Source organism: Paenibacillus macerans (assembly GCF_050565405.1).
Taxonomy (GTDB): domain Bacteria; phylum Bacillota; class Bacilli; order Paenibacillales; family Paenibacillaceae; genus Fontibacillus; species Fontibacillus macerans_B.
Genome location: NZ_JBNYYG010000006.1, coordinates 57,672 through 115,342, shown reverse-complemented (window position 1 = coordinate 115,342; position 57,671 = coordinate 57,672). Strand labels below are relative to the sequence as shown.

Genomic DNA, 57,671 nt, shown 5'->3' with positions numbered 1-57,671 from the left:
CATTTCGTCCATGTCGGCAAGATCAGCTCCTGGCTGCTGCTCGTCATCATCAGCTTTCTGATCGTCGCCGCGCTGAAGCAAGTCAAGGAGCGGCGGCCTGAGGTTGAGAAGGATAGCCTTTAGAAGACATTTTGAAAGTCAGTAAATTCGATCCGATTGCGTCCATGGGTCTTGGCTTGATAAAGCGCCTTGTCTACTTCGGCAAGAAGCCCCATTAAATACCCCTCCAGATTGTCAGGTACAGGTTTGAGATCAAAGTCCTCAATAGTTAAAACCCCCATGCTAACGGTAATGGAAACGGGTTCGGCTTCACGCCCCACGAACATGCGATTTAACTCTACCAATGATCTCACTCGTTCCGCTAATTGTTCGGCTAACTTGCGGTTCGTATTCGGAAGGTAAATCATGAATTCCTCTCCGCCATACCTTGCCAAAATATCGGAGCTGCGAATGGATTCTTTGACGATTTGAGCCGTACGATAAAGAACTTCATCGCCTATCACATGTCCATGGCGGTCATTAATCGCTTTAAAGAAGTCGATATCAAAGAGAATCAGCGAAAACGGATTTCGATATCGAATATTCGCGGTAACCTCATGAGTTAAATGTTGGGTTAAATAATGGCGATTGTAGCAGTTCGTCAAACTGTCCGTAAGCGCCATTTCTTTCAGTTTTCGATTGGCCTCGGACAATTCGTTGCGGATGCTGTCAAGCGAATGATTCTGTTCCTGCAGGATCTTATTCTGCCGATTCATTTCTTTAACGAGGTAGCGCTCTTGGGAGACATCCTGAAACGTAAGGATACGGCCGATCGGCATGCGGTTGGAATCAACGATCGGAGACGCCTGCAGGATAAAATGACGAACGGTGTCCCGCTCCACGATGATCTCGATTTGTGCAAAGGCAGCCTCTTCATGTTTGTAATGATCCACGAACTTCCGGCTGCCGTCGTCTACGCGAACAGACTTAAGAAACTTCTCGATATCAAAGCGGTCACCCAAGCTTAGATCCATAAAATATCGCAATGCTTTATTGACTTCAATAATCGATTCATTCTCATCCAATACAAGAATTCCATACGGAATCGTATTGATTACGTCCTCATGGGCGATGGAGACAAGATCAAAAACATTGTATCTCTTTATGACGTATACGAAAAATAGAGCGGAAAGAAAAATGCCCACGGAAGTCAATCCTGGTATGATAGGCAGCCATTCCCTCAGGACAACATTAAGAAGCAGGTCGCTGCATGCAAAAGCGGCCAGCACGAATATTCCCCGCAGCGTGATTTGGACTTGTTTCTTAATCGTCAACAACGTTTTGGAAGAATGGAGCGCCCGCAACAAAAAAAAGAGAGAGGCAAAAAAGTAGCTTAATAAAATAACGATCGTGACCCAAAACCATGGGCCGTATGCTCTATGTATGTAGCCGCCTTCCAGGGGTTGCACAAAAATATTAGTCGGGTTCAGGATCACGCCAACGGCTGCAACAACAGCCGGCACAACGAATAAAAACAGTGTTTTTGTCCCTAATTCATCGGAATTGCCGGTAAGGAAGATCGTAAGAAGAAGCCACCCGCTCCCGAGCATGGAGAGTGAGACAAAAGACATCGTCACAAATAACAGCTGCAACTTCGAATCTTGCGCAATAGCCGTGGCAAATTGACACAGGGGCCATAACATCATGAAAAAATGAAACAGGAAATACACTTTACGCAAGTCGGTAATCCTGACGGTAGCAAAAACATAAACAAATAAAGCAAACAACAGGAGGAACAAAAAGAGATCATACCATACTGATAAGTACACGAATCTTCTCCTTTTTATCCGATCGACATGATACTACTACTGAAACAATCAAGTGAGCATTACAATTCATTATATCCCAGAAAAAGGATGTGTCCATATACGAAAGGCGAGATTTTGGCGGAGGACGATGTGGGGAAAAAGACAAACCATGTTGACGTCACGTACAGCATTAAAGGTATAATGCGTGGAAAATGCGTATACTGTACTCTTATAGTTTTCTTGCCTTGATTACAAAAGTTAAAGGAAGCATATTATTCTCTGCAACGACACATTAAAGGCATAAAAGAGCCATCCGCATATAAAATGCCGACGGCTTAAGGCACCCATGATGGGTGCCTTTCGTGCCACTCTCATCGCTGTCTTCCCCTTTATCATCTTTTAGGCTATTTATTACGGCTAAACTGATTCACCGCGCTAAACAGAGCTTTTACGGACGAGGTCATAATATCGACGTCAATGCCGCAACCCCAATATACGCTGCCGTCCGAAGCCGTGATCCCGATATAAGAGACAGCTTGGGATTTAGAGCCGGTTTCTAGAGCGTGCTCTTTATAGATCAAATCGGTATAGTTCAGGCCAAGACCCGTTTGCAGCGCATTGCTGACCGCATCGAGTCTTCCGTTTCCGGCGCCTTCGATTTCCTTGACTTCATTGCCGGTCCGTATCGTAACGACGGTTTGATAATCTTCGCTGTCCGTAGAGCGGTATTTGACAAACTCGACAGGGGTTTTTAGGTTCACATATTCCTTCAAGAAAATAGCGTAGATTTCATCGGGCATCAGTTCCTTTTGCCGCTGATCCGATACGTTTTTGACGAAGTATCCGAAGTTTTCGCGCATTTTCGCCGGGAGATCGAGTCCATACTTCATCTGCAGCACGTATCCGATCCCGCCCTTGCCGGACTGGCTGTTAATGCGGATAATGTCGCCCTCGTACTCCCTGCCGATGTCCTTGGGATCGATCAGCAGATAAGGGACCGACCAATGCCCGGGTTCCTTTTCCTCGCGCCATTTCATGCCCTTGGCGATGGCATCCTGGTGCGAACCGGAGAAAGCGGTGAATACCAGCTCGCCTCCGTAAGGATGTCTTTCGCCTACCCTCATTTTGGTCAGCCGTTCATAAACGGAGAGGATCGCGGGGATGTTCGCAAAATTCAGCTTCGGGTCTACCCCGTGCGAGTACAGGTTTAGAGCCAATGTCACGATGTCGACATTCCCCGTTCTTTCCCCGTTTCCGAACAACGTGCCTTCGACCCGCTGGGCTCCGGCCAGCACACCCAGCTCCGCATCCGCCACGCCCGTTCCCCTGTCGTTATGCGGATGCAGCGACAAAATCACATGCTCCCGGAAATGCAGGTGCTTGCTCATATACTCGATCTGGCTGGCGTAGACGTGAGGCATCGACATCGATACCGTTGCGGGAAGATTGATGATGACCGGGTTCTCCGCCGTCGGCCGCCATACGCCCAGCACGCTGTTGCAGATGTCCAGCGCGAAATCAATTTCCGTACCCGTAAAGCTTTCCGGCGAATACTGGAACTGAAAATTCCCCTCCGTTTCCTCCGCGCACTGCTGGAGCAGCTTGGCGCCGTTCAATGCGATGTCGATAATTTCTTGTTTGGATTTGCGGAATACCTGCTCCCGCTGCGCCACGGACGTCGAGTTGTACAAATGGACCACGGCTCTTTTCGCGCCCTTCAGCGCTTCAAAGGTTTTGCGGATAATGTGCTCTCTCGATTGGGTAAGCACTTGGATCGTTACATCGTCCGGGATCAATTCCTGCTCGATCAAGGTGCGCAAAAAGGCGAACTCGGTTTCCGATGCTGCGGGAAACCCGACCTCGATCTCCTTGAATCCGATATCCACAAGCAATTGGAAGTATTCCAGCTTTTCCTCCAAATTCATCGGAACGATTAAGGCCTGATTTCCGTCGCGAAGGTCCACGCTGCACCAAATCGGCGCCTCTGTCATATACTCCTTCCGGGTCCAATTCAAGCTGGTCTCCGGCGGCATAAAATATCCTCTGGCGTACTTTTTAACATTTTTCATGGATATCCTTCCTTTCACCGATTTTTTCGTGCTGATCCTGCCAAAAACCGAGCGCGCAAAAAAAGCCTTTCATCTCCACTGACAGAGACGAAAGACTTTGACATCTTACGCGGTACCACTCCGAATTCATGCCATCGTCGGCATGCACTCCACGGATACGGGGTTGCAAAAACGGACAAACCCGCATCCTCCTGATGATAACGGTCAGGCTCCGGCTCCACCTACTTTACGGGTTCAGCGAGCAACTCCAAGGCGAGTTCCGATTTTCTCCACGGCTGTTTCGCACCGTCCAACAGCTCTCTGTTCGTTTGGAAAACCGTACTATTCCTTCTCAACGTATTTTAATTATTAGGGATATGCTATACCACCGATATGGTGATGTCAAGTGTAATCTGATTCACATCACTCCGCCCCAAAATTTCCGCGGTTACTGAGGAGAACGATCTTGAAGCGTTCAGGAAAACCATTAAGGCCACGAAAAGTTTGGTTGAATAACCAAACCTTTAAGCCCGATCGTATGAGGTGCCCTGAGCGAATGATTAGGGCCATCCCTTTTGCAGGATGGCCTATGGTTTGAGGTGTTTATCTTTATACTAGCGGGTGCGGTACATAAAGTTCTTCCAGACTTATTATTATTTCTTCAGGTGTCAATTTAACCGACAACGCCCGAAACCGCATCTTCGAGATGACTGATCTTGGTCGCACCGATAATCGGTGCGGTGACCTCTGCTTTTTGCAGCAACCAGAAGTGCAATTTGTGCTCGTGGGAGGCCTCGATTCGCCGCAACTTCCGAGGCCCTTTCCACAACTTTGCGATCTGCCTCTTCCGTTTGGATCGTGGCGTTCAAGTCACCATTACTTCCGCTGGAAAATCGGTCCTGGATGAGGCCCTCCCCATAGTAGCAAAGGCCATACGCAAGTATTTTCTCGATCAATTGACCGATCAAGACGTGGAGTCGATCACCAATCTGGCGGAAAGAACAAAAGCAAAGCCCCAGAACTCAAAGAACGGGAGCTACGGAAAAAGATAGATGGAGAATGTAGCACGATTTGTTAGAATTGGTTTATTCTCACGATTCATCTTCCCATCAATCGAGTCCGCTTATAGCTTAGCTGCGTCTTCCTTCCATAAACTTAAGTATTTTTTCTTTCGTTACTCCGTCATCAAGCGGAATGTGGAGCGAGATCTGGAGATCTGGCGTGTCCGGCGGCTGTAAGGTGATATAGTCAAAAGCCAACTCCCCCATAACCGGGTGATGGATAATTTTATGGGCGTACGCGTAGTTTAGCACATCGTGGAGATTCCAGAAGGTGCGGAATTCTTCGCTTGCTTCCGACAAAGCGGCAACCTGTTCACGCCACCAAGGATCATCGATATGGCGAGCATATTCGGCGCGGAATTGTGCAACGGTCTGCCGCGCATGTTCCTCCCACTGCCCCCTCTTCATTCTACGGAATTCCGGTGAGGTAAACGTAGTCCACAACAGGTTTCGTTCCCTCTCGGACGCCTGGTTTATACCCTCGTCCAGTACACACATTGCTGCATTCCAGGCTACGATAGTCATCCGGGCATCCATGGCACAGCCCGGACTCGTGTCCAGTTCATCCAAAAACCGCTGAAGGACAGAGCTGACTGTACTTTGCGGAATGGGCTTCACGGGAGGAGGTTGACGATGAGCGAGCAGGAACATATGTTTCCTCTCCTCAATATCCATTTGAAGGGCACCTGCCAAGCTTTCAAGGACTTCTGTCGATACATGGATCGGACGGCCCTGCTCCAAAAAGGTATACCATTCCAAACTTATGCCGGCCAGTTCGGCAACCTCTCCGCGTCTGAGTCCAGGCGTTCGTCTGTTCCTTCCTTCTGCAAGCCCGGCTTGCTTGGGCGTGATTCGCTCTCTCCGATTGCGAAGGAAATGGGCTAATTCCATGTTTCGATCCATCCCCTTTTTTTTCATAAGTCACAACTCCTTAAACTCATGCCAAGAGGGGGAGTGGCGATACCAGTATAGCCAGCCACCTTCTTGGCATGCTCTTTCATCTATAGACTAGTTTATGTGAAGAAACACGCTAATTCAATTTCAAAAAGGAGCATGAATATGAAAATGGATTCCAATGCGATTCTAATTACAGGAGGGGCAACCGGAATTGGTTTGGCGCTGGCCGAAAGGTTTATACACGCTGGCAACAAGGTCATTATTTGCGGTAGGAGAGCGGACAAACTTGAAGAAGCGAAAGCGAAAAACCCTCAGCTTCATATCTACCAGAGTGACATATCCAAGGAAGCAGACCGCATTGAGTTATACAATCAAATAACGCAAGATCACCCGGACGTGAATATCCTGTTCAATAATGCTGGTATTATGCGATATCTGGACCTTGCAGCCGTAGAGTCCTGGAAGGATAGCGAGGTTGAAATCGCAACGAATCTGGAAGCACCGATTCATTTGGCATTGCTGTTCACTCAACATTTTGCACGGAAGGAGAATACGGCGATCCTAAACGTTACTTCGGGCCTTGCCCATGTGCCGCTTGCCGCTACTCCTCTATATTGCGCCACTAAAGCGGCCATCCATTCGTTTACGTTAAGCCTGCGCAAACAATTGGCGAAGCACGACATCCAAGTGATTGAGATTTGTCCGCCACTTACCAATACCGATCTTGGCGTACCAGGTACCAACACCGCGGGGATACCGGTTGATGAGTTTGCGGACGAGGTAATCAAAGGTCTCGCGCAAGGAGTGCAAGAAATCGCCTACGGATGGTCTAAGCTCACCTCTCAAGCCTCTCGTTCAGAGCGTGACGAAATCTTTGAAAAGTTGAACGTTGGCTAAAGGAACGTTTTTGCTAAAGAAGCAAAAACGCCTATTGGTACCCGACAGCTTGCCGCTGCTTGAGTTACGGTGCACCGTATTGTATCAACAAGAAAGCGATAAATCGGGCAGCCCTATGATTTTAGTTTCAGCGGTCAGCTCCCATAGGGGGACTCAGCCCTTGTTTTTCCGGTAATATCCTCTCGCAAAAAAAGACGCCGCTAGCCCGACGTATAAGGGCTAGCGGCGTCTGCCTCATAACAAGACAATAATACCACTATTGTGCTTTAAAGAGCACAGGTCCAACACCCGCCAAGCTCTCCTCATAAATCTGTATAGTCCCGCGCGAACATCAGAAATACGCTGGCCGGCCAAGTATGGAACCGATCACGCAGCCCTTCGCCGGTGAGAGCGTTGAAATTCTCGGCCATGCCCCCCCGTTCGCACAGACGGCAGAATCGCTGCGCGATTTCCCGCGCCTCCGCCATACGTCCGGCACGCCGCAGTCCGTCGGCCGCGATCAATGTAACCGGCGCCCAGATCGGACCCCTCCAGTATCCGTCCGTTTGGTAATACGGACTGGACGGCATCTCCGTCGCGAGTCCCCACTCCGTCAGGAATGGACCTTTCGGTCCCAGAGCGGTCGCTGCTTTGCTAATCACTTCTTTCGGCAGCCGTGAGCCAAGCACAATCGGCATCCAGTGCAGCAGGCTGTCCGTATCGATGATTTCACCGCTACCGCTGTGGATGGCAATGAACTTGTTCCCAGTCCAATAGCGGTCCAGCATTGCACGCAGATGATCGTCCGCGCGCTGCTGCCATTCCGTCGCTTCTTCAGGCCTCCCGAGCTGTTCTGCCAACATGGCCAAAACGTCCATCTGCACGATGAGAAAAGCGGACAGGTCCGGGCTCTCCACCGATCCGGGCCTGTTAAATATAAGTGCATTGTCCCAACCGCTGTCGTTGCCGTGGTGGTACTGCGGAAACCCGTTGCCGTCATAGTCGCGGCAATCGAACCACCACTGCGTCCAACGCACCAGCTTAGGATAGAAGTCGGCCAACCGCTCGGTCTGCACATTTCCGCCGGATTGTTCGAGCATCAGACGCAGCGCCCAGCCGTGAACCGGCGGTTTCGTATAGTTCCAGACCATCTCCCTGTCCTTGACGTAATCCGGGAGGGCGCCCATCTCGTCCTGCAGATCAAACGGAGCAAGCAACTGGTCCCAGGCCATTTCCGGCTGCAGCTCGGACAATGCGATAGCGTTAAAGCAATGATCCCAGCTCCAAACCCCATTGAAAACGGGAGAGATCAACATCGTCTCCCGCTGTAAATAACCTGCGGGAGGCACCAGAGAGGCGTACTGCACGTAAGCCGCCAACTCTCGGATCTCCGGAAGACCGGCATCCTGCGGAGGGGTAAGCCGCAGCCACTCGGCATAAGCCTCCTCCGCTTCTGCCAAACAATCATCGAAGGAACCCACTCCCTTCTTTTCCGACCAGTAGCTGTCGAATTCATCCAGCTCAATCTCGGCCACCCCCGCATTTTCCCGGGGCATAAAATCGAGCGAAATGACAGGGCAGGTCACTTCGTCCCACGGAGCTTCAATCGTCTCCTGTCCGGTCAGAATCGTGATCATGTACTGCTTCCGGGCACGGTAGGAGTTTACCTGAATCCGCTTGTCTCCAACACGGAACGGATAATCCGCATTATAGCCACCGTCCTCCGGTTTCAGGCGATACAGCCGAAAGCCGATGCCCACAGACCGGATACGAAGCCTTCCTTCCCGGTCGAGACAGAGTTCGGTCTGCCCCTCGTCCGTCGTCAACGCGACACTGACCGTCGTCGCTCGGTCCCGATACGGTAGCGGCTCGCCATTTGCACCCAGTGGAATGACCTGAAAGACATCCCGCGGACTTGCATCGCTGTGCAGAGTTCGAATAAAGATACCTTCCTTCCTGTTATTTTTACTCCCGTATTCCCGCTTGGCGACTGTAAACCAGGACCCCCGGCGGCTGAATTCCGCTTGGCTAATATCTAACAACATCTGCAACTCCTCCTAGAGTAGAATCTGTAACCCATTTGCTGATTTCTACCTGTGGAAAGGGAGTTCCTTCACCGCCTAAGCAAGTGGTTGTCAATTCATACGGAAAGTTAAAAAACCACACTATGGACACCCTTTCCCTCTTGCTACAATGTAATCAACACTTAGAAAGCGAGGGATTCTTATGCTCCGGCCGCAGTCGCCAACTGTCACCGACTCTTCAACCGGGAACCCACCGAACCCAAGGGCCGGTTCCGCCAGAATCCGCCGGAATTTCCGTCGAAGCTGGCAGTTCCACCTTATGGTTCTGCCCGCCGCCGTTTTGGCCATTCTGTTTAGCTATTTTCCTATGGGCGGGATCATAATGGCTTTTCAGGAGTACAAGCCATGGCTCGGCTTCACCGGCTCGCCTTGGGTCGGCTTTGAACAGTTCCGCAATATGTTCGAACGCCCCGACAGCGTTCAGGTGATCTGGAACACGCTGATCATCGCAGCGCTCAAAATAACCGCCAATCTGGTTGCCCCCTTCATATTTGCTTTACTGCTGAACGAGGTTCACCATATGGTGTTCAAGCGAACGATCCAGACGCTGGTCTATCTTCCCCACTTCCTGTCGTGGGTCATCCTCGGCGGCATTCTGCTCGATATTCTATCGACCAACGGCGGGCTCGTGAATCAGGCGCTTGGGCTGATGGGCCTCAAGCCGATCTTTTTCCTCGGCAGCAACACCTGGTTTCGGTTTACCGTTGTGATCACCGACGTCTGGAAGGAGTTCGGCTTCGGCACGATCGTTTTTCTTGCATCGCTGGCTGGCATTAGTCCGACACTGTATGAGGCGGGCGTCATCGACGGCGCCAACCGCTGGCAGCTAACCCGCTTCATTACGATTCCGGCGCTGGTGCCCATCTCCATCGTGGTCGGAACGCTAGCGCTCGGAAACATTCTAAACGCCGGATTCGACCAGATTTTTAACCTGTACAACCCACTGGTATACCAGACGGGAGACATCATCGACACGTTTGTATACCGGATGGCCATTATCAACGGGAAAATGAGCTTCGGCACGGCAGTCGGTTTGTTCAAATCACTAATTTCCTTCGTGCTTGTCGTGCTTGCTTACCGGGCAGCTTACCGGTTTGCGAACTACCGGATTTTCTGACAGAGAGGAGGTTCTTGACCGCCATGAATCATCGATCCGTATCCTACCGTATCTTCTTGACGGTGAATTACTTGTTCCTGCTAATACTGTCGCTGCTGTGTATCGCACCGCTCGTTCACGTGCTGGCCGTATCCTTCAGCGGCAGCGGGCCTGCAACGGCCAATATCGTCAAATTCTGGCCCGTCGGCTTTACCTTGGAGGCCTATAGCAAAACACTGGACAATCCAAACTTCTCTCAAGCGCTACTCATCAGCACGGAACGGGTTGTGCTGGGTACCGCGCTCAGCATGGCTATTACTTTTCCAGCCGCTTATGCTTTATCCAAGGACAATTCGGCCTTCATGGGCCGGTCAGCCTACGCTTGGTTCTTTGTATTTACAATGCTCTTCAACGGCGGGCTGGTTCCATGGTATATCGTCATTCAGAAGCTTCATCTGATCAACTCGATATGGGCACTGCTGCTGCCTGCCGCGCTTAACGTATGGAATCTGATTCTGATGATGAACTTTTTCCGTGGTGTACCCCGCGAACTTGAAGAAGCCGCTCTGATTGACGGAGCCAATCATTTCCGGACGTTGCTGAGCATCTACCTGCCAGTATCCCTGCCCGCTATCGCGACGATCTCGCTGTTCACACTGGTCTACCACTGGAACTCCTGGTTCGACGGGCTCGTGCTGATCAACGACTATCGCAAATACCCGCTGGCCACCTTCCTGCAGACGATTATCGTCCAACAGGATTTCAGCAAGGCGGGAGTCGATCCTTCGGAGCTCGCCAATATCTCGGAGCGAACGGTCAAAGCCGCCCAGATTTTCATCAGCGCAATCCCGATTCTGCTCGTATACCCGTTCCTGCAGCGTTATTTTGTCAAAGGAATGGTGCTCGGTGCAGTGAAAGAATAACTCATAGACTTAAAACGGCGCCGCAGCCCGATTTTCTAGGGGACGGCGCCGTTTCTGCATTCTAAAGCCGCGGGTCTTGCTGGAACGAAGAAAACGTATCTCGGTACTCCAACGGAGTCTGTCCATAAATTTTTCGAAACACTTTGCTGAAATATTGCGGATTCTCGTAGCCGACCAACTCGGTTATTTCATACACCTTTTTGTCCGTGTTTTTCAATAGATAGGCGGCTCTCTCCATCCTCAGCTTGTGCACGTAGTCACTGACGTTCTCCCCTGTCACCGCTTTGAAGATACGGGATAGATACACCGGGTGCAAGTGAACGTTGTCGGCAATGGCGGGCAATGTCACGTCAGTGTGAAGATGCTCTCTGATATATACCTGCGCCTTAAGCACCAACGCAGAGCGGGTATCCCTCACTTCGGTCTCCATATCACAGCGAATGCTCGTCAGAATATCTTCGGCCCATTCGCGCAGCGCCCGGGAGGACCGAAGGGGCGTCCCGCCGAAAACTTTCTCGTATGATTCTTTCGCCAACTCGGCCAGCCCTTTGCCGTTCTTGTGGGCAATAAAGGAAAAAGCATGCAGCAAATAGGAAAACACCTCGATCAGATGCTCCTGTGAAGCGGACCAGTCGGCATCTAGTTCCTCAAAAATCGCGTTCAGCCGGCTATCGATCCGCTCCCAGCTTCCCACTTCCAGTAAATAGGGCAGCGTCGGATGCTCGTACAGCGACCGGATCGTCCGCATCTCGACCGTATCCGGCACGTCCCCCTCACTGAAAAAAACGTTGCTCTCCGCTCCGACCGCGCGGCGTACCACCGTCAGGGCAGTCTGGTAGAGGGACGGTGCTTCGTCTGGGAAACGTCCGCTTCGCCCAGCCACGACAGATACGCTGCCCTTCAAATATGCCTTCACCTGATATTGAACCTGAACGGCCAACTCGGCGAATTGCTGCTGCGGCCAGTCGTCTTCGCTCTTCAACTCACGCTTCGCCGCCAGAAAGACAAGCAAGTCGTGGGGGTCCCTGCAGCGCCAAAGCCGGAAATCTTCGCCGAAGACCTCCTCGACGATATTGCAGACCGCATACTCGTACAGACTTTGTCCACCCTCCGCTTCGAACCCCTGCTCCAGGCGAACGGTTAGAAGGGCACAGTGACCTCCTGCCCGAATCGGAAGCTCATACGCCTCCAGCTTCTGCTCCAGCTCGCCGGAAGAGAAGCGGGCCCCCTGCAGCAACTCGTTCAACAGACGGTCGCGGATCAGCGGCAAGTTCTCATCGCGCAGGAAGGCTGCACGCTCAAGTGAAGCGACAGCCTGCCATTCCTCCTGCGCTTTCTCCGCCATTCTCCGGACGGCCTCCAGGATTTCACTATCTGCGACAGGCTTGATCAAATAAGCCGATACCTGCTGGTTTAACGCCTGCTGCGCGTATTCGAAATCGGCGTAGCCGGTCAACAGGATCAGCTTCGTTCGTTTCCAGGATTCGCGGATCCGGCAGATTAGCTCCAGCCCGGACATGCCCGGCATGCGGATATCCGTTATTACAATATCTATCGGTTCAGTATTCATCACCTGCAGCGCTTCACTTCCGGAATAAGCCTTACGAACTTCTCCGATCCCGGCCTCCCGCCAATCGATCGTCTCCACTAGACTGTCAACCAGATGAAGCTCGTCGTCTACGATCAACAGATTGATCATGGTGTCTCTCTCCCTTCACTTGGTCCATTTCCATTGTTCTCCGGTTCGTCCCCGTCCGTTCGGACACCCCTCGGCCAGGACAGCCGTACGCGAAGCCCGCCTCCCGTCAGTGCGGTCACGACTAAATTCGTGCCTTCACCGAACTGATGAAGCATTCGCTGGTGCACGTTCCACATCCCGCAGCCCATGTCGTCCTCCATCACAGGTTGCCTGATTTTCCTGTTGAGCAGTGCCAAAGTTTCCGTATTCATTCCAATGCCGTTATCCTCCACCCACAGTTCCAGCCGTTCCTCCGTCATCTCGCCAGAGATTCGAATCTTGCCGATGCCGGGCTTTGGCTCGAGGCCGTGAATGATCGCATTCTCCACGATCGGCTGGAGGGTCAGCATCGGAATGCCATAACGTTTCATCTCCTCCGGCACCTTCAGCTCATATTGGATTCGGGGATTGCGCATACTCTGGATGGCGAGGTAATTCTCGATCACTTCCAGTTCCTTCGTGAGCGGAACGAGCCGGATATCCGCCCGGGTCGCGTAACGATAGTAGCTTCCGAGGTTCAGCGCCATCGCAACGACCGAATCGGTGTCCTTCAGCTTCGCCATGCTGGTAATGAACGCCAGGCAATTATAAAGAAAGTGGGGATTAATCTGCGATTGAAGCTGCTTCAACGTCGCTTCCCGGGAACGGAGCTTCTCGACGTAGACGGTATCAATCAGCGTACGCATCTCGTCGGTCATCTCGTTGAACCGGTCGAACACAAAGCCGAATTCGTTACGCGGCCGTTCCTTGATCCGTGCGGACAGATCACCCCGTTTCAATTGCTGCAGCGCCCGAATGAGCCGCCGAATGGGAAGTTGTACATTCCGGTACAGAAGAATCGCCGCCAGCATTGTTAAAGCGAGGAGCAGTCCCGCTGAGACGTAAAATAGGTTGCGGGTCTTCGTAATTGGCGTTAAAATCTGTTGGACCGGCGTATAATCCATTGCATACCAATCCAGCTCCTCCATTTTTTCGTACACCACCAGATACTTCATCCCGTCCAGCTTTACCGTAATCGCGCCCTGCCGTCCGACAGTCGCGTCGCCCATAAGATCGACCAGTTCCCCGGTCAGCTCACGATCCGAAGTCGTATTCGGAATCAGCTCGAACCCTGCCCGATACAGGAACGGATCGTTTTCTCCCTGCCGCTTGAAGTCATCCAGCATCCGGCGGATATTGTCATCATCGAATTGCACTTCCACGATCGTGCTCGCCTTCTCCAGATCATTACGCATGAAGAACGGCTCAACCACATGCCTGACGAAGACAACGTTCGTCCCGGCATCTGTCTTAGTCACTCGCTCATGCCAATCGAGGTGAAGCTGTCGCTGCAGCTCCGAGGGACGGAATTCCCCGCTGCCGACACTGCCCACATATTCGCCCAGACTTGGAGAATAGACACGAATCGTGTTCGTCCACCCCGCCGAGGAACTCTGAAGCGCCAGCATATCCGCTACCACCTCTTTAAACTTCAGCTTGTCCAGATTCAGAATCTCACTCTGCAGGTAATCAGTCTGGTATTGGCGGATCGTGGCATCATGTCCGATCATGACGGAGAGCGAGGACAGCTGGCTGACCCGGCTGTTCAACTGATTGACGAAGAAGACCAGCCTGCCGATCGTCGAAGCCTCGATCTCCCTTTGTATAACGCCTACGCTCACCTGATTGCTGTATCGAAACAGCAACACGATCGGGATGAGCAGTGCAAGCAACAGCAGCACGATTTTCTGAAATATGGTCAGCTTGGTCATGGGGATTCCGTCTCCTCTGGCTGTGGAAAGTAAGTGCAAGCAAGCGGAGGGGCTACAAACGCCCCTCCGCCGTATGTTCGTACGATATCCCGCGCAGCTTCTTACTTTATCTGCGCTACCGTCTGGTACCACTCGTTAACTTCTTTTGTGATCTCGTCACCGCCGTTCTTTTTCCAGTCCTCTACGAACTGGTCGAAAGAGTCCAGCGGCTTCTTGCCGTAAATAATCTGGGCATAAGCCTCCTTCTCGATTTTCTCCAGATATTCTTGCTTGGACTGCATTGTAGGCGTCGCCGGTCCCTGATAGAGATCCTCCATCCGGTAAGGATTCTGCTCGGCCACGATTGCTCCGGCTTCTAGACTGAGCGGGTCCGCTGTCGCCCAGCGTTCCTCGACCGTGTTCTCCGGCTTGCCTCCATCATGCAGCTTCTTGTAGACGTCGTATTGAAGGAACGGAATATCGAGCTGATGATACGTGCCGGGCAAATATTTAATCGGCTCGACCTTGCCGTTCGGGATGGAGGCATCATCGTACACCGGCTTGCCCGACGCATCCAGCGCGTAATCGTAGCCTTCGGCAAATCCATATTTGAAGTCGCCTTCACCGTATGACCAGCCGTACACCGTGTTCAGATAATCGAAGAAACGGTCAATGTGCTTGAAGTCCTTATTGAACATAATCGCCGAATAGAAAATCGACTCGCCTCTGCGGCCGATCGAGCCATCCGCGCCGGCCGGCACGGGATAAGGCTTTAGTTTCGCTTCCGGATGCAGCTTGAGCATATCCGTGAACGGCCAATCCGTCATCCACGGCGCGCCGAACACGATCCCGGATCTGCCGCTCGTGAAGCTCTCGATCGCCTTGTTCTCGTCCAGAATGGCGAATTCCGGATCGAGGTAGCCTTTGTTGAACCACTCGTACAGCTTGCCAAGCGTCATCTTCATCTCCGGCTGCACGCCTCCGTACTGCAGCCCTCCGTTACCATCGGGGCCCCACTGGCGGTCACCGGCCTTGGCGCCGAAGGAGCCGACAAGGAAGCTGCCGTCCCCCATCCAGTTAACGATAGCGTTTTTCATCGCCAGCGTGATTCCGATTGTATCGCGCTTGTTGTTGCTGTCGGGGTCCCGGTTCACGAACGCGTCCATGACATTTTCCAGCTCTGCGATGGTCGTCGGCGCTTGCAGACCTAGCTTATCGAGCCAGTCCTGACGAATCCACATGTTCAGATCCGAGATATTGCCTCCAGAGAGCACCGGAACTGCGTACATCTTGCCATCCGCCGAGACTGGCCAAACCGCTTGAGGAAACTTCTGGTACAGCTCCTTCAATCGGGGGGAAGCGTATTTCTCCACCGCCTCCGTTACGTCCATGACTTTTCCGGATGCAATCAGATCCGCGATCAACTGCTTGTCGGACACACGGAATACGTCCGGGAACTTCTCATTGGACGCCAGCATTAATTGAAGCTTGTTTTGATACGTACTGTTTAACCCGGAGACGGTCCAGTCGAACTTGAAGTCAATATTGAACTTGTCCTTTGCCCACATGGTCACAACGTTGTTCTCGATCGTTTCGCCGTTCTTGAATTTCGTCTCCGGCGCGACCTCCATAACCGTGCTGATAGTAACCGGTTGCAACTTGTCGTCCGCCGGGGCATTGCCCTTGCCGTCTCCCGGCCCAGCCGAATTGCCGTTAGCTCCGCTTGAGCCGCCACTGCAGCCGGCGATGCTTGCCGCCAATACGGATGCAGCCAATAGTACAGCCCATTTTTTCGTTCTTGTTTTCATGTCTGGCCCCCTATTCAAGAATGATTACGCTTTCAGTATAAAGGCCAGCTTCCGGGGGCTAAACGATGAACTCTCAACTTCTATGACAAAACGACAACTTCTTCGTCCCATTGCTTTCTCCAACCTGAATTACTCCATCATAATCTACCCTAGTTTTAGTATAACACGTGCTCCTGCAAACCATCGAAGCATAGTTGCCACTTGCCTTTTCGTTAGATTTCTCTACCAAAAAACAAGCCCAGCAGCAACTTATTGAGATTTGTGTGGCAGCTCGATCACAAACATGGCCCCGGAATCAGCGTTATTAGCAGAGATCTTTCCATTGTGCTTTTCAATCACGCTTTTGCTAATGGCCAATCCGAGTCCGAAGTTGCCTTGTTCCCCCTATAGAACCGTTCAAATAGATGAGGAATCACATCCGGTTCGAATCCATGACCATCATCCGAAATCATTAATTCTAATTGATTGTAGTCAGAAATCCTTGAATGAATTGTAATTGAAGTCTTTGCATACCGCAGACAGTTGCTGATGATATTCATAATTGCACGGCAAAACTTTTCTTCGTCTGCATATAGGTTAATTTTTTCATTCAGATTATTGAAGGTGATGTTGATGCTTTTTTTGATGGCGATCCTATGGACTCGTTCCAAACAGCTAAGCATGAATTCATTTAAGTCTAAATGCTCAAAACGGTATGCTTCCTCGATCGCTTCCAGCCTTGATAAATACAATAAATCTTCAACCAGCTTAGTCAAGCGCTTGGTTTCATCAATAATGATGTCCGCGGCGTTTCCGGCATCTACTACTTCATATTTGATTCCTTCCGCATAACTTTGAATGGACATGAGCGGCGTTCTGAATTCGTGAGAAGCATTCTGAAGGAAAGTTTTCTGGGCATTATCGTAAGATTCCAGCCTCTCGGACAAACGATTGATGTTGTTGACGAGCTCCTGCAGTTCGTCATCTACAGGCATGTGAATTTTACTGCCGAAGTTCCTTTCCGCAAGGGATCTTATATGCACATTGAGAGAGGAGAATGGGGCGGATATTTTCTTGGCGATTTGCGAGGAAATAAATGCGACAAACAATGCCGAAATGATGAGGATCATGAAGAGGATCAAGTTCAGTCTTGTTTGCAGTTCCTCGACAATATCGGAAGCTTCTACATCGGATATGAATTGACCCATTTGCAGAAGAAAATCACGTTCAATATAACCGCTGACGGTGAAATTGAATTCCACAGCGATAAGCGCGTCAGTAAATATCCAAATCCCCACATAGTATCGATTTTCAGTACAGACCCTACATCAGACAGCTTTCTCCTGATTCTCTTCATCATATCATCCGTCGCGCGCGTTTCGACTTCATGTTCAAAGCCCCACACCTTGTCCAGCAGCTCGCCGCGGCCAATCGCCCTTTCCTTATGTTCGGAAAGATATTGCAGCAGCGAGAACTCCATGCCTGTGAATCCGATAGTGCGACCGTTGCATCTTGCCTCTTTCTTATCCGGATTGAGGGTTATGTCCGCGATATAAACGGTACACCTGGAACCTTCATTCACAGTGCCCCGTTCCATTCTCCTGAAGATACTTTTGATTCTGGCCATCAACTCCATAGGGCTAAACGGCTTGGTCAGATAATCGTCACTTTCCATAGTAAGTCCGGCGATCTTGTCGGGTTCTGTATCCTTGGCCGATACAATGATGATGGGCACGTCACTCTCTCTGCGAATAGGCGCACATAGGGAGAATCCGTCCATTTCCGGCATCATGACATCGATGATGAGCATATCCGCAAGACAGCGCTTCTCCGATCATCTCCACCGTTAACTCTTCGGTGTAGTGCTCATGAATGTAACGAACCGCCCGTTGGACCTTCGTGGAGAGGGGTATCTTGCATAAGTTTGATCGTTTGCTTGCCGTACAGGATGAAGGATAGGGATCTCTTGGCTAATTCGTTGCATAATGTTGAAAGCGCATCCATATTTATGAATACGGAAGAGATAAGAATCGAAACGGACAATCCCCGTTCGACGGCTTCTGCTTGCAGAAAAGACGCGGTTGAATAAGCGGCGGACAGCCGTTGATTTTCACTCGAAGTCGCTGCTACGGATAAAAGCATGAGAAGCTTTCCTTTCTCCAGCGCAACGGCATCGATCCAGTTTAGTCCGGGCAACCCGCCTGTTTCACAAATCTCTCTCCACTCGGCTGTTGCGGTCCAGAATTCGGCGGCTCAGCTCAAGCCCGTTCAATACCTGCATACGGATGTCCATAAAGATCACTTGTGGATTGGCCGATTTGGCCAACTCAAGCGCGCTATTCGCCGTCAACGCTTGCGCCACAACTACAAATCCAAGCTCTTCCCAGCAAACTAGATTTACGATATGCCTTATGGCCTATATTTCGTCCGACGATCATGATTCGAATTGGTTTTACCATCATTTCCTCCGGTCCCCTTCACGTTCATTCTCGCTTGCCTCATTTTAACTCATTTTAACAAGATACTCTGCGAGTAACTTTCTGTAAAGATCCGGAAACCGGGTTCCAAACAAAAAAGCCGCTCGTTTAAGTATGTGCAATCGGGATGTTGTCGGAGTTCGAAACTCCCCTATTGACTTAAACTATAGTTTAAGTCGTATCCTATTCATGTCGACAATGAAAATGTAAGAAATCGGAGGCCTCCAAGTGAAATATTATTCCATCGGCGAAGCTTCAGCCCAATTCAATATTCCGGAATCAACCTTGCGTTATTATGAAAAAAAAGGACTGCTGCCGCTAATCGAGCGCGACGAAGCGGGCAGGCGGTTATTTTCGGAACGTCAAATGGCGCTCCTTCAAGCGGTCATTTGCTTAAAAAATACGCATATGCCAATAAGCGATATTAGACAGTACATGGAATGGATCGTAGAAGGAGATGCCACCCTAGAACGCCGGCTTGACATGATGAAGAGACACAAGCAACGGGTGCGGGATGAGATTGCGTTGTTGACCGAGTACTTGCCGGGAATTGATGATAAGATTGAACGCTATATCAAACAGATCGAGGAGGAACGTTCATGAAGCTTTCAGGAAATACGATACTGATTACAGGTGGAAGCACTGGAATAGGATTGGCTTTTGCAGAACGATTTAGGAAAGCCGGGAATACGGTCATTGTTTGCGGCCGACGCGAAAATGCACTTCAAGATGCGAAAGAGAAAGTTCCCGGCCTGATCACTCATGTATGTGATTTGGATAGGGAATCCGAGCGTTTAGCGTTGTTCGACTGGGTCACCGCGAACTATCCGGAAGTGAACGTGCTCTTGAACAATGCAGGCATTCAGCTGCGCTATAACGTGCTAAAGGCGGATGCGCGAGACCATTGGAATGATTTCCGTAAGGAAATCACCACGAATATGGATGCCCCTTTCCATCTAGCCATGCTGTTCGCTCCTTATTTTGCGGCAAAAGAAACGGCGGCGATCATTAACGTTACATCCGGGCTGGCTTTTACACCGTTTGCAATTGCCCCTATTTATTCAGCAAGTAAAGCGGCGCTTCATTCATTCACCATCAGCTTAAGACACCAACTTTCCGATACGTCTGTCGAGGTCATTGAAATTGCTCCTCCAGCGGTAAATACGGATTTAGGCGGCGCAGGATTACATACGCAAGGAGAACCGCTGGATGCCTTCGCGGATGGGATCTTCAACGATCTGGCCGAGGGGAAAGCGGAGATCGGGTATGGTACTTCCGTGGCCCGCTTACGCATGTCCCGAGACGAAATAGACGCATATGCGGAGAAGATGTACCAGGCAACGAAACAGTTTATTGAATAGTCGCACCTTTGAAAAAGGGTCATCGGCATAAAACAAACTCGCCGCAATAACGGCGAGTTTTGTTTTATTGCAGACGAGTATCATTGAAGCAGCCCTTCAGCGATCACCAAAAACCATATGCCTTAATATACCACTTGGCAAAATGCAGCGCACTGCGATCAGCCATGGGGCCTTCTTTATACTTTCTTTACACTTTCCTGGTCCAAATATTTATACCTGCCGCTTATCCTATACTCATCAACAACGAAAGGATAATGCTTGATGTCGGAAACGATACTTAAGTCGACGAATATCTCAAAAATATACGGCAAACACAAAGCGCTCCATAAAGTATCCATCGAAATAAAGCGAGGCATGATTTACGGCTTAATCGGGGAAAACGGCGCAGGAAAATCAACGTTTATGCGCACCGTCATGGGGTTGATTACGATCGACGAGGGCGACTTCGAATTGTTCGGAGAGACGGGCGCGAAGGGATTGCAGCATGCCCGAAGAAAAATGGGCCAATCGATTGAAACGCCGGCGCTTTATCCGGAATTAACGGCTCGGGAGAATCTGCAAGTCCAAGCGGCAAACGGCGGCGTGAGCGGACGAGAGATCGACGATCTCCTTCGCTTAATGAACCTTGGCAACACGGGCAAGAAAAAAGCGAAGAACTTCTCGTTAGGCATGCGCCAACGTTTAGCGATTGCCTCGGCGCTAATTACAAATCCGGAATTCTTAATCCTGGACGAACCGACCAACGGCCTGGATCCGTCGGGAATTGTGGAAATGCGCGGAATCATTCAACGACTGGTGACGGAACGCGGGATCACCGTCCTGCTTTCAAGCCACTTGCTTGATGAACTTTCGCAAGTCGCTACGCATTACGGTATTTTGCATGACGGAAAACTCATTAGCGAACTTTCGCAGGAAGAGTTGGCAACGAAAACCCGTCAATACATTGAATTGGAAACCCCCGAAGTTCAAACTGCCGTCGTCGTGTTGGACGAGTTAGGGATACGGGAATATGAAGTCGTCAATGGAACGGAAATTCATGTCTACGAGCATTTGGATGACGTAGCCACGATCAACCGTTCCTTGGTTTCGGCAAACGTGAATGTTTCGCGAATCGGGACGACTAGGCAGAAACTCGAAGATTATTTCTTGCAATTAACAGGAGGAACCCCGCATGCTTAATCTCTTGACGGCCGAAAAAATCAAATTGCGCCGAAGCAAAAAACTATGGATCGTTCTGGGTATTTTATTCTTGCTGCCGATCCTCCAAGCCGCGAATAGCAAAATGTCGGTTTATTATGGGGACGAACTCGTCCAAGTCATCGATACCGTCATCAACGGAGCGACGGGTGTTCTGATGATGGAGAAGAACGGATTAACGATTTTGCTTGTCTTAAGCGCTTTTATCAGTTTCTTCATTGGGGAAGAATTTCAACATGGAACGATTCGCAATGCGTTGTCCTTAGGCCGCAGCCGTACGCATTATTATTTGTCGAAATGGTTGGTTGCCGCGCTCCTGAGCTTCGTTGGCGTCTTCATATTGACCGCATTTGGCATCATCAGCTATACCGCTGTGTTCGGCTTCGGCGAAGTTGCCGGGATTAGCCAATACATCAGCTACGCCATAAAAGCCTTCGTCACGTTGTACTTCTTGATGCTGGCCAACGTTTCGATTTATATCATGATCAGCTTTCTGACCAAAAATAGCGGCATCTCCCTGATTTGGAGCTTTCTTTTTACCATTGGGACTGGTTTCGGCGCTCCCGTCTTCCTGCAAACGGAACATTTTAAGCAGCTCACGTACTGGTTTTCGGAAGCCTTCTTGTTTTATTCGGATTTCGCCAAACCGGCGGATATCGCCAGGTTTCCGGAGATGACTTTGGTCAGTTTCATCACCATCGTGGTATCATCAGCTATAGGAATCCTTTGGTTTAAACGAACAGACATAAAGTAGGTCGATCAACGTGGCAACCATTTTAATCATTGAAGACGATATGGCCATTCATTCGCTCATCAAGGAAACCTTGGAGTTGCACGGGTTTCAAACACGGAGCGCATACTCGGGAACGGAAGGGAAATTGGTATTCGAACAACATCCGGTCGATTTGGTTCTCCTGGATTTGATGTTGCCAGGGATGGGCGGAGAACAATTCCTGGAGCAAGTTCGGCACGGCTCATCGCTCCCTGTCATCGTGATCTCGGCCAAAAACGACCAGCCTTCGAAATTGGAACTTTTGACGAACGGGGCCGACGATTACATCACCAAACCTTTTGACGTGAAGGAGCTGCTTGCACGAATTCGCATTCAACTACGTCACGCTGCAACGCCTTCGGCCGACAAGAGGGAAGAAATGCATTACAAGCAGATCGGCGTCAATTTGGACACGCGCGAAGTGAAAATCAAGGATCACCCGGTTCATCTTACGGGGCGAGAATACGCCATCCTCCTGTTGTTTCTGGAGAATCCGCAGAAAGTGTTCAGCCGCGCCAATATTTATGAAAGTATTTGGAACGAGCCTTATTTCGACAGCGACAAAACCATCAACATGCATATCAGCAATTTACGAAACAAGCTGAACACCGAGGATACCAACTATATTAAAACGGTATGGGGCATAGGCTTCAAATTTGATTAAAGAAGGGGCGTGATTAAAGATGTGGGGGTGGGTTTTCGTCCTGCTAGCATCGGCGCTTCTTCTTTATATCTACTTCTTGAAGCGGGAGCTGCGGAAATTGAATCAGAAGGTCAAGGAGATTCCCGTTCGCGCCGGGTTTGGCAGTAAGCTGTTTGTTGATTTTCGCGAGAAGACGCTCTTGGATTTGGTCGATGCTTTGAATCAAATGATCGATGCCTTTGAACGCAAAAACCGCCAGGCCAAACAGATGGAAGAGAACGTGAAGCTATCCATCGCCGGGCTATCCCATGATTTGCGAACGCCGCTTACCTCCATCCACGGCTATGTTCAACTTTTGGATGCGACTACGGACGAAACGAAGAAAGCGCAATACCTTAAGATTATCGAGCCGTCCGTGCGACGCCTGATGGAAATGACCGATCATTTTTACGACCTGGCCCGCATCGAAACGAATCAAAAGGAGCTGGCCTTAACTTCGCTCTCTCTTTCCAACCTGGTTGAAGAAATTTTCTTGTCCTTTTATGAACAATTCGAGGAAAAGAAGATCGAGCTGGAGTTTCCCGAACACCCCAACGACAGGCACATCATTGCCGACCCGTTACTGCTGATCCGCGTGATCCAAAATGTCGTCCAAAATATCCTTCGTTATGCCGAAAGCAAAGCGGTAATAAGTTATGGATATGAAGAAAAGCATCTTCTATTGAGCGTGAAAAACGACATCAAACCGGATAGCAAAGTGGTTATCGAAAAGGTTTTTACCCGTTTCTATACCGAAATCGCCAGTCGAACGAACACCGAATCCAGCGGGTTAGGCCTTTACCTGTCCAAAAAGTTAGTGGAAAAGATGAACGGGCAAATGGATGCGAAGTTAAACGGGAAATGGTTTATTCTTGATATCCGTCTCCCCCTTAACCATGAGTGATTGGATAGCCAAACCCGGTTGGAAGTCGATTCGCATCACGACCCGGACTTTGTTTTCTTTATTTCCTTGCTTCCCTAAAAAAAAGGGCACCCCACCCGAAATATGGAGCCTATCCATCAAATGGCTGGATTGATAGAATGAAAGCGTTCTCCTGTGTAAGTATTTTCCTGTGAGTGCATAGGTTGGGAGAATCACTATGATTTAGGGAGGGTATTCATGAAGCGATCTCACTTTACGGAAAGGCGGCTTGTTCAAAAAGTATTAAGTTTGTTCCTGGCTGTAGTTATGGCGGTCGGCGTCAGCCTGTTGCCGACTCCGAAGGTTCAGGCGGCCGAAGCCACCATTACCTCGATGGATTACTTCTCGGCGGCAGACGGACCGGTCATCACCAAATCGGGAGTCGGACAGGCCAGCTACGGATTTGTCATGCCTCTATTCAACGGCGGCTCCGCTGCCTGGAATGAGGTTGTCCAAGACTTAGGCGTTAAGGTTAAAGTGAACGGAAACTGGGTCGATATCGACAGTGTCGGCAGCTTTGTCTATAACCAGAACTGGGGCCATTGGAGCGACAGCGGTTTTAACGGCTATTGGTTCACCCTTTCCGCAACGACAGAGATTCAGCTTTACTCCAAAGCGAACGGGGTTACGCTTGAATACACGCTTGTATTTCATAACATCAACAAAACAACCATTACGGCGATGACGCCTACGCAAGGGCCGGAAATCACCGCGGGAATTACGGGGGGATCCGGCTTCACCTATCCCGTTTTCAACAATGATCCAGCTATCCCCTTTGCAGCGGTTGCCGATGATTTGAAAGTGTACGTCAAACCCGTAAACAGCAGCGGCTGGATCGATATTGACAACAATGCGGCCAGCGGCTGGATCTATGATCAAAACTTCGGCCATTTCACCGATGGAGGCGGCGGTTACTGGTTTAATGTCACGGAGTCGATCAACGTCAAATTGGAATCGAAAACCTCTTTGGTGAACGTCGTTTATACCATCACCTTTAATGAACCCGTAAGAAATTCATATGTCATTACTCCCTATGATGGAACGAATTTCACCGCAAATGAAAGCGGCGCCATCGGTCTGCCTCTGCCCAAAATCGACGGAAGCGCCCCGATCGCCGCCGAGCTGGGAAATTTCATATACCAGATCAACCTCAACGGGCAATGGGTCAATTTGGGGGATTCCGGTCAAAGCGGATTCGTCTACTCCGCCAATGGTTTCAATAACCTGTCCAGCGCCAATCAATGGGGTTATTGGGCCGACCACATCTATGGGCTGTGGTTCCAACCCATCCAGCAAGATATGCAGATCCGCATCGGTTATCCCTTAAACGGGCAAGCGAGCGGTAACGTCGGCAACAACTTCGTCACTTACACGTTTATCGGCAATCCCAATGCTCCGCGGCCGGATGATGCCGACCACGAGGATATTCCGCTTGGAACGCCTAACGAGCCGGCCATCGAGGGCATGACGCTCATCTGGCAGGATGAATTCACCGGAACCCAGCTGGACATGGGCAAATGGAATTATGAACAAGGTTATTACCTCAATGACGACCCGGGCACCTGGGGTTGGGGCAATGCGGAACTGCAGCACTATACGAACAGTCCGCAAAATTTATTCGTACAAGACGGGAAGTTAAATATCCGGGCCCTGAACGATCCCAAATCCTTCCCGCAGGATCCAAGCCGGTATGCGCAATACTCTTCCGGCAAGATTAACACCAAGGATCATTTCTCGTTCAAATACGGCAGGGTGGATTTCCGCGCGAAGCTGCCTACGGGGAACGGCATCTGGCCGGCTCTCTGGATGCTTCCGCAGGATCAAACCTATGGCACCTGGGCCGCTTCCGGCGAAATCGACGTGATGGAAGCAAGAGGACGTCTGCCCGGCACGTCTTCCGGAGCCATCCATTTTGGCGGACAATGGCCGGCAAATACGCATCTCTCGGGCGAATACCATTTCCCATCCGGGCAAACCATCGCAAATGACTACCATGTCTACTCTGCCGTTTGGGAAGAAGACAACATTAAGTGGTACGTAGACGGCAAGTTCTTCTTCAAAGCGACCCGGGATCAATGGTATTCCACGGCTGCGCCGAACAATCCAAACGCTCCTTTCGATCAAGCCTTCTATCTCATCATGAACCTGGCGATCGGCGGAAACTTCGACGGCGGCCTGGCTCCAAGTCCCGGCGATATCCCGGCAACGATGCAGGTCGATTATGTACGTGTTTATAAAGATAACGGCGGCGGCCAGAATCCCGGTGGGCCTGGCACCCCCTCCACCATCGTGATCGGCGATCAAGTGAAGGGACTGAAGAAAACCGGCGATAACTTGCTGTTTTATGTCAACGGTGCCACTTTTGCCGATCTGCACTATAAGATCAATAACGGCGTTCAACTGAATGTAGCCATGACCCCGGCGGGGAACGGCAACTATACCTATGCGGTAAACAACCTGAGCCAAGGGGATACCGTCGAGTACTTCTTCACCTATAACCCCGGGCAAGGGGCGCTGGATACCCCTTGGCTAACTTATGTTCATGGGCTCACCCAAGGAAGGCCGGAATAACAGGAGAGCAATTTCGTCAAAATCAGGGCTCCTCAGGCGAGGAGCCTTGATTTTTCGGGAGTGGATTTCCCCTGTATAGGTTATCTGCCGTTCAGTGCCTTTTGGGGTTGGACATGCGTTCCATAATCAAGGCCACCCTGCGCCTGCTAAAGAATCGAATCATGTGAGCCATGAAGTAATTGGTACGGCCATCGATGATATAGCTGCGCCTTTGTTCAATTCCGCGAAATCCGGCCTGTACAACCTTTTCCGGAGTCGAGAGGTTTTGGCCCGCAGCCATGTCTTTGCCGCCGACCGCATCAAAAAAACCCGTCTCGGTTGCACCCGGGCACAGTGCGAGCACGCGAACGCCTCGCCCGCGCGTTTCCGACCATAGCGCTTCAGAGAAAGATAATACAAATGCTTTGGTCGCCCCATAAACGGCCGAATAAGCGCAAGGCATAAACGCGGCCATCGAAGCCACGTTAACGATGATTCCGTCCCCGCGCCTCAGCATATCGGGCAGAAAACGATGCGTAAGATCGACTAGCGCAGCCGTGTTCAGCATAATCTCTTCCTGCTCGCGCTCCGGATCGACTTCCTCGAAGCGGCCGTAAGTGCCAAACCCTGCGTTGTTGATGAGAATATCGACCAACAAGCCAAGCTCGGATATTTGTTCGGCTAGTTGACGCGGGGCGTTCGCTTTGGACAAATCACAAGTGAGTGCGTAAGCCTGCACGCCGTACTGGCGGTTGATTTCTTCAGCCAATGCATTCAGTTTGTCTTTGGAGCGCGCTGCCAGCACCACATGGCAGCCTCGTGCCGCCAGTTCTTTGGCATACGCTCTCCCAATTCCGGACGAAGCACCGGTGACTACAGCCAGTTTGTTTCGATATGCATACTTGTTCAAGCAACAAAACCTCCTATCGATAGCACGGTTCCACCGTAAATTATCTTAAGCATACCGTCGGTAGGAAGGGGTTAACCACATCATGTCTATACTATTAACGGGAGTAACAGCATCCATTCTCAATGATGCATCTGTTGTGTGGCAATCGACACTTGACAGCGATTATAATGATGGTGAGGATTGTGAAACTCGCATATGGGTCATTGGAGGTGGCATACGTGAAATCAAATCGTTCCTCATCCGCGTTGGGTGAATTCATTAAATCACGAAGGGAACGGTTGCATCCTTCAAAAGCGGGGATCAAGCCGCTTCCCGGACGAAGACGCACCCCGGGGCTTCGAAGAGAAGAGGTCTCCTATCTCGCGAATTTAAGCGTGACTTACTACACTTGGCTGGAGCAAGGCCGAGAGGTTAATCCTTCGCCGGAAGTGCTATTAAATATCAGCAACGCGTTGATGCTGGACGAAGACGAGCGAAAGCACCTGTTTGATCTAGCCAATGTAGACCCGGCAAGCGCAGGCGTCGTGCTAAATAGCGGAAGACCCGATACCGGATTTTTGCAAAAGATCGTAGATCAATTGCATTATCCTTCTTTCGTCACGGACGAAGGTACGGATATCATCGCCTGGAATCGGGCAGCTGAACTGATTATCGCCGATTTCGGCAGTCTGCCGAAAAGCGAACGGTATATGCTGAACATCACGTTTTTTAATTCGGATTACCGCCAAAGGCTGGTGTATTGGGAGGGGTTTGCCCGATACACCACAGCGATGCTGCGGGCAAACCTAGACCGTTATAAGGATAATCCATTGTATATGGAACGGATCGAACGTTTGAGACTGGAAAGTAAGGAGTTTGTTCATTTCTGGGAGCTTTATGAAATCAAACAAAGACGGGTCGCTACCGCCTTATTTCGTCTTCCGGACTCACAGGAGTTGGAGTTCGTGATCCATTCCGCTTCCGCCGTCGATAACGAACCGGGCCTGCATTGGTGCTTCTACGTCCCGGTGCCCGATTCGGGCACCGAAGAGAGATTATTGCGTCTACTGGAGCAGGACATAAAGCAGTAACACGGCTAAAACGGGTTCGTCGCGATGAAGCTTGCCGATTTTACATACATGCGCGGATTTATCTTCAACTGGTCTACAATGAATTCCGCCAGATCCTCCGGTTGAATGAATTTGGCGTCATTGTTGTCCTTGATCAGGTTCAATTCAAGCGCCAGGTCGGTTGCCACCGTGCTAGGAGTTAATGCCGAAACCCGGATATTGTTGCGGCGAACTTCTTGGGCAAGGGATTCGGTAAACCCGATCACGGCAAATTTCGAGGCACTGTATGCGCTGGATGTAGCTGCCCCATTTAGTCCGTTCGTCGAGGAGATATTGATGATATCGCCGCTATTTTGTTCAATCAATTGCGGCAGTACCGCACGTGTTACATAGTAAGTGCCCATGACATTGGTATCGATCATGCTCTTCCATTCAGCCGGATCCATCTCAAGAACCGTCCCGAACGTGGCAATCCCCGCGTTATTAATCAGAATATCCGCAAGACCCAGCTCATTCTTCAGCGCTTCAACAGCTGCATCGACTTGTTCTTTCGAGGAAATATCGGCCGCCGCATAAGCGACTTTAACCCCCAAACCTTCCATCTCGGCCGCTACTTCTTTCAAAGTCGACTCTGTTCTTGCCAATAAACCTACATTTACGCCTTCCTTGGCTAAGGCAACGGCCGTTGCCTTCCCGATGCCTCTTGCTGCTCCGGTTACAATAGCTACCTTACCTTTTAATGTTTGTGCCATTTCAGCAGCCCCTCTCATATCGTCTTGATATCCTCCTTCATTATACAGTAACCGGACAAGGTTCTTCACTTTCATAGATCAAGTTCCTTGGTGTTCGGTCCCAGCAAATCGAGTCCGCTCCTAATTCACCGTACGTATTGCTTATGCTTGCGCCCCCACCCCGTTTTCCAGGGCGGAAAGCGGCTTCACGAGCGCTTTTTTCTCCCAGGCCCGGCTTCTCCAACGAAGCAGCATGATGAGTCCGCGCAACCATTCATCCACCGTAAAAGCAATCCATACGCCCAGCAGCCCGATCCCGAAATGAACACCCAGCACATAAGCCAGCGGCACCGAAACACCCCACATCGAGCATACGCCCATCAAGACGGGAAAACGCGCATCGCCGGCGGCGCGCAGCGAGTTGATGATGACCGTATTGAAGGTTCGGCCGGGTTCGAGGACGATGGATAGCAAAAAAATACTCGCTCCGGCGGCAATGATCTCGGGGTCGTCCGTGAACATGCCGATGAGCCCATGGCGGAAGATCGATGCCGTGCCGACGATGACCAACGTTAACAGGAAACTGATCCTCACGCTTTTCATCAGCCTCCGGTAGGCCGCTTTCATTTCCCCCGCGCCGACCATTTGTCCAACGATGATCTCCGTCCCCGCCCCGATCGAGGCCGCAAGCGCCATAAAATAGTTCGATATGTTCATAACATAAACATGGGTATTTAAAGCCGTGATGCCGATCATATTCACGAAACTGATAATCATCAGGTACTGCGACTGCCAGGAGAGATGCTCGCCCGCGGCAGGCAACCCGACGCTCATAATCTGCTTTACATAGGAACCGTTCCAGGTCACGTAGTCCTTCCGGCGAATCGGTGCAGGAACCCGACGGTACAATATAAAGAAAAGAACGATGATACCGATAAAGCGGCTAACGACCGTGGAAATGGCCGCTCCCGTAACGCCCCATTCCGGAAAGCCAAGGTTTCCGAAAATGAGCAGATAATTTCCCGTGACGTGGAGGACATTGACGCCCAGCGTTACATACATCACGCTTTTGGTGTGCCCGCTCGAACGGATCACCGACGAAACCGCATAAGAAAGCGCCTCGATCCACATAAAACCGCCGATGATCTCCAAATAATGGCTTGCGATTCCAATCTGTTCGGGATTTAAGTTCAACAGCCGCAAGAGAGACTCTCCAAAACCAAAGAGGACCAGGCTGACGAGGATTCCAAAAATCAGGTTCAGCGAAATCGCCAGCGCCGAGATGCGGCTGGCCTCTTTCTCCCGCCCCGCGCCGATATACTGGGAGACCGCGACGCTGGTTCCGATTCCTACAAAACCGAACATCAAAATGCAGAAATAAATAATTTCGTTGGCTAAGCCTACGGCCCCTGTCGCCGTGTCGGAGATGCGGCTCAACATAAATACGTCCACGGTGCCCAGCATCATTCGCAGCACGGAATCGATGAAAATAGGCCAGGTCACGGCAAAAAGACTAAGTTTCTTCCATGAGGGAATACGTTCTGATATGGTCACGTTATACAAGCTCCTACTAGGTATTTTCTTTGTCGCCTCCCCTAGTGTAGCTCCCGTAAGCCAATACGTCTATGGGGACTTATTTTCCGGCTTGCGGGGCATCAAGTCCAAAATTCGGTATAAAAAAAAGGGGCAATACGAGGTTCTTTCCCCGTATCGCCACCTTCTGTTTTTTGAACGATTGCCGCTTTTAATATTCTCCTTTTATTACAAAAAACGAGCCCCGAATGGTTCCGGCGAGTTTGGATTTCTGCCTGGCAAACTTAAACTTCCCTTCCAACTCCTTGGGTACCTCCATCCCCTCGGAAAGCTTGAAACCAACGGCCCGCTTCTTAGGGTCATCCACCGTATACATGACGTTGACCCCAAGACCATCCTCATAAAAGACGAAGGTCCATTTGATATTTTCCACTTGAAAACGCGACGTTTCTAAAGGTTTGGCCGCAAACTGAATATCACGTTCTTCTTTCAAAATTCGATTCACGTAATCAAGGGTCTCCCGGCTTTCGCTAGCGGGTACGACCGTAAATTCATGCTTGTATTTGTTCATGAAGTAACGGGCTTCATTAGCACGTAAACCGGCAAGCGCTTCCGCTACAGGGGAAGATTCCAGGCCAACGGGAGACACATTTTTAAAATCAACGCTATAAGGCATTTCCAGCCTCCTTTGATCTTTTTAATTTCGCACAACGGGAATCCACATTTCACCAAAAATCAAGCCGTTTCGCTGACCCATCACAACCGCTGTATTCGGCCCGCCAACATAAGCAATATGGCTTGCTTCCGGCAAGGCTTGACCAAAGGCAATGCCGGCAAGCTTATTGCTTAACTCATCGGCTGTCGTCCCTTCCCCTTTAACAACCAGGTATTCCCCCTTAGGAAATTGGATAACCCTGGACCCTTCCGATGCGGGTGCCGCTGACTCTGTCATGACGCCGGCATAGAACATCATTTTGTTATTCACCGCTTCGTTCACGGCAAAAACGTAGTCATTTGCGGCCATGCCTTTTAAAGCGTCAAGCCTCCCATCCTCGTTGACCGCCTGCCAAAAGTCCGATTTTTCCTTGTTGATGCCGGCATAGTCTGTGTAATCGCTCTTAAGCTCAGTTCCAAGACCAAAAACAGTGAAGCTGTCCTTCTCTTCCAACATATAATCTGCCATGTGCAATACCTTCCTTCTTTTTATTAATCCAAAGATTGTGTTCTTTGCTTGATGAGTTTATGATAGCTTCAAACCATGTCAAAAAATGATACCGTTTAGGAGCCCCGATGAAAAAAGTTGAACGGATTAATACCATCATGCGATATATCAACAACCGGTCCCATTTTACCATTTCCGAAATCATGCGGGAGTTTAACATCTCGCGTTCGACAGCCATTAGAGATATCAGAGAAATTGAGGCCTTGGGAATGCCGCTCGTCGCGGAGGTTGGAAGGGATGGGGGTTATTTTGTCATGCACAACTCTCTCCTGCCCGGGGTGCGTTTTACCGATAATGAGCTCAAAGCTCTATTTATTGCCTTTATGGCCACAAGAAATGCACAACTCCCCTATTTAAAGAGCCGTCAGTCATTAGCGGAAAAATTGCTGGGCCTCATCTCGAAAACCCAGCAAGACGACCTTGTTCTTTTAAATCAAATTTTGCTGTTTGAAGGGACCAACCCCAATAATCCCGACCTGCTTGAGCTTTCGGACCTCCCCCATCCCATGTTGGAAAAACTCATCCAAAACCTCCTTATGGATAGCCATTTATCGATTACCGTCGAAGAGGAGAAGGAAAGCAAATCTTATCCTATTTACCTTCTGCACCTATATCACCAAAAAGGCCTTTGGCTGATGGAAGGCTTCGACTTAACGGAAGAAAAGAAAAGGGTTTTTCCGGTGGACCAACTCACCGATGTCCAACCTTATCCGGCGAAAAAAAGATGGAATCAGAAAAAGATTTTAGAAAAACGAAGCAAGCGGGAAGAAGAAATCAACCTTATCCTTGAACTGGGTCCTAAAGCCATTGCGCAGTACAGAAAATACCATCCTTTAAAAGCATCTATTTCCTACACGAATCCTTATCAAACCACAGCCCTTCTAAAAACTTTCATCCATGTGAATAAGCCTGCAGAACTGACCGAAATAATCAATTGGCTCCTTTTCCTGGGTGGGGATATCAAGGTCAGGGAAGCGCCGGAAGAAGTCTTGGAAGGGTTGCAAGCGAGATTGGATTGTCTTAAAGAACAGTTTAGTAAATAACATTCTGGCGTGGATATTTACATTCTACTTCTCCTGCTCCTTAATCACCTGCTCAATCCCGAGCAGAATCAGCTTCAAGCCGAACTCAAACGCCCTGTCGGTGCCCATCAGCTCGAACAACCCGTTCGTGAACATCCTCCGAAACAGTCCCGCATCCTTCTCGCTCATGGAGTCCAGAAGGCGGATCATCAATATGTATGTTATTTTTTGGAAATATAATGTATAATATGTTTATATTATATTGCACATTTAAATTTGTTAGGAAGCATATTTTAGAGTTAGGAGAAATTCAGAAATGGTTATAAATAAGAAAATAATTAGGTTTTGTCTATTCATTTTAATGATCACAATGACATCTTGTAGTAACAAACAATCAGAAAGTAGTATACAATCGGATCGAATACCGATGGTAATGATTGAAGATCATCTTTATCTTGATACCGGTGAGCAGATGTCCATTGAAATAGATGATTCTTCTTTAATGGGCACAATTACATCAGAAGTAGCTAATTCTGAAATTCCAGTAAAAAATGATCAAAGCAATTTTGGGCATGTTGGGGCCCAATATGCTTCTTATGAGGAGGGTATCGTTGTTATGATAGATAATCAATGGCAATTATTTCGTAAAGAAAAATTGACTTTAAATAAAGTGATAGAATTATCTCATAAAAGACAAGAACTTTCATGGAATGATTTTAAAAGTTATAATAGTACGGAAATAGGCAGCGGACTCTATATCTTGCGTTATGAGATAGATGAAAGTTATTACCTTCTTATTGGAGGAAACAATCCAAGGAAAAAGCCTGCATATATCAGATTGGTAAAAGCCGATCATTCAGAAAATTATATAGACATCAGAGAAAATAATGTTGAGGAGTTTATTTCAAAGTAATAAATTATGGTATCTATAATAGTGGCGTACAATTATATGGAAAGTTTGCATAAATTACTAAAAAATATCTGTATAGCAGCCTCAGCAAGAACTAGAGCCTGCTATTTTTATTCGATTCAATTACATATATTCTTTATTTTGTAATTTACTCGCTTCATTCTTTATGTTACCATAAAATTGGTTAAAGATGGGAAATAAGCCCATAAACGGGATGAACGCTCAAGAGTATCCAAGAATACTGCAATATTTGTGGTATTTTGGAATGTGGGAGCGTCGTCTCATGCATTCTGTTAAAAGATGCGGAATTAAATAAAGGAGGGGATCCTGAATACTTCTATTGAATCCTCACAGGTATTAGAACGGAGATTTTTACATCTCGATGATGCGACTTGGAGCGCAACAAGATGAGTCTGTTCAAAAAACTGATCTATGGAGGAATAGTTATGAAAAAATTTTCAAGCTGGATATTAGCTATTGTTTTGATGCTGAGTTTGGGAGTATCTGCATTTGCTGCTGGAAATGATGGTGCAGAAATTGATATTAGAAAAAGCGTAGCGCCGGATAATTATAACTACAGCAGAAGTATAAATTCAGATGTAGCTGTTGAGGCAGAACCTAAAGCTATCACAGAAAGTGAATTTATTCACAAAATTGATGGCAAAGAATTTGATATTAGAAGAAATGTAGCACCGGATAATTATCAAGCCCGTAAAAGCATAGGCTCTGATAAAGCTGCTGATCAAGCTGTTAATCAAACTGCTGTGACAGACTCTAAAACTACTAAGGAAAAATCTCTGCTTGCTTCGATGCCCACAGGCGGGGGTGAATATCCTTATAATCCTTCCTATTGGAATGATCCAGCTAATGTCTTTAGAGCAAACTGTTATGGATATATTTTGAACAGAATTGCAAATGACACAAGTGATCCGTTAGCTGGTTATATGTTTCAACCGGGGTATAGAACTGGAAATTATTACACTTCGCTTACTGCAAGTGCAATAATTACTGCGGTAAAATCTGATATGGCAGATTTAGGGAGAACAATTAGGAGTTCAAGCTATAGCGAAACGCCAGGTTCAAATGAATACAAAGTTGCCCTTGTTATAGCGCCAGGCACTGATTATCATTGGTATAGACAGGATTCAGATGGCGGTTGGTCACATAAACCCGGATTAACTAATATTGACTATCGAGATGCATCTGGTAATTATATCTCAGATCCACAGACGTGCGACCGGAACTATTCTTATGCCAATTATAGCACTTGGGGTGGTTATTATATTGTTTCCAAGTAAGTGGGTAAATTGATCGGGTAGCCAAGCGGTCATACAAAGCTTTCCACGCTGTAATCGTTGTTTAACGTCAACGCCGCTGCCTCTGCTTAATCGAAACTTTACGGTTTTCTGCCGACGATTCGTTCGACCAGGTGAATCTCGCTGAACCCGCCTGGGCGAATGTTATTGCCGGAATAATAAACTATTTGTCTCGTCCTCCAGCGAATTCCCAGCCCCGTAAAGTTCTCAGCAAACCCGCCCATCCGGTTACCGGGTGGGCAGTTTTTACATTCTACTTCTCCTGCTCCTTAATTACCTGCTCAATCCCGAGCAAAATCAGCTTCAAGCCGAACTCAAACGCCCTGTCGGTACCCATCAGCTCGAACAACCCGTTCGTGAACATCCTCCGAAACAGTCCCGCTTCCGTCTCGCTCATGGAGTCCAGCAGGCGGATCATCTCCTCGCCAGGAAGCGCTTCCGCCCCCTGGTCCTTAAGGATAGCGGAGATATTGCGCTCATGTTCATAATCGTCTAGAACGAAGTAGTAGACATAGTTCACAAACGTGGTAACCACTTGCATTTTCTGCTCTTGCTCAAGCGGCGTCGATTCGACGCACAGCAGCATCCGGTTGGTGAACCGGATAATATCCGGTTCGTGGGGCAGCGTCATCATCATGAGCTGCGTGGAGCAGGGATAGCGGCCGAGCACGCTCCGTACCGTTACCGCAAGCCCCGTCAGCTGCTCCTTCCAATCCCCCTCGGAGTGGAACTCCTCCAGAATCACTCTCGATACCTGGTTGGCCAGACGCTGGTAGAGATTCTGCTTGCTCTTGAAGTACCAGTATAAAGAGGGAGCCTGAATCCCTAGCCGGTCGGCCAATCGCCTCAAGCTGAATTTCTCGATCCCTTCCTCCCCCAGAAGCTCCCACGAGGCTTCCAAGATCTTATCCTCCGAAATCTGAGGCTGCTGTTTTTTCATTGGTATCCGCCCTTTTTATCTAACAGTGTAAGTTTGTTCTTTACAGGTCTATAGGTTCATGATATCATCTAACACTGTAAGGTTCAAACTAACACCGTTAGATTAGAGTGAAATAGACAAAGAAAGTGGTGACCCACATGGATGCAGAAAACCTCCATTACTTTGAAAAAGCACCGATCGCTAAAGCCGTAGCTCACTTCGCCGTACCTATGATGCTAGGTACGTCAATGAGTGTCATCTATTCCATCTTGAATGCCTATTTCCTTGGTACGCTGGGCAATACCGCCATGTTAACCGCGCTAGCATTAACCTTGCCGTTATTCGCGATTATCATGGCGCTAGGCAACCTGATTGGCATGGGTAGCGGTACCTTCATCTCCCGTTTGCTGGGAGAGAAAAAAGTTGATGATGTAAAGCATGTATCTTCATTCGCCTTTTACAGCAGTTTAGTTCTCGGACTTATCGTCATTGCCGTAGGCCTCCCGTTGATCGATCCCATCGTTCATGGCCTGGGGGCAACGCCTGACTCCTTCGGCTTCACGAAGGACTATGTCATGATGATGCTTATGGGTTCACCCTTCGTCATATTATTCTTCACGCTGGAGAATATCGTGCGTTCGGAGGGTGCGGCAATCACGTCGATGATGGGTATGATTCTGAGTGTTGTCGTGAATATCATTCTTGATGCGTTAGTCATCTTCGTTTTCCATTGGGGCGTCATCGGGGTTGCGTCTGCTACGGTCATTTCTAACCTGATCGCGAGTGCATTCTACGCCTTCCATATGGGATATAGGAGCCGATTCTTAACCGTGTCCACAAAATGGTTCAAGGCTAACAAGGACATTCTCAGCAATGTATTCAAAATTGGAGTTCCCGTCTTTATTATGAGTACCTTTTTGGGAGCAATGTCGCTCATCTTTAACCATTTTCTTGTCGAATACGGAGATGGGGCCGTGGCGGCTTACGGAATTTCATCGCGTTTATTGCAGTTTCCCGAGTTTATTCTGATGGGCTTATGCGAGGGAGTCGTGCCATTGATTGCCTTCTCTTTTACGGCGAATAAATTACGCATGAAGCATACCATTGGATTTACGATCAAAGCGATTGTAACATTGGCCGTCTTGTTTGGCGTCATCGTCTATCTGATTTCCGACCACTTGATCGGTTTATTTACGAATGATCCGCAATTGATTGAAATGGGCAGCTACATTCTGCATGTGACGTTCTTATCCTTGTTCATTACAGGAATGACCACGTTGTTTACGGGGATCTTCCAAGCAACAGCGCAAGGAACGGCCGCTTTTGTTATGTCGATTATTCAAGGAGTCACTCTGATTCCCGTGTTGTTTATCGCCAATCGAATGAATGGCTTCCATGGAGTGGTCTGGTCGCTTGTCATTGCGGATGCGGTTGCGTTCCTTGTCGGGGCCATCATGCTGTATGTTCTGCGGAATAGATTGCAGCCGGAATTGGAAAGTTTAGTACAGTAGAAAAAAAACATATGACAATTTAATCGATTGTTCCCATACCGGCAAAGCGCAAGGTCTGAGGGTCCCTTATGCGGCTTTGACCGCGTGCGGTTCCGTCCGCTTGCGCCGAAAGAACGGTTTGCCTTTCGACCAATTGATGAACGGCTGTTCTATGTAATAATATGAGATCGTCGCCGCCGCATACGAGATGGCGACGACGGATACACTGATGCCGAGCCATCGCCACACGTCTTCGACCCCGAAATAGCGATAATCCTTAATCCCGTACATATCGATCAACGTAATGAACAAATAGTGCCAAATATAAAGGCCGAACGAGATTTTCGCGGTAAATCGGAAAAAGCGGTTATCAAGCCAACGCCCTAACATCACGCTGAACGGTGCCGCCAACAGCACGACGCCGAATAAAATGGCATAAGTCGGGAAGTAGTACGGCTGCTGCTGGAGGCTGAAGTCAAATTCACCTAGGTGGCGCATGCGCCAGATCAGCAAGCCGGCAAGCACCAAAGCGGCTGCCCCGACTGCGTCGAACAGCCCGAGCTTGCGTAACCGCTCGATGGCGGTGCCGCGCTGCATGATCCCGACCGTTACGCCCGCCGCCAGGATGCCGATGGTGAAGTGGCCGAAGAATCCGATCGGATTGTAATTCGGCATCCAGTATTTTGCCCCGCCGATCTGGCCGAATTGCCAACCACGGCCGTTCTCGCTTGGCGTAAACCACTGATGTACGAGCGAGTTGGCGGCAAGCACCAATCCGAACGCGACGAACCAGAACAAGATCGCCTTACCGAAGGAACGCCGCTTGCCGAGCAGGAACAATAAGGCCATAAACAAAGGCATAAGCACGTAGCTAAACACCTCGAGGCTGATCGACCAGAACGGCCCGTTCAAGTCGGACGGAAAAAACGTCGTATAGTGGAAGCCCGCCGCAAACGTGAAACCCGTTATGATTCGCCGCCACAAGAACTCCGTAGGAATGTCCAGCCTCCATACGAGCAACAGACAAACCAAGAATGAAACGTAGAAGCCGGGCATAATTCTTGCAGCGCGACGCTTGGCATACGTTCGGATACTCGGAAACGCCTCATTTTCCAAGTAAGCGCTCCAAAAGGGGAACGACAACAAAAATCCGCTCAATACGAAAAACAGGCTGACCCCACTGTTCCCAAGCAAGACAACCGACTGCACTTCTTGAAGCCAATGTTTTTGCGCAGGCATCGCTAGACGTTGGGACAAATGATGCAGGATGACGGACAAGCAAGCGATTGCACGAACTCCATCCGCTCCTGTCAATCGGGTACTGCCTAACCGAATCTGTGACATCAGCTCAATTTCCCCTTTTCCGAAATGACTTCCCGTACGGACCGCCGGATCCCCATCCCCATGATGCGGAATGCCGTTCCAGACCTTAGGTACTTCATATCTTTCAATAAATCATAGGCAAATCCTTCAATGATTCTATGATTCAGCAGGAAAATAATTGAGCCCTCGGCACTAAACCGGACAGATTCATCGCAGATAGCCTTCCCTAAATGTTTCCTTAGAATATTTGCAATTTTTAACGTTGAAAGATTTTCTGCACTAGAAGCTATAAAACGCTCTCCATTGGCTTCAGGACGTGTCATTGCCAAAATATGCAACTCCGCAACATCCCGAACATCTACATAATCAGAATAAATTTTAGGGACAGCTTTTAGTTTTCCTTCCAACATTTGGCGAACAATATCATTGGAATGGGAATAGTCATTGCCTAGGATTGGCCCCATCACACCCACAGGATTTACGGTTGCCAATTCCAATCCACTCCCTTCTTGTTGGATAAATTCCCAAGCAGCTTTTTCAGCGAGTGTCTTGGACTTTTGATAGGGATGAATTTTTGCGTCTGTATTTGACCAGTCTTTTTCGGTGTATGGTCCTTTGTGATTCTTATGTCCCACTCCAATTGCTCCGAAAGCGGAAGTTAAAACAACACGTTTGACCCCTGCATCACGCGCTACTCTCAACACGCGCAATACACCTTCACGTGCCGGCCCAATCATTTCATTTTCATCTTTATAAATTTTATTGGGGGTTGGAGAAGCCACATGGATGACATAATCTTGCTCCTTTAACAGCCTGATCCCAGTTTTTATCAGAAGATAAATCCGTTTGAATAAATGACAAATCTTCAAGATTTGTCACCCCACCTGTCTTTAACATGGCTTTTATTTCATCTTGTCTGCTCATCGTACGAAGTGTTGCTCGCACACGATACTGTTTCTCCAGTAATTTCAAAATGATATGAACAGCGATAAAACCTGAACCTCCGGTCACAAGCACTAAGGGTTTGTTATTTTCCGGCATCGTGAAAACTCCTTTTAATAGACGTTACACTTGTAACATGTTTTACACTATAATAAGACTGAACAGGATCCATAGCAAGCAACAAACCGGCATGTGTGACAAATGGAGGAAGTGTTATGGCAGCAACCGACCACGCACAAAACATCAAGAAAGACACAAAAGAATGGATTACTTTGGCCTTGCTAGAACTTTTGCAAACGAAAAAATTATCAAAATTGACTATTTCAGAAGTCGTCAAAAAAGCTGGAGTCAGCCGAATGGCATTTTATAGAAATTTCAAAAGTCTTGAACAAGTTTTGGAGGAGTACTACGAACCAAAATTTGCGGATATTTTTCATAAAATTGCATTTCAAAGCAGCCACGAACAGAAAATAACAGATTTGACGAATTTTTTTCTTGCACTGTCTACTGATTTCCAAATGGCCATTGAAGGTGATTACACCGAGTTACTTTATCAAATTTTCAAATACCATATTACTCAATTTTATGATGAGATGATTCCCTTTCCAGATTGGACTGGCGCAAAACGAAACTATTGGATTCACTTTATGAGTGCTGGCGTGTTTGAAGTTTGGGTGATGTGGATAAAAAATGGCCAAAAAGAAACCTTGGAAGAAATCTCGGCACTCATACGCCTTTTTCATAAATAAAAATAAGGACCTTGGCATCCCATTCTTGGAGTAATGTCACATCCAAACCTTTCACCAATGCTGTATACTTTTTCTTTGTGTCCGCTATAGAGCCTAATATGGGATTGAAGGTCGAAAATGTCTCATAATGGGTATTCTTATCAAGGGAGGAAGCTGCAGCATGGCTGATTTAAATAAACAAAAAATTGTTGAGAGCGTTCCGCAACGGGGATTTTTTGGACATCCCAAAGGGTTGTTTACGCTGTTCTTCACAGAGTTTTGGGAGCGCTTTTCCTACTATGGAATGAAAGCGATCCTGGTTTACTATATGTATTACGAACTGAGTCAAGGCGGACTCGGCATGGATGAGAGCACAGCTCTCGCCATTATGTCTATCTATGGTTCACTTGTCTATATGTCTGGGATTATTGGCGGTTGGTTAGCGGACCGGATATTCGGAGCGTCAAAAGCTGTATTCTATGGCGGCATATTCATCATGCTGGGGCATATCGCCCTGGCCATCCCGGGAAGTATTTCATTATTTTTTGTTTCCATGGTTCTGATCGTGCTAGGTACAGGCTTGCTGAAGCCTAATGTATCCAGTGTTGTAGGAGAACTTTACAGCGAATATGATGGGCGCCGGGATGCAGGATTCAGCATATTCTACATGGGTATCAACCTGGGCGCATTCCTCTCTCCGCTCATCGTAGGAACCGTCGGCATGAATTACAATTTCCACCTGGGCTTCGGCATTGCAGCCGTCGGCATGTTCCTGGGATTAGCCATTTTTATCTATACCAAGAAAAAAAACCTCGGCCTTGCAGGCACTTTCGTACCAAGTCCGTTATCACCGGCGGAACGGAGAAAGGCGTTCCTTAGAATCGGTATCAGCGTATTGCTTCTCGCAGTTATCGTCGCCATTGCCATCCCGTTAGGTTTGTTAACCTTCGATTCGTTTATCGCGATCGTAGGCATTTTGGGAATTCTGATTCCTACGTTATATTTTATTGTCATGTTCCGTAGTCCACGAACCACAAGCGTTGAACGCTCCCGGCTTATCGCTTATATTCCGCTGTTTATTGCAGCAATTATGTTCTGGGCGATTCAAGAACAAGGGTCAACCATCCTTGCCAATTATGCAGATAAGCGGACGCAATTGGATTATGCCGGAATTCATATTTCGCCGGCTTGGTTTCAGTCTTTAAATCCATTATTCATTATCACCTTGGCTCCCGTATTTGCCTGGTTATGGATAAAGATGGGCAAACGGCAGCCTTCGATTCCGAAGAAATTCGCCTTGGGCTTATTGTTTGCCGGATTATCCTTCCTGGTGATCCTCTTACCGGCTTACTTTGGCGGCGAGGACTCCTTGGTCAATCCGTTGTGGCTCGTGCTCAGTTATTTCATCGTTGTGCTGGGGGAGTTATGCTTGTCTCCTGTAGGACTATCGGCTACGACCAAATTGGCCCCCTCCGCTTTCTCGGCCCAGACCATGAGCTTATGGTTCTTGTCCAGTGCGGCTGCCCAAGCGATGAATGCACAAGTTGTTAAATTCTATTCGCCAGCCACAGAAATGGCGTACTTTGGTGTCATTGGAGGAGCGGCCATTCTCCTCGGTATTCTGCTTTTCTTATTCTCCTCAAAAATCCAGGGGTATATGAAAGGGATACTGTAACAAGTACCTCAATTATCTCCTATGGGCCACTCAAGGAATATCAGGTTCAACGAAGACCGGACTTACCCTTCGAACGGTGCCGTGCAGCGGCGCAACCCATACCTTTGAAACCTACCTTTTCATTATGCGGGTGGAGGGAATTCGCCAAGGAATCTACCGATATTTACCGGTGGAACACAAGCTCTTATTTATGTCTGAGCTGGATGAGATTGACCAGAAGATCGATGCCATTACATTACAAAAAAAATCCTGATCGATATCGGACACGTTTCTCAGAACCTTTACCTGGCAAGCGAATCGATCGATGCGGGAGCTTGTGCGATCGGGATTTATGATCAAAATCTAATCGACGAGGTATTAGGTTTAGACGGAGATGAAGAATTTGTTCTTTTCCTCGGCGCTGTTGGGAGAAAACGAAAATAGCAGGATCGTCATCGGATTGTCACAGGGCTGGCCTTCATTTCATAGATTTTTTGGAGCGTATGGACACATGCTTCGTCTTCTCGTCATCGTCCTCTGTGTGGAGATACCACTCCACAAGGGGGGATCACGCGTTCCTTGGCAAGGTTTGTTCGTATGAGGTATGATTCATTATAATGATCTTTAAGCAGGTGATTGGATTGGACATGAAATATTTAGAGACCTTCATAAGAGTTTGCGAACTGGGGAGCTTTACGGCCGCAGCCGATGCGATGAATATCAGCCAGCCGGGCGTCAGCAAGCAAATTGGGCGCCTGCAGGCCAACCTCGGCGTTACTTTGTTGCGGCGTGAAGACAATGGGATCAAGCTGACCGAAGCCGGACGTGAAGTATACACAAACGGGAAAAAAATACTTGCGATGTGGAACAAGCTATCAGATGCCTGCCACAGTGTAAGCAACCAACTGTCGGGCCTCCTGCGCATCGGTGCCAGCACCATCCCTGCCAAATACCTGCTACCCAGGATCCTGATAAACGTTCACTCTACCTACCCGCACCTGGAATTGTCCGTCAACGTTGCGGATTCGCGGCATATTTTGGATTCGCTCTATCGCGGCTGGATGGATGTAGCCTATGTGGGGACTAAACCCGAGCATCCCGGAGCTCATTATATCCCTATGGCGGCAGACAAACTGGTTGTCATCTCCAACCGGCCCGAATGGTCGGACCGGGATTTACAGGACTGTCCGTTCATTCTTCGGGAGACCGGCTCCGGCACGCGAACCGCCTTCGAGCAGGCCTTATCGGCCATGGGGCTAATGCCGGACAAAGTGAAATGCGCCGCAGAGGTCAGCGATACCGGGCTGATCCTACAGCTGGTCGAAGCCGGAATGGGACTTGCCGTCGTCTCCAGTCTTGATGTCGAAGACCTGATTCAACAGGGCCGCATTAAGGTCGTGCAGGAATTACCGGCCGAGCGGCAATTTTACCTTGTATTCATGCGCGACTCATCCAGCCAAGCCCTTATAGATGCGTTCGTGCAATCGGCAACGGCCCCTGTCTAAAATTGCGGAAGCCTCATATCAGCTTTTTAAATCGGACCTCAAGCTCCATGGATCTTTTTAACGTATTGTAAATAGGGGATTTGGCAAGCGCACCAAAGCAAAAATCATCAAAAGCCTTGTCCTCGAGATCCGCATATAAAAAAATAGTGACTGTCATTTTTCCGATAAACGGTTCTTCATTATACCCTTTTACACCAATCATAGATAAAGGGTTCTCCAGAGAAAGGTTCAAAACTCCCTCAATTTCTTCAATGATGGAGCCCCTTTTTTTCGACTGCTCCAAAAACGATAAGAGGATACTGCTTAACACGGATCCTGCAAAGTATTCAAGACTGCTGATTGGCTTGTATTCCGAGTCAAAGCTGATTTGCTTTTCGATCTGAAAGCTGTTTTTATTCGTATAAATCTTCACAGAGGAGAGATTATTCGATGTCCCTCTAAAGTTGATATCGAACATTTTGGACTCGTACAAGGAGTTTATTTCATCATTTGCCCGCTTCATCATATTGGCTCCTTAGGATGGAAGCTGCTTCCGTTAACGAGCGTACTTTACCCGAAATCGTATCAAGTACATTGACAGGACTATTGGAGAAGGTTGCAAAACCGCAGTCCGGATTCAGCCATATTCGATCCTTCGGAAGATAGATCATGGCCTCTTGCACCCTTGAAACAATAGGATCTAATGCCTCAATTTCATCCGTACGCGGATTGATTACGCCTAAACCAAGCGCCGTATGTTCTGCAATCCTTGGATCGGCTAATAATGAGTCCAGTTCCCCTGCCCTTGGCGTTGAGAATTCAAGGGTTAGTAAGTCCGGATTCACCTTGGCAAATAACTCAAGCAGCGGTGTATAAGGTCCGGTCAATAAAGTACTTTCATTCTTGCTCCAGTTGCCTCTGCAGACATGCAGGGAAGCGACCGTCTTGGTCCGGTCGATATGCTCCATAATCTGTCCAATCAAGGAACCTGCAAATTCAAGCTCCTCTTTAGGATCCTTTCTCTCGGAAAGAGCCGCGCACATAAAGGACCGTGGCTTTCCTTCTGTGAACACAACCTCGGTTAATACCGGTTCATCAAATTGAATCACGTCAACCCCTATGCTTACAAGGTTTTCGATCTCTTCCTTCAAGATCCTGATCACATCTTGCCCCAGCTCTTCCTTGCTCCCATATACCTTGCCGGAGAGATTAGGAAGCCACATCGAACGGGTAAGCAGATAAGGACCCGGCAATGTGATCTTAACAGGTTTGTCGGTGAACTTCTTCAGGCTAAACAGCTCATTGGCGACAATATCCCCCTTGTATTGCAGCTTACCTACACAAATCGCATTTTTAATACTCATAGCCGGAACATCAAGTGCAGTCAAAATGCCCTCAAACGCCTTCTTATCATCAACATAATCGAGCATCTCACTCATGCTCATCATTTGAACGCCGCCAATTTTATCGGAGACGAAGGACACATAATTATCCCGTCCCAATTCGCCGCTTGTGATGATATCCATCCCCAAATCCTCTTGCAGCTTGACGACTTTGTGAGTCTCCACTTCAATAAGCTGTTTGAAGTCGTTGGGTTCGATCCTTCCACTTCTTATCATTCTTAGAGCGCTTAGCATCATCTTTGATCTTGGCATGCTTCCGATTAAGGAAGTAGGAAATAACGGTAACTGCTTCTTCATGTGTCTGATCTCCCAAAGTGAATATAAATAGTGAAAAGAGAAGTAGCAGAAATATCCACGCTTCTCTTTTTCATGGAGTTACTTAGTCAAGAACTTCAGATAGTCATTGGCTTCACGCAACTGATGGAATCCCGTGGTTCTGCCTTCAACCCATTCCTTCAAGCCTTCCATATTCATCATTTTCTGATGGGCCTCATTGGAATAATCCATTCGATGAAGCACCTTTTGCCACTCCACAAACTTTTCCGTTGAAAAATCAGGATGCGCTGTGAAAATGCAGTGGTCAAAATCCGCCGTTGTATCTAGGCATACCAATTGATTCTCATCAATGGTGCCATCCTTCTTCCAAGCTTCCCAGTTCAAATCCAGTGTTACAGAGGCGTCAACCGTCCCCGCCATCAAGGCTTTCATGGCATCCAGTTCTCCTCCGACATGGTCCCCATGGAGGCCAACGCCGATATCAAACCTTTTCTCCGTATAGTCCGTCCCATACTCAAGTCCATATTTATGCAAGTGGTTGATCGGAATCAATCTGGCTTGAGGAGAATCTATAGCTCCAAAACCAATCGTCTTGCCCCGCAGCCCATCGAGATTGGTAATGCCGCTGTCTTTCCGAACAACGAGGATCGTCCTTCGGTCTCTATCCGTATCTCTCATGGAACCCATTTGGCATTTCCCATCGGTTCTTAAATAGGTATCCAGCCATGCCAGAGGGGAATTCCAGGCGATGTCAATTTCCCTATTCATCAAGCCGTCAACCTGATCTTCATAATCCTTATAGAAGACACAGTCGATTTCCAGCCCTTCCTCTTTGAAGAAATCAGCGATAATCCCCCAGATCACGGTAACCCGCGGATCATAAATCACCGCGCCGACTTTAATCTTATTATCACTCAATCGAGCTCACTCCTTTGTTTCTTTAGGGAATCATCTGACCCGTTAATGCTTTTCCAAGCCATACAGACAAAACGTCGGCACTTGGAGCCATAATTTGACCCGCATATGCATCTCGGAGCAACCTTTCGAGCGGAAGAGCCTTATTGTAAGCTTTCCCTCCGCCAACTCTCATGGCTAGCCTTCCACATTCGATGGCAGCTTCCGAGGCCAAGATTCTGGCCGCCAAAATCTTGGCAAGCGCGTCAGCTTCTCCGTTAGCGCCTGCTCTGGCCGCTTCCATCGTGATGGATTTTGCGGCAGATGCCTGCTTGTACATATTCGCTAAATGAACTTGGATAGTTTCAATATTGGACAAAGTGCTCCCATCCGGATATTTCCTGTTCATAGCATGACCGCTGGCTATTTCGAACATATGCAAGGCCGTACCGCTGTATATGGCTCCTAGCCCTGTGATGAAGAATGGAGCAACCACATTGAATACCTGCTCCTCGCCCGAACCTTCCGCTCCTATGCGGTGGGATGAATCCAACGTTACATGGTCGATGTTCATGGGACATGACGAATTGCCCCTCATTCCCAGTCCCTTCCACTCCGATATGTCAAAAGACAGGCCTTTTGATTCCAAAGGGAATACCCAATTGTTGGTCTTCCCCTCTTCAACAGATGGCGCAAGAACGAGATAGTAGGACGCATAGGATGCGGACGTTACCATGCTCTTCTTTCCGTTAAACGTTGTGTGATCCCCATTAACTTCAGCACTCATTCCCGGAATATAAAAGTGGGTACCTGACCCGTATTCGCTGTAGGCCAAAGCCATGAACTTTCCGTCTTCTATAATGTCTTTGAAAATCTTCTTTTTCAGTTCGTCGCTTCCATGAGTGACCAAACACATGACTGCAACATTATGCATCATATAGCAAAGAGCCGTAGTGGAGCAGGTCTCCGCGAATGCCAGACAAGCCTGGGCATGCTCCTCAAGTCCTTTGCCCGATCCGCCGTATTCCTCTGGAATAAGGAGTTTCAAGAAGCCTTGTTCGCCTAGCTCCTTAAAGGATTCCTCAGGAAATCTCGACTCTTTGTCTGTCCGTTCTGTGTAGGGTGCTATGTAGGACTTTGCAAAATCCTTGCACTCTTGATAAACATGATTCATAGAGATTCCTTCCTTTTCCCGGTGATATTATTTGCCGCACACGAATCATCTAAAATAATATATCATAACATTATTATTAAATGATAGTTTCTCATGTCGATCATAACAAAATGGAATAACCTGAACGGACGTATCCCGATTGGGGCTAACAGCGAAATTATACGGACTCAATTCCGTGCACCAGTGCCAATGCCGCTTCATGATCCGGTTCATGTTTTAATAATTCTCTCGTGTAATTCAAAGCATCTTCTTCTAATTCTAATTCGAAGCAACAAATGGCTAGACAATAATATACGGTAGATACAATCTCCTCCTGGTCCTCATGAACCGATATTTCCAAAAACCGTTTGGAGTCCTCGTACATCTCCATCTCGAATAGTAACAATCCGGCCTCAAGCGCGATATCGTAACGCTGCTCCATGATGTAATACGAGGACCACATAAGCTGTATCCCCCGAAAGATATCCTGCTTTTCTTCATCATTTGCATCCAGCAGCAGACTAGAGATCTGCTTCGTGCTCTGGATGAAAAATTCCGCGTCATATCCGCCTAATCGCCAAAAGCTTAATATTTGCTGCAAATCCATGCTACCTATATTGGGATCAACCCATTCCTTCAAGCTGAAAAATTCATCCGGACCAAAGCGCTCAATAAATCGTCGATAGGCTAATCTGGTTTGGAAGTAGTCCGTCGGCGTATCTATGTTGATCATACAACCTATATTGATATTTTTATAATGATGCGGGGGAAATAACGTGAGAGCTCCCCTCTGTTCCAAAACCTGCTGAATCGCATGATAATTTGCCGTTAAAGAGAAACTTCCATGTAGTATTAGCTCCGGCGGTTCCGCAAATTTCCAGTCTTCAAGCAAGTGGTCGCCTTTGTCTGCCGTTAGCAACAGAAATCCCGCTTGGGACAAATGATTCAACCGGTCTAAACAAGCTAATCCTGCGGCTGGAAATAAAATATGCGAATCTTCTAATTGTTTCTGGTAGACAGTGATGACATCATGATAAGGATAACTTTCTTGCTCGTACTCCGGCGCCCGCCGATGCTCATAATGCAAAGATATGTGATCAAGCAATTCGGATGGTTTTAGTGAACCCCTACATTCAGGATATTCAATGAAAACATCCGCTTCATAAATTTGACCTTCCCCCACATAAAGCAGCTCTTGCGGAATACTATCAAAAAAGTAGTTCGCCACAATGACTAAAGGTTGTTTTAAATCCCCTTCACGAATAGTGGCGTCTGACACAATCAAGTTTAGAACCGTATCTTGAACGGCATCGAATCGCGCAAAGTCGAGTATTCCCTTGGTTATAAAAGATTGTAGAGCCGGATGCTCCTTCCAGGCCAAAACGTTATCCATCGCCAAATCCGTCATGATATATCGATACGAAGGCAACGCTATCCCCGCATAGTCTATCAACCGAGATAATTCGTGTATCACCTGGAAAGCAAAACGCCCAGCGCCTGCCCCAAGCTCCACAATAAGAACCGGCTCTGAGCGATCTTCCTTATCTGCCCGATCTTGAAGAAACCCGAATATCATTTCTGCATAGGCCGCAGCGATCAATGGATTGCACGTTATAAATTGAGGAACTTGGTCGTTGTTCCACGCCTTCAATCCTTCTTCTTCATAATATTTCCGCTGAATATCCCATATTGGTGCTTCACTAAAGCGGTAACGATGTTTATTCATACCTGTTCTCCATTTTGTTTTTTCGTTATCGTGATACAAACCTCGATTTTGGCTTATTATAACCTATATTCATACTGTCCTGCTTGGCCTGATCAGATTGCTCCCGGTTCCGATTAGAGCAGGTGCATCTTGTCTTCCGCTTCACCGCGTTGTCTGTAACGACAAGTTTTAGGGCTTAGTGTTTATTTTCCTACAACATCATCGACTAGGGTAGGACCTACCGGTTTCCAGCCAAGCCTCTCCCGTATCAAAGAATTGGACGTCGGATTATCCATTATTACGAATGGTGTAAGCCATCCAAAATGCTCTTCTGCTGCTTCTGGAGAAATGCTGATCACCGGCAGGTTCAGACTTAGGCCGATTGCCTCAGCGATATCCCTAAAAGGTATGCCTTCTTCACCAGCACCGTGAAGCCTTGACCCGGCTGGAGCAGATTCCAGAGCCAATCGAAATAGCTTTGCAGCATCGAGCCTATGTATGGCCGGCCATCTGTTCCATCCATCGCCAACGTATGCTGAAACACCTTTTTCACGAGCAATGTCAGCTAGACTTGTAGCAAAGCCATGCCTAGTGGCGTCATGTACACATGGAGAGAGCCTTACAGCAGTTGACCTTACATTACGTTCAGCCAATGCTAGTGCCACCTTTTCAGCTGCACTTCGCGGCATTCCTGGTGACCCGTCCTGTGGCTGATCTTCCTCTGTAGCAGGTCGCCCTAATGCGGAACCATTGTAGTTACAGAGGTAATAATAAGGGGTTTGCCAGAGCCAGCAAGGGTATCTCCCATTGCTTCAATGGCATGAAGATCTTCTGTAATTGCTCCGCCAAAGTCAGTGAAACTATTGTCAAAGGCCAAATGAATGACACCGTCCGCTGCTGCGGCTCCACTTCTGAGACTGTTGATGTCATTAAGGCTGCCTCTATGCACTTGGGCCCCCATTGCATTTAAGCGCTGCAGCAGACTTATCTGAACGAGCAAGCCCAATAACTTGGTGACCGGAGTTTATACGTTCCTTTACAACAGCGGATCCGATAAAACCAGTAGCTCCTGTAACAAAAATACGCATAATCATATCCTCCTAAGCACTTCATAATAAGGTTAAGCCATCTCTAGTACATATTACAATCCGGGCGATCGGACGGAATACTCAAAACCTATTTGCCTGGATAGCATAAGGTTCCTTGCCTCCTGCTCCTGCAGCCGCAGTTCTTTTTGATATTTCAATGGGCTCATCGAGGTAACTTCCTTAAAATGTTTATGAAAAACCGAAACACTCATATGAGCAAGCCTTGCCAGCTCTGAAACCTTCATTGGCTCATTAAAGTTGTTGCGAAGCCACTCGATTGCCTTTGCCACCTGCCGTACACCTGAATCTGCAAAGCCCATTTCGGCGATGTGAATACCAATCTGGCTTCGCAGCAGCCGCACTAAAATCTCATCCTTAACAATTGGGGCAAGTAATTCGGTATCACTTGGATTGTGCAGGCATTCCATTAACCTCGTCACCGCATTAACAATACCTATGTCAGCCTCAGTGACATAACCTACACTCCGGGTTTGCACAGCGGGCAGTCCCTGTGGGTAAATTTTCGGAATAAACTCCGCAATTTTTTCCGGTTCTAAGGTCAATCCTACGGCGAGAAATGGCTGCCGAGAATACTTTAGTGTCTATTCTTCAGTACCGTATATTAGATACACTCCTTGTAGCAAGAGGCGCAGACAGTTATAACCGGCAACTGCAGCAATATCAAAACGAGGAGAGAGAATATGAAATCAAACAGAAGAACCGCAATAATGGTAGGAGATGATTAGTGCGACGGTTACATTCATGATAGGAAGTGGGCAAATAGAGTCAGTCCTAGGCAATCCAGAGTATCTGAACAACGTCTATCCAAATAAAACAAAACTAAAGAGGTCGCCAGGAAGTACGACTTGATTTCGTTACCTAAGTGATGATTTACTTCTTCCTATAGATTATGGTCTGATGACTCATATGTATTCAACGCAAGGAAGATTGACGCAGATAGTGTATATCTCTTAGCGGAGGACGTCCAAAAAAGCGGGCGTATTCTCGATTAAATTGGGAAGGGCTTTCGTACCCAACGCGAAATCCTGCGGTAGCAGCATCCACATTTTCCGTAAGCAGCATTCGCCTTGCGGTTTGCAAACGAATAATCTTTTGATATTGAAGCGGACTCATTGCCGTTACTTTCTTGAAATGCCTATGCAAGGTCCGTGGACTCATGTTGACCATCCTGGCCAAATCTTCAATGATTAAAGGCTCGGAATAATGATAATTGATCAATTGTATAGCTTCCGATACACTCCGTACAAAGCTTCCGTTCACGGCAAATTGTTTCAATAGCTCTCCTTTCTCGCTGTGAAGCACCCTGTAATATATTTCCTGCATAATCAGAGGAGCTAGCACCTCAATATCAGATGGAGTCTCCAAAAGCTTGACGAGGCGTAAAACCGCATCAAGCAAGTCCGAGGTGGACGAATTCAAGATGATTCCTCGTTCAGTCTTATTCTTGTTCTGAGGACTCGGCGTCTTCGCTACTTGGAGAAGAATATCTGGATTAAGGGTTAATTGTAAGCTTAGGTACGGATGGTCTGGCGATGCTGCAGTGATTTGCCCGATGACAGGCAGATGAACAGATGAGACCAAATAACTTCCGGGCTCAACCAAATATCTATCCTCTGCTAAAGCAACCGTCTTCGCACCTTGAACAACCATGTAGAAGGAAGGAAAGCTGTTGCTGTGTATAGGTTCCGAGGGCTGTGATATACATCTGAAATAAAGCTCTGGAATTGCTGTATGATGTACGCCATCCATAGAGATATGACGATCTATATATCGGACTAACTCAGAAATAAACCATGTCATGTTTCTGTACCCCCCCTTGTTCTTTCAAATCAGATAAACCCATTGTAATTAATCCAGGCAGGATTAGGCAAGAATAAGGCATGAATCGTCTACCGGATACAACTTCATCTTTCTTATACTATAACCTGTAGAACAATATGCGGAAGAAAGAAGTGGTGAATGTGTCAGGAATAAAAGGTAAAGTCATCGTTATCACAGGCGCAAGCGGCGGGATCGGTGAAGCAACGGCCATGCTGCTTGCTGAGAGAGGAGCGCATGTCGTGCTTGGCGCGCGCCGATTGGATCGGCTTGAAGATTTAGTTAAACGCATCATTAAGGCTGGCGGCAAGGCAGCTTATGCTGTTGCTGACGTGAGACGGTCCGAGGATCTTTCCGGTCTTGTACAGTTGGCATGCGAGAAATTTGGCAAGCTTGATGTTCTTGTCAACAATGCCGGTATCATGCCGCTTTCTCCCTTTGACGATTTACAAGTCGCGGAGTGGGAAGACATGATCGACATCAATATAAAAGGCGTACTTTACGGTATAGCAGCAGCGCTACCGCTGTTTCGGGAGCAAGGCTCCGGACACTTTATTAATATCGCTTCCACAGCAGCCTTTCGCATTCTGCCTAATATGTCGGTTTATGCAGGCACAAAGCTTGCTGTTCGTGCGATTTCTGAAGGCTTGCGTCAAGAGGCCGGTGATAAACTGCGTGTAACGATCGTTTCACCCGGATTCACACGAACACCTGGCTCCAATCAAACCAATGCCTTGGACAAGATAGAGGATCAGGAGATGAAAGCCAAACTTGAAGCTTATCAGAACATCGCATTATCCCCATATGCAATTGCGAACGCGATAGCATTCGCGATTGAACAACCGAATGATGTGGATGTCAGTGAAATGGTGGTCCGCCCCACAGCGCAAGGATAAAGTCAACACCGATATTACCCAAAATCATTATAAAGCTCTCTTATTCTTCCTCTAAAGAACTTGTTCTGGTTAGCCATCCGAATTGCCGATAATAAATAACGGTCATTACGAGACTGTCGATTAACTGTGGATGGTTGATTGAGAAGCAGCTCATGATACAATGTGGGTGAAAAATCGTACAAATAAATCTTCCAACTCGACCAAACTAACCAATTTGTAAGAAAAACCGTACAAAATTATCGTTTGTTTTGATAGATGAGTCACTTTTGTACGAATAATCGTATGAAATAATTGCGTTCTAGCAGGTTAACCGGATTTTGTACGAAATATCGTATTAAAATAGGATGGAGAGGCTATCATTCCACAATTAATAGACAGCCTCATTACAACCATCAGAATGGCAAGCACCAGAAAATGTTGCTGTATATGAACAGCACTGTGTTGCGGTATTAGATTTAATCGGATAGTCGGCGTTCTGCATAAACGATTGACCGAGAATACCGAAAATAAGAAAAATCGCAATAAAGCCGGAAGGGTAGGTAAGGTGCTTCTTTTTTGCGAAGACCCTAACTGCAGACATCATTCGCAAGAATCGAAATAAGTATGCACATCTAAATGTAGAATCCATCCCGGCAGAAGGCAACGCCCAAAGAGTACTGAATTTCGCTGAGGAGTTTCTGCAAGTTGAGACTAACCTTCGGAAGTATGCACTGTACGAAAAGCACCTTGTTTTCGATTGCGATGCTCCAACTTATATTGAGCGGGTTATCATTGATATGCCCCCACTTATCCTATCTCGCAAAACGGCAAGGTATTGGCAAAACTACTTCAACCTGAAGGAGGAGGAGATGCGTTGTTTTGGAATGTCATTGACTCATCAAGACAATCTGTTTTGAATCTTATACTTGAGTCTGAACCTATGCCCCATTGTTACTTGGTAGGAGGGACAACCTTGCATTTATGTTAGGGCACCGCGAATCCATCGATTTCGATTGGTTCACTCCTACTCCTTTTACCCCTGAGCAAATTGAAAGCAAGCTGGCCCCTTTGGGGCAAGTGATGATAACGGAGGCTAAGCCCAATACATTTCATGGGATTTTTAATGGCGTACAAGTCACTTGGCTGTATTATCCACGCCCCCTTCTTTATCCTCTAGGTAACTTCAAGCGATATTTCCAGCTTCAAGATGGCTTCTCTACTGGACATTGGCACCATGAAAGTAGCCAGTCAACGGGGCGCTAAGAAAGACTTTATCGACTTATACTCACTAGAACAGTATGGTATATCCGTTTCGTCGCTTATCTCACGATTATCTGATAAGTTCCACGGAGGCACTATTAACTACTATCATATAGTCAAGAGCCTGGTTTTTTTTGAAGATGCAGATCAGGAACCGATGCCTCGCATGCTGCATAAAGTTGAATGGGATTCCGGCAAAGCACATTTTATAGGCTTGCAAAAGGAGCTATTAGATTGTATTGCTGACTTGTAAACATATAGATTTGAAAAATTTTAAATACGGCAGCTTCGAAATTTTTCTTTTTTCATTTAATAATGTTATATTGTGGAATTTACTTATGGTACGGTTCTCCGCGCTGTCTGTAACAGCAACTTTTAAGGGGGCCCCTCTTGGGGTCTGTTATGTCCGCATGTTCGGATAGCCATTCGGTTACGGCGGGCTACCAATTAGTTGACTTGGAGTATACTCCAAGTTATAGAATCAATTATGTTAGTAAGACCAACCCATCCTAATGTGAAAAGAGGGGCAAATATGGAACCTGTAAAGACTGTTTTAATTACGGGAGCAAACAAAGGCATTGGTTACGAAACGGCAAGACAATTGGGAGTCATCGGCTTTAGGATCCTGCTTGGTGCGCGCAACGGAGAGAAAGGGAGAGAAGCGGCAGCTAGTTTAATCAAAGAGGGTGTAAATGCTCGACATATTCCACTGGACGTCACCAACCAACAGACAATCGATGCTGCATTTAAGAACATTGAAGAGGAATTTGGATCGCTGGACGTTCTGATTAATAATGCTGGAGTATCCAAGGACGGCGGCGTCTCCCCCAGTCAACTGGAGATGTCTGCATTGAAGGAAACCTTTGAGACGAACTTCTTCGGCATGTTTGCAGTGACGAGAACCTTGCTTCCCTTATTGAGAGAACGGCCAAACGGAAGGATCGTCAACCTTTCGAGCGGTCTAGGTTCGCTAACTACAAATAGCGACCCCTACTCCGAATGGTCCCGTTTTAATTTGATGGCCTATAATAGCTCCAAAACAGCCGTTAACGCTTTAACCGTTATGCTCGCCAAAGAATTCAAGAATACTTCCCTTAAGATCAATGCTGCTGATCCTGGTTATACGGCCACCGATTTAAATCGTCATAATGGTTATCGTTCAGTCAAGCAAGCCGCCGGAATTGTAGTACGCCTTGCGACACTTCCCGAAGATGGACCGACAGGAGGTTTCTTTGACGAAAATGGCGAAGTTCCATGGTAACCAAAGAATAAGGAGATGAACAAATGAAGGAAGAAATTCCGGAGATGGTAACCTCCATAGAACAAGCTGCGCATTTAACAGGTTTAACGAAAGATACGATCCGATACTATGAGAAAATCGGCTTACTGCCTTGTGCGGATCGAAAGCAAAACGGGCATCGTGTCTATAGTAGAGAACAGGTGCAAAGTATCCTATTTTTAACTAGACTGAAGGCTACGGGAATGACGATAGAAGAAATGAAGCGATATCGGGAGCTTTCAAGTCGCGGTAACGATACCATTCCTGAAAAAAAGTCGATGCTAGAAATTCATAAGCAAAAGATACAAAATGAAATCTCTAGATTACTGGAAGTCCAGAAGATCATCGAATATAAGTTGGATCACTATCAAGAAATCATACAAGGTCCGGATCTTAACGATACGGGTTGTACGCCTACCCTTAGACAGAAATAGCAACTGCCTTAATCCCGCCCTAGATATCAGGAAACCCGCTTTCGTGACAGCAGGTTTTCTTCATTTTAAAGAAACCAGCAAATGTGTGTATGTGAACGTGAACTTGCCGTTACTTATGATACGGTTCCCCCCGATTAATCTTCACGGCCCGATAAATCTGTTCCACCAGCACCAGGCGCATGAGCTGGTGGGGCAGCGTCATGCGCCCGAACGACAGCCGCTGCTGCGCGCGGCTGAGGACGCTATCTGCGAGCCCATGGCTGCCGCCGATGACGAAGGCGACATGGCTCGTCCCGTAGGTGCCGAGCCGGTCGATTTCCGCGGCCAGCTCCTCCGAGCTCCAGAGCCGCCCGCCTACCTCGAGAGCGATGACATGCGCATCGCTCTTCACCTGCGCGAGGATGCGTTCGCCCTCGCGCTCCTTCACCTGCAGCACCTCCGCCTCGCTCATCGTCTCCGGCGCTTTCTCGTCGGCCACTTCCACGACATGAAATTTGACGTAAGGCGTCAGCCGCTTCGCGTATTCAGCGATCCCCTGCACCAAATATTTTTCCTTCAATTTGCCCACGGCAATAATTTGAATGAACAAGCGATAGCCCTCCGTTTGCAACGTTCGGCACCGGTCTATGCGGCCGGTATCGCCAGTTGCTTAATTTTTGACATTTTCAAGAAGTTTTTGCTCCAGCCTTCAATATCATGCTCGGTTCCACGATACCAGCCTTGACGTGGTTCACGTTCCGTATTATTTTCAAGTAAACACCGTTCAATAATTGAACGTCGTTTAGCCACCGTTAGCCGCAAAAATACCATCTCGAGGTGATCCCCATAGGCATTCAAGACCGAAAAGAACGCGATAAAAACGAAAAACGCGAAAAGATCCTTCAAGCCGCTGCAGAGATTATGAGAACCGAGGGCGCCGAAAGCATCTCCATACGCAAAATCGCCGATAAAATCGAGTATTCTCCCGCCATCGTGTACCACTATTTTAAAGATAAAGAGGAAATCATCAACCAGATCATCATGAGCACCTATCGGCAAATCGCCGAAAAACTGTCCTTATCCTTATCCGCAGCAGGCCGCCCTGAGGAAAAACTGAAAACAAGCATGCGGGCCTACATCGAGCTGATGACCGGAATGGCGGACGAATATAAAATCATGATGCTGAGCGAGTCGCCGGCGATCCTGGAACACACCTCCGTTTTATTTCAGGGAGCTTCCGCATCCCGGCCCGCAATGGGAATGCTGCACCAAACCCTGCGGGAATTTTTGCATGAACAAGGCCATCCGATCGAGGACAGCCGGATTGAGCTTACCGCACAAGTCATTTGGACATCGATGTTCGGCCTAATCTTAAGGCTAATCACGGAGAAGGTGGGAGAGAAGCAGAAGCAGCGGCTGATCGATCGTTTCTTGGAGTTCACGCTCTGCGCTTTGCAGCATCCATAAACGCAACAACAAAAAAGTTGGAGGTGTTGTCATGAAGTTTCGGAAGGAAATGACCGTATTGGCCGTGCTGATCATGGTGTTATCCTTTGCAGCGGCAGTTGCGGGTATTTATTCGAGCGGCGGCCCCGGCAGGCATGAATTCACGTCCGTACGCGGAGAAACCGTTGAGATTTATGGCGAAGGGTTGTACCGGAACGATTCCGTATCCATGGCTTCGCAGGCCATAGCCCAGGATGTTGTCACCGTCCTGTTGGGCATTCCGCTGCTGGTCGTTTCTCTTGCGTTAGCCAGAAAAGGCCGGCTGAAAGGAAAAATCCTGCTTGCGGGAACGCTGGCTTATTTTCTATACACCTATGCGTCCTATTCATTTACATCCATGTTCAATGACCTGTTTCTGGTCGATGTTAGCTTGATGTCCCTGAGTTTCTTCGCTTTCCTGCTCGCGATGATGTCCCTGGATTTGAGCGCTTTACGGCAAAGCTTCAGCCCCAAGCTTCCGGTTCGAACGATCGCCGGATTTCTCATCTTTATCAGTGCCGTGATCGGGCTCATGTGGGTAGGAAGAATCGCGCCTTCGTTATCCGGCGGCGCCGCCCCCATCGGTTTGGAGCATTATACGACCTTAGTCGTTCAAGCCCTGGATCTGGGCTTTGTCGTTCCGGCCGCGATGCTTTCCGGCCTGTTGCTGTTGCAGCGAAAACCATTCGGATTGCTGCTTTCATCTATCCTTTGCGTCAAGGCAGTAACGATGCTGACCGCGTTAACGGCCATGATCATCGGCCAACTGGCGGCCGGCGT

At 48.2% G+C, this 57,671-nt stretch carries 55 protein-coding genes, 4 pseudogenes and 1 other annotated feature (2 of these 60 cut by a window edge); of the genes and pseudogenes, 26 read left to right on the top strand and 33 right to left on the bottom strand.

Features of this window, described 5'->3' with window-relative positions; translation table 11 throughout:
• Positions 1-123, top strand: partial view of a DUF817 domain-containing protein gene (locus tag ACQ4N8_RS06995; RefSeq protein ID WP_430703611.1) — the end only. The gene continues 678 nt to the left of window position 1, outside the view; 123 of the gene's 801 nt are visible here — the last part of the coding sequence; its start codon lies off the left edge, out of view; the stop codon is at positions 121-123.
• On the opposite strand, the gene ACQ4N8_RS06990 is transcribed toward ACQ4N8_RS06995, so the two are convergent.
• The 4 genes and pseudogenes from ACQ4N8_RS06990 to ACQ4N8_RS06975 all read right to left on the bottom strand — a co-directional run bounded on the left by ACQ4N8_RS06990 (position 120) and on the right by ACQ4N8_RS06975 (position 5,814).
• Positions 120-1,808, bottom strand: a complete 1,689-nt coding sequence (locus ACQ4N8_RS06990) for a diguanylate cyclase (RefSeq protein ID WP_430703610.1) — start codon at positions 1,806-1,808, stop codon at positions 120-122. The genes ACQ4N8_RS06995 and ACQ4N8_RS06990 overlap by 4 nt on opposite strands.
• Positions 1,809-2,191: 383 nt before the next feature.
• The gene (gene leuA / locus ACQ4N8_RS06985; protein ID WP_430703609.1) at positions 2,192-3,856 is read right to left on the bottom strand and encodes a 2-isopropylmalate synthase; all 1,665 of its coding nucleotides are present in this window, start codon (positions 3,854-3,856) and stop codon (positions 2,192-2,194) included.
• An 80-nt stretch (positions 3,857-3,936) separates the two neighbouring features.
• Positions 3,937-4,200 (bottom strand) — a binding site (T-box leader).
• Positions 4,201-4,444: 244 nt separating this feature from the next.
• Positions 4,445-4,686: pseudogene (locus tag ACQ4N8_RS06980) on the bottom strand (aldo/keto reductase); the annotation flags it as partial.
• 279 nt (positions 4,687-4,965) lie between these two features.
• The gene (locus ACQ4N8_RS06975) at positions 4,966-5,814 is read right to left on the bottom strand and encodes a helix-turn-helix transcriptional regulator (RefSeq protein ID WP_430703608.1); all 849 of its coding nucleotides are present in this window, start codon (positions 5,812-5,814) and stop codon (positions 4,966-4,968) included.
• Between the two features lie 141 nt (positions 5,815-5,955).
• Between ACQ4N8_RS06975 and ACQ4N8_RS06970 the strand changes: the two genes are divergently transcribed.
• Complete coding sequence (locus ACQ4N8_RS06970) at positions 5,956-6,690, top strand: SDR family oxidoreductase (RefSeq protein ID WP_430703607.1); 735 nt, start codon at positions 5,956-5,958, stop codon at positions 6,688-6,690.
• Positions 6,691-6,992: 302 nt separating this feature from the next.
• On the opposite strand, the gene ACQ4N8_RS06965 is transcribed toward ACQ4N8_RS06970, so the two are convergent.
• Positions 6,993-8,714 carry an amylo-alpha-1,6-glucosidase gene (locus ACQ4N8_RS06965; RefSeq protein WP_430703606.1) on the bottom strand — a complete coding sequence of 574 codons (1,722 nt, stop codon included), beginning with the start codon at positions 8,712-8,714 and terminating at the stop codon, positions 6,993-6,995.
• A 298-nt stretch (positions 8,715-9,012) separates the two neighbouring features.
• Here ACQ4N8_RS06965 and ACQ4N8_RS06960 point away from each other — a divergent pair, with 298 nt between their 5' ends.
• Together ACQ4N8_RS06960 and ACQ4N8_RS06955 are read left to right on the top strand one after the other, a co-directional pair.
• Entirely contained in the window at positions 9,013-9,870 is an 858-nt protein-coding gene (locus tag ACQ4N8_RS06960; RefSeq protein WP_430703605.1) for an ABC transporter permease, read from the top strand.
• A gap of 23 nt (positions 9,871-9,893) precedes the next feature.
• The gene (locus ACQ4N8_RS06955; RefSeq protein WP_430703604.1) at positions 9,894-10,772 is read left to right on the top strand and encodes a carbohydrate ABC transporter permease; all 879 of its coding nucleotides are present in this window, start codon (positions 9,894-9,896) and stop codon (positions 10,770-10,772) included.
• Positions 10,773-10,833: 61 nt separating this feature from the next.
• Here ACQ4N8_RS06955 and ACQ4N8_RS06950 read toward each other — a convergent pair whose 3' ends face one another.
• From ACQ4N8_RS06950 to ACQ4N8_RS06920, 7 genes and pseudogenes are all read right to left on the bottom strand, one after another.
• Complete coding sequence (locus ACQ4N8_RS06950) at positions 10,834-12,471, bottom strand: response regulator (protein WP_430703603.1); 1,638 nt, start codon at positions 12,469-12,471, stop codon at positions 10,834-10,836.
• Positions 12,468-14,261 (bottom strand): sensor histidine kinase, encoded by a 1,794-nt coding sequence (locus ACQ4N8_RS06945; RefSeq protein WP_430703602.1) that lies wholly within the window; start codon positions 14,259-14,261, stop codon positions 12,468-12,470. The genes ACQ4N8_RS06950 and ACQ4N8_RS06945 overlap by 4 nt, the downstream gene beginning before the upstream one ends.
• 101 nt (positions 14,262-14,362) lie before the next feature.
• Positions 14,363-16,048 (bottom strand): extracellular solute-binding protein, encoded by a 1,686-nt coding sequence (locus tag ACQ4N8_RS06940; protein ID WP_430703601.1) that lies wholly within the window; start codon positions 16,046-16,048, stop codon positions 14,363-14,365.
• Positions 16,049-16,297: 249 nt separating this feature from the next.
• A pseudogene (locus ACQ4N8_RS06935) lies at positions 16,298-17,157 on the bottom strand (sensor histidine kinase).
• Positions 17,158-17,210: 53 nt separating this feature from the next.
• Positions 17,211-17,837: a response regulator transcription factor gene (locus tag ACQ4N8_RS06930; RefSeq protein WP_430703600.1), complete on the bottom strand. Its 627-nt coding sequence runs from the start codon at positions 17,835-17,837 to the stop codon at positions 17,211-17,213.
• A gap of 56 nt (positions 17,838-17,893) precedes the next feature.
• Entirely contained in the window at positions 17,894-18,169 is a 276-nt protein-coding gene (locus tag ACQ4N8_RS06925) for a hypothetical protein (protein WP_430703599.1), read from the bottom strand.
• Positions 18,170-18,233: 64 nt separating this feature from the next.
• Positions 18,234-18,431, bottom strand: a complete 198-nt coding sequence (locus tag ACQ4N8_RS06920) for a response regulator (protein WP_430703645.1) — start codon at positions 18,429-18,431, stop codon at positions 18,234-18,236.
• 301 nt (positions 18,432-18,732) lie between these two features.
• Between ACQ4N8_RS06920 and ACQ4N8_RS06915 the strand changes: the two genes are divergently transcribed.
• From ACQ4N8_RS06915 to ACQ4N8_RS06885, 7 genes are all read left to right on the top strand, one after another.
• Entirely contained in the window at positions 18,733-19,107 is a 375-nt protein-coding gene (locus ACQ4N8_RS06915; protein ID WP_430703598.1) for a MerR family transcriptional regulator, read from the top strand.
• On the top strand, positions 19,104-19,865 hold the full coding sequence (locus tag ACQ4N8_RS06910) for an SDR family oxidoreductase (protein WP_430703597.1): 762 nt from the start codon (positions 19,104-19,106) through the stop codon (positions 19,863-19,865). Before ACQ4N8_RS06915 ends, ACQ4N8_RS06910 begins: the two co-directional genes overlap by 4 nt.
• A gap of 261 nt (positions 19,866-20,126) precedes the next feature.
• Entirely contained in the window at positions 20,127-21,044 is a 918-nt protein-coding gene (locus ACQ4N8_RS06905) for an ATP-binding cassette domain-containing protein (protein WP_430703596.1), read from the top strand.
• Positions 21,037-21,816 carry an ABC transporter permease gene (locus ACQ4N8_RS06900; protein WP_430703595.1) on the top strand — a complete coding sequence of 260 codons (780 nt, stop codon included), beginning with the start codon at positions 21,037-21,039 and terminating at the stop codon, positions 21,814-21,816. Before ACQ4N8_RS06905 ends, ACQ4N8_RS06900 begins: the two co-directional genes overlap by 8 nt.
• Positions 21,817-21,826: 10 nt before the next feature.
• Entirely contained in the window at positions 21,827-22,498 is a 672-nt protein-coding gene (locus ACQ4N8_RS06895; protein ID WP_430703594.1) for a response regulator transcription factor, read from the top strand.
• A 19-nt stretch (positions 22,499-22,517) separates the two neighbouring features.
• Positions 22,518-23,420 carry a sensor histidine kinase gene (locus ACQ4N8_RS06890; protein WP_430703593.1) on the top strand — a complete coding sequence of 301 codons (903 nt, stop codon included), beginning with the start codon at positions 22,518-22,520 and terminating at the stop codon, positions 23,418-23,420.
• 216 nt (positions 23,421-23,636) lie between these two features.
• On the top strand, positions 23,637-26,009 hold the full coding sequence (locus tag ACQ4N8_RS06885; protein WP_430703592.1) for a glycoside hydrolase family 16 protein: 2,373 nt from the start codon (positions 23,637-23,639) through the stop codon (positions 26,007-26,009).
• Positions 26,010-26,100: 91 nt separating this feature from the next.
• Here the strand turns inward: ACQ4N8_RS06885 and ACQ4N8_RS06880 are convergent, their stop codons facing one another.
• Entirely contained in the window at positions 26,101-26,898 is a 798-nt protein-coding gene (locus ACQ4N8_RS06880) for an SDR family NAD(P)-dependent oxidoreductase (protein ID WP_430703591.1), read from the bottom strand.
• 218 nt (positions 26,899-27,116) lie between these two features.
• On the opposite strand from ACQ4N8_RS06880, the gene ACQ4N8_RS06875 reads away from it, so the two are divergent.
• Positions 27,117-27,968, top strand: coding sequence for a helix-turn-helix transcriptional regulator (locus ACQ4N8_RS06875; RefSeq protein ID WP_430703590.1), 852 nt, complete (start codon positions 27,117-27,119; stop codon positions 27,966-27,968).
• Between the two features lie 5 nt (positions 27,969-27,973).
• Here ACQ4N8_RS06875 and ACQ4N8_RS06870 read toward each other — a convergent pair whose 3' ends face one another.
• The 4 genes from ACQ4N8_RS06870 to ACQ4N8_RS06855 form a co-directional block, all read right to left on the bottom strand.
• A complete protein-coding gene (locus ACQ4N8_RS06870) occupies positions 27,974-28,699 on the bottom strand; it encodes a 3-ketoacyl-ACP reductase (RefSeq protein WP_430703644.1) in 726 nt (241 codons plus the stop codon).
• Between the two features lie 141 nt (positions 28,700-28,840).
• Positions 28,841-30,232 (bottom strand): MATE family efflux transporter, encoded by a 1,392-nt coding sequence (locus tag ACQ4N8_RS06865; protein ID WP_430703589.1) that lies wholly within the window; start codon positions 30,230-30,232, stop codon positions 28,841-28,843.
• A gap of 190 nt (positions 30,233-30,422) precedes the next feature.
• Positions 30,423-30,887 (bottom strand): phage tail protein, encoded by a 465-nt coding sequence (locus ACQ4N8_RS06860; protein WP_430703588.1) that lies wholly within the window; start codon positions 30,885-30,887, stop codon positions 30,423-30,425.
• A gap of 21 nt (positions 30,888-30,908) precedes the next feature.
• On the bottom strand, positions 30,909-31,394 hold the full coding sequence (locus ACQ4N8_RS06855; protein WP_430703587.1) for a GyrI-like domain-containing protein: 486 nt from the start codon (positions 31,392-31,394) through the stop codon (positions 30,909-30,911).
• Positions 31,395-31,501: 107 nt separating this feature from the next.
• Here ACQ4N8_RS06855 and ACQ4N8_RS06850 point away from each other — a divergent pair, with 107 nt between their 5' ends.
• Positions 31,502-32,476: a helix-turn-helix transcriptional regulator gene (locus tag ACQ4N8_RS06850; protein ID WP_430703586.1), complete on the top strand. Its 975-nt coding sequence runs from the start codon at positions 31,502-31,504 to the stop codon at positions 32,474-32,476.
• Between the two features lie 24 nt (positions 32,477-32,500).
• On the opposite strand, the pseudogene ACQ4N8_RS06845 reads toward ACQ4N8_RS06850, so the two are convergent.
• Positions 32,501-32,665: pseudogene (locus ACQ4N8_RS06845) on the bottom strand (TetR/AcrR family transcriptional regulator); the annotation flags it as partial.
• A 217-nt stretch (positions 32,666-32,882) separates the two neighbouring features.
• Here ACQ4N8_RS06845 and ACQ4N8_RS06840 point away from each other — a divergent pair.
• Together ACQ4N8_RS06840 and ACQ4N8_RS06835 are read left to right on the top strand one after the other, a co-directional pair.
• A complete protein-coding gene (locus ACQ4N8_RS06840; protein ID WP_430703585.1) occupies positions 32,883-33,368 on the top strand; it encodes a hypothetical protein in 486 nt (161 codons plus the stop codon).
• A gap of 404 nt (positions 33,369-33,772) precedes the next feature.
• Positions 33,773-34,663: a hypothetical protein gene (locus ACQ4N8_RS06835; RefSeq protein ID WP_430703584.1), complete on the top strand. Its 891-nt coding sequence runs from the start codon at positions 33,773-33,775 to the stop codon at positions 34,661-34,663.
• 271 nt (positions 34,664-34,934) lie between these two features.
• Here ACQ4N8_RS06835 and ACQ4N8_RS06830 read toward each other — a convergent pair whose 3' ends face one another.
• Positions 34,935-35,621 (bottom strand): TetR/AcrR family transcriptional regulator, encoded by a 687-nt coding sequence (locus ACQ4N8_RS06830; protein WP_430703583.1) that lies wholly within the window; start codon positions 35,619-35,621, stop codon positions 34,935-34,937.
• A 137-nt stretch (positions 35,622-35,758) separates the two neighbouring features.
• On the opposite strand from ACQ4N8_RS06830, the gene ACQ4N8_RS06825 reads away from it, so the two are divergent.
• Positions 35,759-37,111: an MATE family efflux transporter gene (locus tag ACQ4N8_RS06825; protein ID WP_430703582.1), complete on the top strand. Its 1,353-nt coding sequence runs from the start codon at positions 35,759-35,761 to the stop codon at positions 37,109-37,111.
• A gap of 66 nt (positions 37,112-37,177) precedes the next feature.
• Here the strand turns inward: ACQ4N8_RS06825 and ACQ4N8_RS06820 are convergent, their stop codons facing one another.
• Genes ACQ4N8_RS06820 through ACQ4N8_RS06810 form a run of 3 tightly spaced genes read right to left on the bottom strand, consistent with a single transcriptional unit; the run spans position 37,178 to position 39,454 of the window.
• Complete coding sequence (locus tag ACQ4N8_RS06820) at positions 37,178-38,434, bottom strand: acyltransferase family protein (RefSeq protein ID WP_430703581.1); 1,257 nt, start codon at positions 38,432-38,434, stop codon at positions 37,178-37,180.
• Entirely contained in the window at positions 38,434-39,195 is a 762-nt protein-coding gene (locus tag ACQ4N8_RS06815; protein WP_430703580.1) for an NAD-dependent epimerase/dehydratase family protein, read from the bottom strand. Before ACQ4N8_RS06815 ends, ACQ4N8_RS06820 begins: the two co-directional genes overlap by 1 nt.
• Positions 39,173-39,454: a GDP-mannose 4,6-dehydratase gene (locus ACQ4N8_RS06810; protein ID WP_430703579.1), complete on the bottom strand. Its 282-nt coding sequence runs from the start codon at positions 39,452-39,454 to the stop codon at positions 39,173-39,175. Before ACQ4N8_RS06810 ends, ACQ4N8_RS06815 begins: the two co-directional genes overlap by 23 nt.
• Positions 39,455-39,570: 116 nt before the next feature.
• Here ACQ4N8_RS06810 and ACQ4N8_RS06805 point away from each other — a divergent pair, with 116 nt between their 5' ends.
• From ACQ4N8_RS06805 to ACQ4N8_RS06790, 4 genes are all read left to right on the top strand, one after another.
• Positions 39,571-40,104: a TetR/AcrR family transcriptional regulator gene (locus ACQ4N8_RS06805; protein ID WP_430703578.1), complete on the top strand. Its 534-nt coding sequence runs from the start codon at positions 39,571-39,573 to the stop codon at positions 40,102-40,104.
• Positions 40,105-40,264: 160 nt separating this feature from the next.
• Positions 40,265-41,758 carry a peptide MFS transporter gene (locus ACQ4N8_RS06800; RefSeq protein ID WP_430703577.1) on the top strand — a complete coding sequence of 498 codons (1,494 nt, stop codon included), beginning with the start codon at positions 40,265-40,267 and terminating at the stop codon, positions 41,756-41,758.
• 234 nt (positions 41,759-41,992) lie between these two features.
• Positions 41,993-42,181 carry a nitroreductase family protein gene (locus tag ACQ4N8_RS06795; protein ID WP_430703643.1) on the top strand — a complete coding sequence of 63 codons (189 nt, stop codon included), beginning with the start codon at positions 41,993-41,995 and terminating at the stop codon, positions 42,179-42,181.
• A 173-nt stretch (positions 42,182-42,354) separates the two neighbouring features.
• Positions 42,355-43,242 (top strand): selenium metabolism-associated LysR family transcriptional regulator, encoded by an 888-nt coding sequence (locus ACQ4N8_RS06790; RefSeq protein WP_430703576.1) that lies wholly within the window; start codon positions 42,355-42,357, stop codon positions 43,240-43,242.
• Positions 43,243-43,255: 13 nt separating this feature from the next.
• On the opposite strand, the gene ACQ4N8_RS06785 is transcribed toward ACQ4N8_RS06790, so the two are convergent.
• The 10 genes and pseudogenes from ACQ4N8_RS06785 to ACQ4N8_RS06740 all read right to left on the bottom strand — a co-directional run bounded on the left by ACQ4N8_RS06785 (position 43,256) and on the right by ACQ4N8_RS06740 (position 51,561).
• Positions 43,256-43,744, bottom strand: a complete 489-nt coding sequence (locus ACQ4N8_RS06785; RefSeq protein WP_430703575.1) for a hypothetical protein — start codon at positions 43,742-43,744, stop codon at positions 43,256-43,258.
• Entirely contained in the window at positions 43,728-44,921 is a 1,194-nt protein-coding gene (locus ACQ4N8_RS06780) for a cobalamin-independent methionine synthase II family protein (RefSeq protein ID WP_430703574.1), read from the bottom strand. Before ACQ4N8_RS06780 ends, ACQ4N8_RS06785 begins: the two co-directional genes overlap by 17 nt.
• 78 nt (positions 44,922-44,999) lie before the next feature.
• Positions 45,000-45,818: a phosphate/phosphite/phosphonate ABC transporter substrate-binding protein gene (locus ACQ4N8_RS06775; protein ID WP_430703573.1), complete on the bottom strand. Its 819-nt coding sequence runs from the start codon at positions 45,816-45,818 to the stop codon at positions 45,000-45,002.
• Positions 45,819-45,840: 22 nt separating this feature from the next.
• The gene (locus tag ACQ4N8_RS06770) at positions 45,841-46,968 is read right to left on the bottom strand and encodes an acyl-CoA dehydrogenase family protein (protein WP_430703572.1); all 1,128 of its coding nucleotides are present in this window, start codon (positions 46,966-46,968) and stop codon (positions 45,841-45,843) included.
• A 157-nt stretch (positions 46,969-47,125) separates the two neighbouring features.
• Complete coding sequence (locus ACQ4N8_RS06765; RefSeq protein WP_430703571.1) at positions 47,126-48,673, bottom strand: tetratricopeptide repeat protein; 1,548 nt, start codon at positions 48,671-48,673, stop codon at positions 47,126-47,128.
• Between the two features lie 182 nt (positions 48,674-48,855).
• Positions 48,856-49,305, bottom strand: a complete 450-nt coding sequence (locus ACQ4N8_RS06760; protein WP_430703570.1) for a hypothetical protein — start codon at positions 49,303-49,305, stop codon at positions 48,856-48,858.
• 288 nt (positions 49,306-49,593) lie between these two features.
• Complete coding sequence (locus ACQ4N8_RS06755) at positions 49,594-49,740, bottom strand: NAD-dependent epimerase/dehydratase family protein (RefSeq protein ID WP_430703569.1); 147 nt, start codon at positions 49,738-49,740, stop codon at positions 49,594-49,596.
• A gap of 53 nt (positions 49,741-49,793) precedes the next feature.
• Complete coding sequence (locus ACQ4N8_RS06750) at positions 49,794-50,060, bottom strand: AraC family transcriptional regulator (RefSeq protein ID WP_430703642.1); 267 nt, start codon at positions 50,058-50,060, stop codon at positions 49,794-49,796.
• Between the two features lie 27 nt (positions 50,061-50,087).
• Positions 50,088-50,315, bottom strand: a pseudogene (locus tag ACQ4N8_RS06745) (AraC family transcriptional regulator N-terminal domain-containing protein); the annotation flags it as partial.
• Between the two features lie 358 nt (positions 50,316-50,673).
• On the bottom strand, positions 50,674-51,561 hold the full coding sequence (locus ACQ4N8_RS06740; protein ID WP_430703568.1) for an AraC family transcriptional regulator N-terminal domain-containing protein: 888 nt from the start codon (positions 51,559-51,561) through the stop codon (positions 50,674-50,676).
• A 137-nt stretch (positions 51,562-51,698) separates the two neighbouring features.
• Between ACQ4N8_RS06740 and ACQ4N8_RS06735 the strand changes: the two genes are divergently transcribed.
• The 4 genes from ACQ4N8_RS06735 to ACQ4N8_RS06720 all read left to right on the top strand — a co-directional run bounded on the left by ACQ4N8_RS06735 (position 51,699) and on the right by ACQ4N8_RS06720 (position 55,427).
• Positions 51,699-52,475, top strand: coding sequence for an SDR family oxidoreductase (locus ACQ4N8_RS06735; protein ID WP_430703567.1), 777 nt, complete (start codon positions 51,699-51,701; stop codon positions 52,473-52,475).
• A 1,213-nt stretch (positions 52,476-53,688) separates the two neighbouring features.
• Positions 53,689-53,967: a hypothetical protein gene (locus ACQ4N8_RS06730; protein ID WP_430703566.1), complete on the top strand. Its 279-nt coding sequence runs from the start codon at positions 53,689-53,691 to the stop codon at positions 53,965-53,967.
• Positions 53,968-54,246: 279 nt separating this feature from the next.
• Positions 54,247-54,975 (top strand): SDR family oxidoreductase, encoded by a 729-nt coding sequence (locus ACQ4N8_RS06725; RefSeq protein ID WP_430703565.1) that lies wholly within the window; start codon positions 54,247-54,249, stop codon positions 54,973-54,975.
• 23 nt (positions 54,976-54,998) lie between these two features.
• Positions 54,999-55,427 (top strand): MerR family transcriptional regulator, encoded by a 429-nt coding sequence (locus tag ACQ4N8_RS06720; protein ID WP_430703564.1) that lies wholly within the window; start codon positions 54,999-55,001, stop codon positions 55,425-55,427.
• A gap of 109 nt (positions 55,428-55,536) precedes the next feature.
• Here the strand turns inward: ACQ4N8_RS06720 and rlmH are convergent, their stop codons facing one another.
• On the bottom strand, positions 55,537-56,016 hold the full coding sequence (rlmH, locus tag ACQ4N8_RS06715; protein WP_430703563.1) for a 23S rRNA (pseudouridine(1915)-N(3))-methyltransferase RlmH: 480 nt from the start codon (positions 56,014-56,016) through the stop codon (positions 55,537-55,539).
• A 227-nt stretch (positions 56,017-56,243) separates the two neighbouring features.
• Between rlmH and ACQ4N8_RS06710 the strand changes: the two genes are divergently transcribed.
• Both ACQ4N8_RS06710 and ACQ4N8_RS06705 read left to right on the top strand, forming a co-directional pair.
• The gene (locus ACQ4N8_RS06710; protein ID WP_430703562.1) at positions 56,244-56,873 is read left to right on the top strand and encodes a TetR/AcrR family transcriptional regulator; all 630 of its coding nucleotides are present in this window, start codon (positions 56,244-56,246) and stop codon (positions 56,871-56,873) included.
• A 31-nt stretch (positions 56,874-56,904) separates the two neighbouring features.
• Positions 56,905-57,671 carry the 5' portion of a hypothetical protein gene (locus ACQ4N8_RS06705; RefSeq protein ID WP_430703561.1) on the top strand. Its footprint extends 109 nt past the window's final position, so only the first 767 of its 876 coding nucleotides appear in the window; its start codon is at positions 56,905-56,907; the stop codon falls past the right edge of the window.

Bases quoted from the DNA above. Each gene is read 5' to 3' on its own strand.
- ACQ4N8_RS06960 (WP_430703605.1), top strand. From the start codon at position 9,013: ATGGTTCTGCCCGCCGCCGTTTTGGCCATTCTGTTTAGCTATTTTCCT.
- ACQ4N8_RS06765 (WP_430703571.1), bottom strand. From the start codon at position 48,673: ATGAATAAACATCGTTACCGCTTTAGTGAAGCACCAATATGGGATATT.
- ACQ4N8_RS06805 (WP_430703578.1), top strand. From the start codon at position 39,571: ATGGCAGCAACCGACCACGCACAAAACATCAAGAAAGACACAAAAGAA.
- ACQ4N8_RS06755 (WP_430703569.1), bottom strand. From the start codon at position 49,740: ATGCGTATTTTTGTTACAGGAGCTACTGGTTTTATCGGATCCGCTGTT.
- ACQ4N8_RS06870 (WP_430703644.1), bottom strand. From the start codon at position 28,699: ATGGCACAAACATTAAAAGGTAAGGTAGCTATTGTAACCGGAGCAGCA.
- ACQ4N8_RS06925 (WP_430703599.1), bottom strand. From the start codon at position 18,169: ATGCTTTTATCCGTAGCAGCGACTTCGAGTGAAAATCAACGGCTGTCC.
- ACQ4N8_RS06790 (WP_430703576.1), top strand. From the start codon at position 42,355: ATGATCTTTAAGCAGGTGATTGGATTGGACATGAAATATTTAGAGACC.
- ACQ4N8_RS06855 (WP_430703587.1), bottom strand. From the start codon at position 31,394: ATGGCAGATTATATGTTGGAAGAGAAGGACAGCTTCACTGTTTTTGGT.
- ACQ4N8_RS06830 (WP_430703583.1), bottom strand. From the start codon at position 35,621: ATGAAAAAACAGCAGCCTCAGATTTCGGAGGATAAGATCTTGGAAGCC.
- ACQ4N8_RS06730 (WP_430703566.1), top strand. From the start codon at position 53,689: ATGAAAGTAGCCAGTCAACGGGGCGCTAAGAAAGACTTTATCGACTTA.
- ACQ4N8_RS06750 (WP_430703642.1), bottom strand. From the start codon at position 50,060: ATGGGCTTTGCAGATTCAGGTGTACGGCAGGTGGCAAAGGCAATCGAG.
- ACQ4N8_RS06860 (WP_430703588.1), bottom strand. From the start codon at position 30,887: ATGCCTTATAGCGTTGATTTTAAAAATGTGTCTCCCGTTGGCCTGGAA.
- ACQ4N8_RS06785 (WP_430703575.1), bottom strand. From the start codon at position 43,744: ATGAAGCGGGCAAATGATGAAATAAACTCCTTGTACGAGTCCAAAATG.
- ACQ4N8_RS06840 (WP_430703585.1), top strand. From the start codon at position 32,883: ATGGTAATGATTGAAGATCATCTTTATCTTGATACCGGTGAGCAGATG.
- ACQ4N8_RS06930 (WP_430703600.1), bottom strand. From the start codon at position 17,837: ATGCTCATCATCGATGTCATGATGCCGGAAATGGACGGATTCTCCCTA.
- ACQ4N8_RS06850 (WP_430703586.1), top strand. From the start codon at position 31,502: ATGAAAAAAGTTGAACGGATTAATACCATCATGCGATATATCAACAAC.
- ACQ4N8_RS06800 (WP_430703577.1), top strand. From the start codon at position 40,265: ATGGCTGATTTAAATAAACAAAAAATTGTTGAGAGCGTTCCGCAACGG.
- ACQ4N8_RS06970 (WP_430703607.1), top strand. From the start codon at position 5,956: ATGAAAATGGATTCCAATGCGATTCTAATTACAGGAGGGGCAACCGGA.
- ACQ4N8_RS06955 (WP_430703604.1), top strand. From the start codon at position 9,894: ATGAATCATCGATCCGTATCCTACCGTATCTTCTTGACGGTGAATTAC.
- ACQ4N8_RS06740 (WP_430703568.1), bottom strand. From the start codon at position 51,561: ATGACATGGTTTATTTCTGAGTTAGTCCGATATATAGATCGTCATATC.
- ACQ4N8_RS06905 (WP_430703596.1), top strand. From the start codon at position 20,127: ATGTCGGAAACGATACTTAAGTCGACGAATATCTCAAAAATATACGGC.
- ACQ4N8_RS06770 (WP_430703572.1), bottom strand. From the start codon at position 46,968: ATGAATCATGTTTATCAAGAGTGCAAGGATTTTGCAAAGTCCTACATA.
- ACQ4N8_RS06890 (WP_430703593.1), top strand. From the start codon at position 22,518: ATGTGGGGGTGGGTTTTCGTCCTGCTAGCATCGGCGCTTCTTCTTTAT.
- ACQ4N8_RS06900 (WP_430703595.1), top strand. From the start codon at position 21,037: ATGCTTAATCTCTTGACGGCCGAAAAAATCAAATTGCGCCGAAGCAAA.
- leuA (WP_430703609.1), bottom strand. From the start codon at position 3,856: ATGAAAAATGTTAAAAAGTACGCCAGAGGATATTTTATGCCGCCGGAG.
- ACQ4N8_RS06975 (WP_430703608.1), bottom strand. From the start codon at position 5,814: ATGAAAAAAAAGGGGATGGATCGAAACATGGAATTAGCCCATTTCCTT.
- ACQ4N8_RS06910 (WP_430703597.1), top strand. From the start codon at position 19,104: ATGAAGCTTTCAGGAAATACGATACTGATTACAGGTGGAAGCACTGGA.
- ACQ4N8_RS06720 (WP_430703564.1), top strand. From the start codon at position 54,999: ATGAAGGAAGAAATTCCGGAGATGGTAACCTCCATAGAACAAGCTGCG.
- ACQ4N8_RS06780 (WP_430703574.1), bottom strand. From the start codon at position 44,921: ATGAAGAAGCAGTTACCGTTATTTCCTACTTCCTTAATCGGAAGCATG.
- ACQ4N8_RS06945 (WP_430703602.1), bottom strand. From the start codon at position 14,261: ATGACCAAGCTGACCATATTTCAGAAAATCGTGCTGCTGTTGCTTGCA.
- ACQ4N8_RS06825 (WP_430703582.1), top strand. From the start codon at position 35,759: ATGGATGCAGAAAACCTCCATTACTTTGAAAAAGCACCGATCGCTAAA.
- ACQ4N8_RS06725 (WP_430703565.1), top strand. From the start codon at position 54,247: ATGGAACCTGTAAAGACTGTTTTAATTACGGGAGCAAACAAAGGCATT.
- ACQ4N8_RS06820 (WP_430703581.1), bottom strand. From the start codon at position 38,434: ATGTCACAGATTCGGTTAGGCAGTACCCGATTGACAGGAGCGGATGGA.
- ACQ4N8_RS06810 (WP_430703579.1), bottom strand. From the start codon at position 39,454: ATGCCGGAAAATAACAAACCCTTAGTGCTTGTGACCGGAGGTTCAGGT.
- ACQ4N8_RS06885 (WP_430703592.1), top strand. From the start codon at position 23,637: ATGAAGCGATCTCACTTTACGGAAAGGCGGCTTGTTCAAAAAGTATTA.
- ACQ4N8_RS06835 (WP_430703584.1), top strand. From the start codon at position 33,773: ATGAGTCTGTTCAAAAAACTGATCTATGGAGGAATAGTTATGAAAAAA.
- ACQ4N8_RS06940 (WP_430703601.1), bottom strand. From the start codon at position 16,048: ATGAAAACAAGAACGAAAAAATGGGCTGTACTATTGGCTGCATCCGTA.
- ACQ4N8_RS06735 (WP_430703567.1), top strand. From the start codon at position 51,699: ATGCGGAAGAAAGAAGTGGTGAATGTGTCAGGAATAAAAGGTAAAGTC.
- ACQ4N8_RS06965 (WP_430703606.1), bottom strand. From the start codon at position 8,714: ATGTTGTTAGATATTAGCCAAGCGGAATTCAGCCGCCGGGGGTCCTGG.
- ACQ4N8_RS06950 (WP_430703603.1), bottom strand. From the start codon at position 12,471: ATGATCAATCTGTTGATCGTAGACGACGAGCTTCATCTGGTTGACAGT.